Source organism: Streptomyces sp. NPDC052701 (assembly GCF_040678355.1).
GTDB lineage: Bacteria > Actinomycetota > Actinomycetes > Streptomycetales > Streptomycetaceae > Streptomyces.
The window spans coordinates 1-57,671 of the sequence record NZ_JBFATO010000018.1 but is presented as its reverse complement, the minus strand read 5'-3'; the positions used below and the strand labels follow the sequence as shown (position 1 = coordinate 57,671).

Below are 57,671 nucleotides of genomic sequence, written 5' to 3'. Positions count from 1 at the left end.
GTGCTGGAAGGCGTACACCGGCCGGTGCGGCCCCAGTCCGCGGGCGAGCTGCCGGTAGCCGAGGACTTCGCCGCCGCCCGGGTGGACCAGGACGAGCGGCGTCAGTTCGCCGTGCCGCTGGAGGCACAGCAGCCGGTCCGGGGCAGCACCGTCCGAGGTACGGCCGCGCAGCGCCCGCGCGAGACCGGCCACCGTGGCGGCCTCTGCCGCATCCTCGTCGAAGAGCGCCTGGAGGGGGACGGCCGTCCCGAAAACGTTCTCCATGGCCGCGACCAACTGGACCACGAGCAGGGAGTGGCCTCCGAGGTCGAAGAAGTCGTCGTGGACGCCGATGCCCGTCCGCTTGAGCAGCTCCTCGAAAATCGTGAGCAGGCGCAGTTCGATGTCGTCACGAGGCGGTGCCGGCGTGTCGCCACCGCCGTCCCTCTGCTCAATGGCGGTGTTGGCGCGCGTCAGCAGTGCGTCGGTGTCCGTTTTCCCGTTGGCGTTGAGGGGAAGTTCATCGAGTGCGTGGATCGCGGCCGGAATGAGATGCGCCGGCGCGTGCTGGGCCAGGAACTCCCGCAGCTGCGAGGGCGGGACGGCGGCACCGGAGACGGTGACGACGAACGCGATCAGCTCGCTGTCGCCCTCGTCCAGCCGCCGTGCGACCACGGCGGCGCCCTGCACGCCGGGGTGCCGCAGCAACTGGCTGCGCACCTCTTCCGGTTCGACCCGGATCCCCCGGACCTTGATCTGGGCGTCAGCGCGCCCCAGGTAGCGCAGTTCGCCGTCCGGGAGGTGGCAGGCGATGTCCTGGCTGCGGTAGAGGCGTCCGCCGGGCACGGGTGAGAAGGGGTCCGGCACGAACTGCTCGGCGGTGCGCGCGGGATCGTCGTAGTAGCCCTGGGCGACGCCCGCGCCCCCGATGTAGACCTCACCGGGCGTGCCGACGGGGACAGGGGACAGCGTGCCGTCGAGGACGTGCACCCGGGTACCGGCGATGGGCCGGCCGATGGGGACCGCCCCGATGCCGTGCCGTTCAGGGGACCACTGCGCCGCAGTGCATCCGACCACGGTCTCCGTGGGCCCGTACTCGTTGATGACCCGTGCGCCGTCCCAGGGCGCGAGGTCGTCCGCGGTGAGGGCCTCCCCGCCGATCACCAGGGTCACGGCGCGGTCCGCCATCCGCTCCCGGGTCGACTGCCCGTTCAGCAGCCGCAGATGGGACGGCGTCAGTTTGACGAAGTCGATGTCGTCGTGCTCGACGAGCGCGCGGGACAGCGCGAGGGGGTCACGGGGGGCGTCCGCCAGCAGGCGCACGGTACGCCCGGCCACCAGAGGTGTCAGCAGCGACGTGACCGTGAGGTCGAAGCCGATGGACGAGTGGACCACCGAGCTGCCCGACCCCTGATCCAGGTAGGCGTCGGCGCTCCAGGCCAGGTAGTTGGCGAGCGCGCTGTGGTGCACCATCACACCCTTGGGGCGGCCGGTGGAGCCCGAGGTGAACATGATGTACGCGAGATCGTCGGGGCCTGCGAGGGGGATGCCCGGTTCCGGATGTGCGGTCGCGGCCGACGTGGGGAGCGCGCCGTCCGCCCCGTTCCCCAGCACGATGTGCCCGCCCTGGAAGTCCGGCAGTTCGTTCCCGGCGCTGGTCACAAGCATGGTGCACCGGGCCTGGGTGAGCAGGTCCAGCGCCCGCTGGGCGGGGTGGGTGGGATCGATCGGTACGAAGGCCGCACCGGTTCTGAGCACGGCCAGGATCGCCGACGGCAGCTCCAGAGCGTGGCCGATGCGAATACCCACCCGGTCTCCCGGGCCGATGCCGAGTTGTCGGAGCCGGGTGGCGAGGCCGGTCGCCTCCCGCAGCAGACCGGCATAGCTCAGGGAACGCTGTCCTTCCACCACAGCGGTGTGGTCCGGTGTGCGGGCGGCCTGGGCTTCCACGAGGGAGTGCGCCAGGCCGACGGCTGCCGGGGCGGTGTCTCCCTGCAGGCCGAATAGCAGGTCGTGACGTTCCTGCCGACCCAGGCGCGGGAGGTCGCCGACGGGAGAGGGCGTCCCCTGCACGGCGGCGGTGAGGAGGGTGAGATGGCGGTCGGCCAGTCTGGGAACGTAGGCGTCGGAGAGCAGCCTCCGGTCGTGTGCCCACACGAACGTGAACTCCGGTCCGGTGGCGGTCTCGCGCCGCTCGACCACCAGCCGCAGACCACGGGGTTCGCTGTACGTGGTGGCCCACAGCACGGAGACGGACGCAGGGCCCGCCCGGAACGGTTCCGGTAGGTCGTGGTACTCGAAGGCGCACGGCGCCGAGCGGCCGCTCCCCTGCGGCGGCAGGGCGACGGAACCGTCGATCGCGCTCAGCTGCTCCTGCACGTGAACGGCCAACTCGGCAAGGGACTGGCCGCTATCGGTCTCGAAGGCCATCGCCGCGTGGAACGCGTAGGGGCCGATGGCGCCGTCGAGTTCCTCGTGCCCACGGCCACTCCTGTACACAGACAGCGGCGGCGCCGTGGAGGCGAACTGTCGGGCGAGTAGGACGTGATAGGCCGCGAGCAGCACTGCCTCGACCGTCACGTCGTGCCGGCGAGCGAACCCGCAGAGGTCGCGGGCCGCGTCGCCCGACAGACTGGTCCGGAACTCGCCCCGGCCGTCGGCGTTGCCGGCGACCGTGCCGGGCCAGACCTGGGGCGACTCCGTGCCGACGACCGCCTCGTCGGCACCGTCGAGGACCTCCTGCTGCCACTGGGAGAACTGGATGTACTGGAGGGATCCCTCATCGGGGGCGCCGTCGACGGCCAGCGCTCCGGCCAGCTCGGCCGCCAGGTCGACCAGACTCTCCCGGTCCGCCTGGAGCGGGTGCACGGTGAGCAGAACGGCATGGCGTCCGCCGCCCAACGCGAAGAGATCGACTCGGGGTGCGCGGAGCCCGTCCGGTTCGGGCAGGCCGGCCCGTGCGACCACGGCGGCCTGCGCCATCGCCCGCTCCTGCCGCGCCTCGTCGAGGCCGGCCAGGTCGCGTCGCTCACCGTCGGACGCGGCGGCGTCGTTCACGACCTGAATCGGATACCGTCGACCGCCGGACCGGACGAACCGGGTCCGCAGGATCGCATGGCGGGTGAGCACCTTCTCCCAGGCGGTGACGAGGTCACCCTCGGACACGGGTCCGTCGATGCGCAACAGGGCCTGCACAAGGTTCCTCTGTCCCGCCTGTCCGGCGAGCCATGTCTCCTTCTGCTGCCATGACGTCTCATAGCCACTGACACGGCTTGTCATGGCGTGCTGACCTTTCCCGCGGTGTAGTCGACCATTCCACCCATGGCCACCAGCAGCTTCCTCTCTCCTTGGAACGGATTACGCCCATGCGCCATGGCGATATTGTCGAGCATCATGACGTCACCCGTCTCCCAGGGCAGTGCCAGTTCCAGCTCCTGGTACACCGAGAGGATTTCCGCCACCACCTCGTCAGGGATACGGGTGCCGTCTCCGTAATAACAGTTGCGAGGCAGGTCCGGTTCGTCGAAAACGGACTCCAGAGCCGTCCGCGTCTTTTCACCGAGACATGAGACATGCCAGTGCTGAAGCTGGTTGAACCAGGACATCCGGCCGTCGTCCGCGCGAAGTGCGGCGGGACGCAACGCCCGGGTGCGCAGCCGGTCACCGATCCACTCGTAGGCCAGGTCGTCGGCCCGGCACCGCTCGCTCACGGCGTCCCGGTCCTCGGTACGGAAGACGTCTTTCCAGTGCAGCCCGAGACCGGTCCCATAATTACGCACATACATGACTCCCTTCTCGAGAAAGGGGTCACGGATGGTGGAGTCCAACCGATCGAAAACCGCTCGACTGTCGACTACTGGAGTCTCACCCCCAACTTCGGCGTTCTTGACACTGCAGAACCATATCCTGGTCGGACCGCTTCTGTTGAAGGAGTTCTCATTGTGCCACAGAAGTCGTTCCTCTGGAGGATAGAAAACCGGAGTGTAGACATTTCCCGTGACCGATGCCCGAGGGTGTTCGCCGTTCTCGTTGAACAGGTCGTCGACAAACACCGAGGCGAATTTCTCGAATTCCTCCGCAGTGGTCACTCCAAAACCGCGGAACATAATGCCGCCGGTCTGCCGCAGCGCGGCAACTAGTTCGGGGACGTGCGCCTTCGCCCAGTTGGCCACGTCGCTACGTGGGCCGTCCGGCTCGAAGAGCGTCAGCCGGGTGTCCCGGTCGCCGACGATGGACCGGTGTACCGGGTCCTCCGCCTCGACGGTGGTGGGTTGGGGGACGAGTGACCTGATGCGGCCAATACCGGAGAAGCCGTTCTCCTTCATGCAGCCGCCTCCTTCCGTTCCGCTTCCGAGGTCGCAGCCCTCAGCAAGGGCCAGCACAGAGCGGTCGCTGCCAGGAGGAGCGCACCGCTGACGACAAAGGGAGAACGCAGCCCAAGGTGGTCGGCCGCCAGCCCGCCCAGTGCGGCCCCGACCGGCATCGCCGCGAGGGCCACGGTCCGATAGCTGCTGGTGACCCGGCCCAGCATGGCTTCAGGGACCAGGCTCTGTCGCAAGGACACCGTCACGACGTTCCACACGCCACCCCCGGCACCAGCCAGAGCCAGGGCGATCACGACGACGGGTAGGTTCGCAAACAGTCCCGGCGCACCGAAGGCGACCGCCTGCATCAGCATCGAGCCGATGAGGACGGTCCCCGTGCTCAGCCGGCGCCGGGCGGCAGACGCGAGGGCCGAACCCGCTACGGCCCCGACAGCGAGGACGGCGAGCAGCGCGCTGTAACCGAAGTTGCCCACCCCCAAGACCTCGAGGGTGTACAGCACGAGGACCGCCTCGGCGGCGGCAAGCGCCCCATTGGTCAGACCGACCAGGACACACAGGGTGCGCAGCAACCGGTGCCGCAGCAGCCAGCGCAGCCCCTCGCCGATGTCCTGCCGCAGGCTGCTTCGAGCTGCCTGCACCCGCACCTTGTACGTCCCCTTCACGAGGAAGACGAGCAGTGCGGCCAGGACGAACGTCACGGCGTCGACGGCGATGGGGAGCGCGTGGGAGACCGCGAAGAGAGCTGCTCCCACGGGTGCCCCGACCAGTGTCGTCATCATCGTCTGCGACGAGAACAGCCAGGCGTTGGCCCGCTCGAGTGCGGCCTCCGGAACTAGCATCGGCACCATGGCGGACGCGGCGTTGTCGAACACCGTCTCCGCCACGCCGAGTGTGAAGGACACGAGCGCCAGGACCAGGACCGGAGACTCCTGTGCGCTCACCAGTACCGCGAACCCCCCGACCAAGATGCCCCGGGCCAGGTCGATGGTCCACATCAGCCGTCGCCGGTCCGCCCGGTCGACGATGGCGCCGCCGACCAGGCCGAACAGCGGCCACGGCAGATATCCCGCCACGAAGATGAGCGAGACCGCCTGCGGGTCCTTGGTCATGCCGGCCACCAGCAGGGGAAACGCCACCGTGCGGATGCCGTCCCCGAGAGTGGATAGCGTCGAGGCGGCCCACAGCATCCAGAAGGCCGTGCCGACGCCGACGCGCCGGCCGGCCGCTCCGCCCACGTCCCGGCTCCGCGGGACACCCGCGCCGGACGTCACAGGGTTCCTTCGGGCAGAGGCAGGTCCGCGATGGCTCCTGGCGCACGCTCGGCCAGGGCCCGGACCAGCGACAGAAACCAGTCGAGAAGTCGCTGCATGGTCTCGGCCTCGAAGATCTCGGCGTCGTACTCCCAGAAACCGGAGATGCCTCCCTCGGCGTCCTCCGACAGCTCGATGGCCACGTCCGAACGGGCCCCGCCATGGGACAGTTCCAGGGGCGTAAGTTTCAGTCCGCGCATGGTCACGTGGTCCTGCGGCGTGTTGTCGAGGGTGACCTTGACCTGGAAGAGCGGACTCCGGTTACGGCCTCGGCGGGGGTTCACCAGGCGCACCACCCGGTCGAAGGGCAGTTCCTGGTGGGCGTAGGCCTCCAGCGCCATGGCACGCACCCGGCGGAGGAGCTCCGGCCAGTCCGGGTTTCCGGACAGATCGGTGCGCAGTACCACCTGGTTGACGAAGAAGCCGATGAGCCGCTCCGCTTCCACGTCCGTGCGGCCTGCCACATCCGTGCCCACCACTATGTCCGTCGCCCCGGTGTACCGGTGGAGCACCGCGTATACGGCGGCCAGCAGCCCCATGAAGAGGGTGGTGTCCTCTTCCCGGCACCGGTCGCGCAGCCGCTCGGTCACCGGTGCGGGGATGCGGAAGCCGAGGCTCTGGCTGCGCTGGGCGGACCGCACCGGTCGCGCGCGGTCCAGGGGAATCCCCGGCAGGTCGGCGACCCCCCGCAGTCGCTCCTTCCAGTACTCGGCGAGCCGGTCGAAGTGGCCCTCGTCGGCCATTCGGCGTTCCCACACGGCGTAGTCGGCGTACTGGACCTTCAGCGGTGCGAGGGTGTCCGGCTGCCGGCCGTCGAGCGCCGCGGCGTACAGCTGCACCACTTCGGAGAGCAGCAGGCCGCCGGACCATCCGTCGAAGGCGATGTGGTGGGACATCAGCAACAGGACGTGATCGTCGTCGGCGATCCGCAGCAGCGTGGCCCGCAGGGCCGTGTCGCGTGCCAGGTCGAAGGGGCGGGTGTAGGCGTCGGCGGCGAGCCGGGTGACTTCCTCCCGCGCTGTTCCGGCCGGGAGACCCGTCAGGTCCAGCACCGGCATGGACAGCGGCTGGGGCGGCAGGATCTCCTGGTAGGGACGGCCGTCGCGGCTGACGAGGAGCGTCCGCAGTACTTCATGACGCTGCACCACGCCGTCCAGGGCCTTACGGAACGCGGTCACGACCAGCGGTCCGGTCATGCGGAAGAAGATCGGGACGTTGTACGAGTGGCTGTCGGGATCCAGTTGGTGGAGGAACCACAGCCTTTCCTGCGCCGATGACGTCGGCATCAGCGGCTGCCGGGTGGCGGCCACCAGCCGTGGCTGCCCACCGGCCCCGCCCTGCGCGCACAAGCCGTCGATGCGTTCGGCCATTCCCTCGAGATCGGGTGTCTCGAAGGGCAGCCCCGTGGGTACGTCAACGCCGAACTCCGCCCGTAGCCGCAGCACCAGCTGGAAGGTCAGCAGCGAGTGGCCGCCCAGGTTGAAGAAGTTGTCGTCTGCGGCGATGTCGTCCCAGGACAACAGCTCCCGCCACATGGTGGCGATCTTCTGCTCGGTCGGAGTCAGAGGCCGTGCGCCGGACCGGGCGCGGACCCCGCGCTCACCCTGCGGATGGATGAGGAACCGCAGGGCGGCGGTGTCGACCTTGCCGTTGGGGGTGAGCGGGATCTCGCGGACGAACACGAACCGCGACGGCACCATGTGCTCCGGCACCTGCCGGCGCAGATGGGCCTCGATCCCCGGCAGCGCGCTGGAACACGTCTCCCGCCACAGGGGGTCGTTGGCGTACTTGCCCCAGTCCGGGGTTGTGGCCGGTGGCGACGGCTGCGGCGCGGTGGCCGCCGTGGTGTCCGCTGTGACCGCGTCGCGGCGGCGTACGACGACGTCGAAGGCGCCGTCCGTCCCGCCGCCGGTCCAGCCGAGTTCCACCTCGTAGGTTCCCCGGTCCCCGAGTTGCGCGTAGTCCTCGGGATCATGACCGGGCGGCGCGGTGGCGGCGGCCCGGATCCGCACCTCACCGACGGGCAGGCCGGCGGGGGCGTCCTGCAGCAGCCGGTGCACGGCGAGGTCGTACTGGAGCCGCGCGTTGGGCAGCGACCGCAGGCCAACGCTGTCGGGCCGCTCACGTTCGAGAAGCTCTCCCAGCCGGTCCGGGTCGGTGTGGTCGGCGCTCAGCCACTGCGGCTCCCGCGCCGTCGGGCCGCCGACCGTGAGGACGACGTCGTACCGGTAGCAGTTCAGCTCGTTGCGGTAGCGGCCTCGTTTGGGCATGACGCGGACGTCGGTGATCCTGGGCCGGGCGCGCCGCAGTTCCCGGAAGAAGTCCGGCGACAGGCACAACTCCTCCTCACTCTCCAGTATGTGCCGGGCACGGGCACGCACTTCGCCGGCCCTGGTGCCGGCGGCAGCCTGGTGCGCCGCGACCGACGTGTGGAACAGTTCGAGCAGATCGAGGTTGCGCACATCGCCGAGGAAGACGTGGCCGCCGTCCGGCACCGCGGCCAGGGCGGCGTCGAGGACGCGCAGCAGATAGGCCACGGACGGGAAGTACTGCGCGACGGAGTTCAGGATCACCGTGTCGAAGACGTCACCGTCGCGCACGGCCCGGTGCGCGGGCGCTGCCACGAGTTCCACGGCCTCGCCCGCGTCGGCCACACTCTGGCGCAGGTGCTCGACGACCACCTCGGACAGGTCGGTGCCGCGGTAGTGCTCGCACCGGGGAGCGATCCGGTTGAGGATCATGCCGGTGCCGCAACCGATCTCCAGCGCCCGACGGGGACGCAGCGCCTCGATGCGCTCGACGGTGCCGTCCAGCCAGGCGCGCATCTCCTCCGGGTCGATGGCCCGGCCGGTGTAACTGCTGTTCCAGCCCTCCAGGGTCGCCGGGCCCTGGGCCGCGTCGTAGGTGCTGTCGTACAGCAGTCGCCACTGGCTCACCCGGTCGTCGTCCGCGTCGTGGCCGCGGTCCGCCGCCGTCTGGTCGCCCTCGGCCTCCAGGAACGCCACGAGCCGGTCGGCGTCGGCCATGACGAGGCTTCCTCGGACCTGGGGATGGGTGGCGAGGACCGCCTCGACCTCACCGGGTTCCACCCGGTGTCCGCGGATCTTGACCTGCTCATCGGCCCGGCCGAGATAGACCAGCGAGCCGTCCTGCCGCCGGAAGGCCAGGTCACCGGTGCGGTAGAGCCTGGCACCGGGGACCGGGGAGTACGGGTCGGGGACGAACCGCTCGGCGGTCTGCGCCGCCCGGCCGAGGTAGCCGTAGGAGACGCCGTGTCCGCCGATGAACACCTCCCCGGTGATGCCGGACGGTACGGGTCGCAGCGAGCGGTCCAGGACGTGGACGCTGACGTTGGCGATGGGCCGCCCGATGGGAACCGGGCCGTGCTGCCCGTTCTCGACGGCTTCGTGGTAGGTGCACGCCACAGCCGTCTCGGTGGGCCCGTACTCGTTGATCAACCGGGCTCCGGCACCTCGCCAGCGGTCCAGTTGCTCCTCGTACAGCGCCTCACCACCGATGACCAGGGCGTTCGCCCAGGTGCCGGGCCGCTGGTCGACCCCGTGGGCCTCGAGCAGACGCAGATGTGAGGGGGTGAGCTTGACGAAGCTCAGGGAGCCGTCGTGGTTGGCGTACGCCGGAACCTCGCCGTCCGCGCCGTCCTGGGCACCGTGGACCAGCAGCCGCTGTCCCACCAGCAGCGGGGCGAAGACGCTCGTCACGGTGAGGTCGAAACTGAGCGACGAGTGCACCGGGACTCCGTCGCCGTCGTGGGCCCGGTAGGTCTCTGCGGCCCACAGCAGATAGTTGGCCACATGACGGTGGGCCAGCATTGCCCCCTTGGGGCGGCCGGTCGACCCCGAGGTGTACATGAGGTACATCAGGTCGTCCTCGTGGGACGCGACGCCGGGCGGGCCTTCGACGGTCGCCGACCACGGCACCTCGTCGAGGAGGGAGGTCGCGCAACCGGCCGCGTCGACCCGGTCGATCGTCGAGGCTTCGGCCACCAACAGCTCCGCACCGCTGTCCGCGAGCATGTGCTGCAGTCGGGCCGTGGGGTAGGCCGGGTCGAGGGGAACGTAGGCGGCGCCAGCCTTGAGGACGCCGAGGAAGGCCGCGATCGCGTCCGGTGACCGGTCGAGCAGCAGGGCGACGACCGAACCGTGCCGCATTCCCAGGTCCCGGAGGTGATGGGCGAACACGTCGGCCCGGCGGTCGAGTTCCCTGTAGGTGAGGGTGTCGTGAGCGGCGGCACAGACCGCGGGGGCGTCCGGCGTCCGACGGACCTGATCCTCGAACAACCGGTGCACACAGAGCGATCCCTGTCGCTCCCGCCGGGGGCCGTGCCCGGCTTCGAGCGCCCGTTCCTCCTGCTCGGCCGTCATGATCGGCAGGTTCTCCAGCCGGGTGGCCGGATCGGCGAGCGCGGCGGTCAGCAGGGTCACGAACCCGTCGGCGATCCGCACGACCGTCGACTCGTCGAAGAGGTCCGCCGCGTAGATCAGCCGGCACTCGAGCCCGGCGTCTGACTCCTGTACCACCAGATCGAGGTCGAAGCGCGCACCCTCGTGGTCGAGGTCGAGCGGGACGAGCGAGATGCCCGCCACCGTGTCCTGCGGGGCCGGCGTGTTGTGGAAGGCCAGGTTGACCTGGTAGATCGGGTTCCGTCCGATCTCCCGGTCGGGGAACACACGCTGGGCGATGACGTCGAGGGGGATGTCCTGGTGCTCGTAGGCGTCCAGGCAGACGGTACGGACCTCCGCGAGGAAATCCTCGAACGTCAGCTCCCCGCGGGGCCGCGCGCGTAGGGCCACGGAGTTCACGAAGAAGCCCACGAGGTCGTGGAACTCCTTGTACCTGCGATTGGCGACCGGTGTTCCCACCACGATGTCGTCCTGGCCGCTCACCCTGGCCAGCACTGCCTGGAAGGCGGCCAACAGCACCATGAAGGGGGTGGAGCCCGTGCCGCCGGCCAGCGCGGCGATCGTCTCCCTCACCGCCGGCGGCAGGATGAACTGGTGCACCTCGCCGTGCCGCGTGCTGGTCGCCGTGCGCGGCCGGTCCATGGGCAGGGCCAGGCTCTCGGGGGCGCCCGCGAGCCGCGTCGTCCAGTAGTCGAGCTGGCGCTCCGCCTCCGCGCTCTCCAGCCAGTCCTGCTGCCAACGGGCGTAGTCCGCGTACTGGAGCCGCGGTGCGGGCAGCGGCGACGGGCGGCCGGCCAGTCGCGCGCCGTAGAAGGCGTCGAGCTCCCGCGAGATGACGGTGTACGACCAGCCGTCCACGACCGCGTGATGGAAGGTGAGCAGCAGCAGCGCGTCGTCATCGGCGAGACGAACCAGCCGGAATCGGACCAGCGGCCCCTTCGCGAGGTCGAAGGGCTCCGCCTGCTCGGCGCGTACCAGCCGGTCGCTCTCCCACTCCCGCTCGTGCTCGCTCAGCCCGGTCAGGTCGATGACCGGCAACCTGCGGTGTCGCGGCGGTGAGACCAGCTGCACCGGCTCGCCGTCCCGCACGGGGAGCCGGGTGCGCAGCGCGTCGTGCCGCTCCAGGATGTCGTTGAGCGCCGCCTCGATGGCCCCCAGGTCGATCCGACCGTGCAGCCGCAGCGGCGCCGGGCAGTTGTACGCGGGGCTCCGCGGGTCGAACTCGTGCAGGAACACCATGCGGCGCTGGGTGAACGAGGCGGGCGCGGGCGCCTCGTCCTCGCCCTGTCGCATGAGTGCCGACAGTGACACACCGCGCTCCCACAGCCGCTGCCACAACTGCGCCCGGCGAGGGGGCGGCAGCCGCTCGATCCGCCCCAGCAGTTCCGCCACACCGGAGGAAACGTTCTTACCAGGCATTCAGCCCGCCTTCCAGAAGCAGCCGCCTTGCCTCTCGGCGCTGCACCTTTCCGCTGGTGGTGCGCGGCAGTCCGCCCGGCTTCAGGAGCACGACCTCGGTGACGGGAACCTGATGTGTCTCGGAGACCGCGTTCCGCACCGCCCGCGTGATCTCCTCCCGGGACAGCTCACTCTGCCTGGGTGACGTCCCGGCTCCGTCCGTGATCCGGTATTGGCGGGCGATCTCGGCCACGACGCCGACCCGGGTCTCGCCGCCGTCCTGCCAGCCGAACACCGCCACACGGTTGCCGGCGACGGCCGCATGGCTGTCCTCGACGCTGACCTCGACGTCGTGCGGGTGAACGTTTCGGCCGTCGACGATGATCAGGTCGTCGGTCCGCCCCGTGACGAAGAGCTGGCCGTCCTTGAGGAAGCCGAGATCGTGGGTGCGCAGGTAGGGTCCTTCGCCGGAGTCCGCGAGCCGTCCGCCGAAGGTCCCAGCGGTCGCCTCCGGTTTGCCCCAGTAGCCCTGGGCGACGTTCGCGCCCGCCAGCCAGATCTCACCGACGCTCCCCTCGGGGCACGGCAGCCGAGTCTCTGGGTCGACGATCCGTGCGTGGAGATTGGCGGGCAGCCTGCCGAGGCCCACCAGGGCACGGCTTGGTTCGTCCGCGGTGGCGGGAAGAACGATTCCCTGGTTCTCGAGGGCGTCCGTCCGGGCCCGGATCACTCTGCTGTCACCTGGTCTCCGGCCTCCGCTCACGTAGACGTTGGCCTCAGCCAGCCCGTAACTGGGCAGGAAGGCCGACGTCCGGAATCCGCAGCCGGTGAACGCGGCCGCGAAACGACTCAGCGTGGCTGCCCTGACGGGCTCGGCACCGCTCAGCGCGAACTTCCACCGGCTCAGGTCGAGCAGCTGACGTTGCTCCGGTGTGATCCGCTCGACACAGAGGTCGTAGGCGAAGTTCGGGGCAGGCGACAGCCGGGCCTGATAGCGGTCGATGGACTTCAGCCAGAGGAGCGGGTTCATGAGGAAGGTCATCGGGGACATGACGACGGAGCGACCGCCGAGGTAGCAGGGCAGCAGCAGTGCGGCCAGGCCCATGTCGTGGAAGGGCGGGAGCCATGTGACGCAGGTGAAATCCGCACTCCCGCCGGCGTCCTCCCCGAGGCCGCCCGCGATCGCCGCGAGGTTCTCGGTCACGTTGCGCTGCGTGAGGACGACTCCCTTGGGCGCACTGGTGGACCCGGAGGTGTACTGCAGGAGGGCCACGGTGTCGCCGTCACTCCCGGAGTCGCGCCAGCCCCAGGCCATTTCCGGGTCCACGTCCTGGACCACGAGCCGTGGAACGTCACCGGCCACGGCAGCCCCGTCCCGGCCGTCCGCGGCGAGCTCGCGGGTGGTCAGCACGACGCTCGGTGCGCAGTCGTCGACGATGCCCCCGAGCCGGTCCCTGAGCCGCTGCACGCCGAAGGGGCCGTCGGGGCTCGGCACGGGGACGGCGATCACTCCGGCGTAGGAGCAGGCGAAGAATGCCGTGAGGAAGTCCAGTCCCGGCGGCAGGAGCAACAGGGCGCGTGCGCCGGGGCCGGCCGCGCCGCGCAGCGCCGCAGCCACGGCCCGGGCCCTCAGGTCGAGCTCGGCGAAAGTGACACTGTCCTTCTCTCCGCCGTCCGAGCCCAGAGTGAGGCAGACGGTCCGGTCCGCATAGTGCGTGGCGCCCCAGCGCAGCACCTCAGTGAGGGTGGAGCCGCCTGGGTGCCGGTGCACCGGTGAGACGTCGTCCTGCCGTTCCTGCGACATGAGGAGATCCGACACCGAAGTCATCCGGCCGCCTCCATCGGTGCCGAAGGCGCTGACTCGGCCCGCACGGTGAACCCGAGCACTGTCTCGCAGAACTCCCGCCATGACTGGGTGACCTCGCCGACCAGCAGGCCCTCGTCCCGCAGGACGGGCGTCCGCACCACGGTGAGGTCGTTCCACAGGTAGACGACCGCGCCGTCCGCCATGCCGGCCTCGGTACCACGGCAGAGCTGATCCCACTCGCGGAAGGTACGCAACTCGCCCAGCCGGTAGCCCTTGCAGTACGTCTTCACGCGCGCTCTCCGCTCACGTCGGCTTGGTCCTCCATCCGCCGGCGGAGGCTCAGCGGACGCATGTCCGTCCACACCTGCTCGATGTGCGCCAGGCACTCCGTCTTGCTTCCGGCCGTGCCCTCCCGGCGCCATCCGTCGGGGACATCCATGCTCTCCGGCCAGATCGAGTACTGCTCCTCGTGGTTGACCACGACGGTGTAGGTACGTGCGTCGTCCGGTTCATCAGTGAACATGCGTCGTAATACCTCTCGTTGACTCACGGGTTGTGCGGTGCGAAGGGCAGGCCGTCACCGGTCTTCGGACTGGGGCAGTTCCGCAAGGCGCGCCACCTCGTCGGCAAGGGCGTCCAGATCGTCGAAGTCTTCGGCTGCGTCCGCGCCGGTGGGCGCGGTACGGGCATCGATCTCGGCGGCCACCGCGGCGGCCGTGGGATTCTCGAACATCAGCCGCAGCGGCAGGTCCACTTTGAAGGCCTCGCGTATCTCGGCGATGAGGGTGGTGGCCAGCAGGGAGTGTCCGCCCAGCAGGAAGAAGTCATCGTGGACACCGACTTCCTCCCGGCCCAGGACCTCCGCCCACACCGCGGCCAGCCGCGCCTCGGTCTCCGTGCGGGGCGCCACGAACTCGACGCCGGTGTGGTGTTCGGGTTCGGGCAGGGCTCGGGTGTCGAGTTTGCCGTTGGGGGTCATGGGCAGCGTGTCGATCACCGTGTAGGACGACGGGATCATGAAGTCGGGCAGGCTGCCGGTGAGGTGGTGGCGGAGCTGGCCGGTGTCGATGGTGGTGTCGGGTTCCGGGACCAGGTAGGCGGCGAGGGTCTTGCCGACCGGGCCGGTGTGCGGGGCGACCGCGGCCTGGGAGACGTGGTGGTGCTGCTGAAGGGCGGCCTCGATCTCGCCGGGTTCGATGCGGAAGCCGCGGATCTTGACCTGGCGGTCGGCGCGGCCGGCGAAGAGGAGTTCGCCTGTGGCTGTCCAGCGTGCCAGGTCACCGGTGCGGTACATGCGCCCGCCGCCGGGGGTGAAGGGGTCGGGTACGAATCGCTCGGCCGTCAGAGCCGGTCGTTCGTGGTAGCCCCGGGCCACACCGGTGCCCGCGAGATACAGCTCACCGATCACCCCTGCCGGCACCGGACGCAACTCACCATCCAGCACGTACACCCGGGCGTTCGCGATCGGTACGCCGATCGGCGCCACCACCGGCCAGGACTCCGCGGCCCCGGCGAGCACGGTGCCGGTGACGACGTGAGTCTCCGCCGGGCCGTAATTGTTGTGCAGGCGTCGTCCGGGGACGGCAGCGCAGAACTCGCGCAGCCGCTCGCTGACGATGAGCGCCTCACCGGCCTGGAAGATGTCGGTGAGTGAGGTGAGTGCGCTGCCCCTGGCTTCGGCCGCTTCCAGAAGCGACTCGATGACCAGGGTCGGGGCGAAAATCTCATTGACCCCGTGACGGTCGATCCAGGGCACGAGCTGGTTCAGATCACGCCGGACCTCCGCCGCCGGCACCACGAGCGCACCACCTGTCAGCAGGGGAGTGAGCGTCTCCTGCAGCGAGACATCGAAGCCGATGGCGGTGAGTTGGCCGGTGCGTCGGGGGGGTGTGGCGGGGAAGGTGCTTGTGTGCCAGGTGAGGAGGTTGGTCAGGCCCCGGTGGGGCATGACGACTGCCTTGGGGCGTCCCGTGGAGCCCGACGTGTAGACGACGTAAGCCGGATGTTCCGGAGCCGGGGAGCCGAGACGGTCACCGTCACCGAGGTCCTCACCCGAGTGGTCCGCCGGGGAATCCTCGTCGACGAGGAGCAGTCCGTGGTCCAGGGAGTACTCGTCGGCGGTGGCGGTGTCGGTGACGATCAGCAGCGGCCGAGCATCGTCGAGCATCAGCCGGAGCCGATCGGAGGGGTACTCCAGATCCAGGGGCAGGTAGGCCGCACCCGACTTCAACACCCCCAGCAGCACGCCCACCATCCGTGCCGAGCGGGGCAATGCCATCGCGATGACACTTTCCGGTCCGGCGCCCCTGGCGACCAGGGCTCGGGCGAGACGATTGGCCCACGCGTTCAGCCGGGCATACGACCACACCTCGTCTTCGAACACGACCGCGTCGGCATCGGGCGTGCGGCGGACCTGGGCTTCGAACAACTCGGCCGCGTGCATCTGCGGAACCGCGCTGTGGGTGTCGTTCCACTCCTCCAGCAGCCGGCGTCGTTCACTGTCACCGAGCAGTTCCACCTCCCCGACCGCCCGGGACGGCTGCTCGGACACGGCCGTCAGCAGGCGGACAAAGCGTTCGGCGAACGTCCCGGCGGTCTCCCGGTCGAACAGGTCGGTGCTGTATTCCAGGACACCGGCGATCTCGCCGGTGGGCTGTTCCTCCAGGTTGAAGAACAGATCGAACTTCGACGTCACCGAATGGTAGGACTCTTCGACCAACCGCAGTTCACCCAGCTCCAGGTTGACTTCGGGGGTGTTCTGCAGCGCCAGCATCGTCTGGAACAGCGGATGACGGCCCATCGACCGAGCGGGATTGAGTTCCTCCACCAACCGCTCGAAGGGAACATCCTGATGAGCGTAGGCAGCCAGACTCGTCTCACGCACCCGGGCCACCAACTCCAGGAAGTCCGGGTTGCCGGAGGTGTCCGTCCGCAGCACCAGCGTGTTGACGAAGAAACCGACCAGGTCGTCCAGCTTCTCGTCCAGCCGGCCCGCGATCGGAGTACCGATCGGAATGTCCGTCCCCGCGCCCAGCCGGGTCAGCAACACAGCCAGACCTGCCTGCAGCACCATGAACAAACTCGCCCGCGACTCCTGAGCGAGCACACGCAACCGCTCGGTCAACATCGCATCCAGTACGAAGCCGACGCTGGAACCGCGTCCACTGCTCACCGCCGGCCGGGAACGGTCCACCGGCAGCTCAAGCTCCTCCGGCAGACCCGCCAGGGCCTCCCGCCAATACCCCAGCTGCCTCGAAATGATGCTGTCCGGGTCATCCGCGTCACCCAGGAAGTCACGCTGCCACAAGGCGTAGTCCGCATACTGCACCGGCAGCGGCTCCCAACCGGGAACCTCCCCCGCCAGCCGCGCTTCATAGGCCACCGCGACATCCCGCGCGAGCGGCGCCAACGACGAGCCGTCACCGGCGATGTGGTGCAGCACCAGCAGCAGCACATGCTCCCGCGCGCCCACCGAGAACAACCACACCCGCAGCGGAAGATCAACCGCCACATCAAACGGCTCCGCAGATGCGGACGCCACCAGCGTGTCCACCTCCGAGGACTTCACGGAGCGGACCACCAAAGGCGGCGCGGCCTCCACCGCAGGCACCACCTGCTGCACCACCATGCCGCCGACCTCCGCATACCGCGTGCGCAGCACCTCATGACGGTCCACCACATCGGCCAGCGCCGCCCTCAACGCCTCAACATCCACCTCCCCGAACAACCGAAGGGCCATCGGAATGTTGTAAGCAGCCCGGCCCTCACCATCGAACCGGTTCAAGAACCACAACCGCGTCTGCGCAAACGACAACGGCAGCAACTCCGGCCGCTCGACCGGAACCAACGCCGCACGCACAGAACCGCTACCCGCACCGGCCAGCCGCTCCGCGAGCCCGGCGACCGTAGGCACCTCGAACAGCCACCGGATCGGAACCTCCGCACCGAACACATCCCGAACCCGACTCACCACCCGAGTCGCCAGCAGGGAGTGTCCGCCCAGCAGGAAGAAGTCATCGTGGACACCGACTTCCTCCCGGCCCAGGACCTCCGCCCACACCGCGGCCAGCCGCGCCTCGGTCTCCGTGCGGGGCGCCACGAACTCGACGCCGGTGCCGGCTTCGACGCCCTCCATCGCCGCGAGCGCCGCTCGGTCGAGCTTGCCGTTGGGAGTCAGAGGCAGGGTGTCCAGCACCACGTATGAGGTGGGGACCATGTAGTCGGGCAGCAGATCGCGCAGCGCGGCGTGGAAAAGTACCGTGTCTGGATCCGTGTCGCGGAGCCCGGCGGTCTCCACGTAGGCGACGAGTCGCCTGTCGCCGTCCCGGTCCTGGGGCAGGACCGCCACGGCGCTCGAGCCGGTGACCTTCTGGACGGCGGCCTCCACCTCGCCCAGTTCCACCCGGTAGCCACGGATCTTGAGCTGGGTGTCCTTGCGGCCCAGATACTCGATGACCAGGCCGTTGCCGGTGTCCCGGTAACGCGCCAGGTCACCGGTCACATAGAGCCGTTCGCCCGGCTCGGTAGCCCAGGGGTTGGGAACGAAACGCTCGGCAGTCAGCCCTGGGCGGCCCAGATAACCGCGGGCCAGTCCGATACCGGCGGTGCACAGCATGCCGGGAACGCCGATCGGTACGGGGTTGAAGGCCTCGTCCAGGATGTACACCCGTGAACCCGGGAACGGCAGTCCGATGGGCGACTGGTGACCGGCCGATGTCTCCTTGTCACGATGGACGTGGTACGTGGTGTCCACAGTGTCCTCGGCAAGCCCGTACGAGTTCACCACCATCGTGCCCGGACCTGCGGCCTCCAGGGCTCTGCTGAGATCAGTGCCGTAGACCATGTCCGATCCGACGATCAGCACCCGCATGAAGTCGAGCGTCTCGCCGGACGCCCGGACGTGGTGCACCAGCCCGTTGAGGACCAGGGGTACGAACTCGGCGCAGTCCACCCGCTCACGCCGCATCAGTGCGAGGAGGCTGGCGGGCTGGAGCAGCACGTCCCGAGGGCAGAGGACCAGCTTCGCCCCGGAGCAGAGGGCACGGACCACGTCACCGACGAAGACGTCGAAGCCGAAGGTGGCCATCTGGAGAACCGAGGAGACTCGCTCCCGGAGTCGGTATGCCTCCTCCCAGCCGAGGTAGCGGTCGCGCAGGGAGCCGTGGCAGACCATGACGCCCTTGGGTCGGCCCGTGGACCCGGAGGTGTGGACGAGATACGCGAGGCCGGCGTCGAGGAGGGGAAGAGCGAGGTTGTCGGCGGGCAGCCGGTCGACGGCCTCCCGTTCGGCGTCCAGGAACACGGTGGTGTGCTGCCCTTCGGGGACCCGGTCCCGGAAGCGTTCCAGGGTCAGGATCACCGACACGCCGGCGTCCGCCGCGACCCCGGCGCGCCGCTGTGGCGGGCCGTCCGGGTCGAGCGCCACGTGTGCCCCACCGGCCTTCCACACCGCGAGCACCGCAACGATCAGGTCGGTGTCGCGTGCCATGAGCAGGCCGACCCGGGCCTCCGGGCCGATGCCTTCCACTCGGAGCCTGCGGGCAAGCCGGTTGGCGCGTTCGTTCAGTTCCCGGTAGCTGATCCGGTCGCCGTCGCAGGCCACCGCATCGCTGTCGGGCGCCGCCGCGGCGCGGGCCTCGAAGAGCTCCACGACACTGCCGGCGGAAGCGGTGGATGGCATCGGCGGCGGCCTATGACCGGCGCGCAACAGGATGAGCTGCTCGCCCTCGTCAACCAGCGGGACATGCCGGATGTCCTGCTCTTGAGACGACAAGAAGGCGCGCAGCAGAATCCGGTAGAGACCAGCGAAGCGGCGGACGGTCCGCTCGTCGAAGAGGTCGGTGTTGTACTTGAAGTCGAGCGTCGATCCCTGGCTGAGCGTACGGACGTCGACCTCGAACTCGGTGGGGGTCCAGCGGCGTGCCGGAGTGATTACATCGGTGCTCAGGCCGGAGAAGCGGGGAGGCTCTGTCTCCTGGTCGAGGTTGAAGAGTGTGGGGAACATCTGCGCGCGGGCGGCGTCGGTGCTGACCGGGATCCTGCCGCGCAGCGCGGAGATCGGGTAACCGGAGTGGGCGTAGGCCCCCACCAGCGTCTGCTGGAGCTCGGCGAGGAACGCGGCGACGGACGTCCCCGGGCGGAAGGTGATCCGAATCGGGACCAGGTTGCTGCAGTTGCCGACCATGCGCTCCTCGCCCTCGGCCCCGCGCTGGGCGACGGGCACACCGATCACCAGATCGTCCTGGCCCGTGACGCGGTGCAGGAGAATCGCGTAGACGCCCAGCAGAACGGTGAAGGGGGTGCTGCCCAGCCGACGGGCGGTGACGGCGACGCGCTCCGCCATACCGGGGTCGAGCGGCATGGTCACGGTGCCACCGCGGTACGTCACGTGCGCGGGTCTCGGCCGGTCGGTGGGCAACTGCAGCCCCGGCATGCCGTCGGCGAACCGGGCGAGCCAGTACTCCTCGTCGGCCTGCCAGGACTCGGTGCCCACACAGGCGAGTTGCCGCTCCACGTAGGTTCGGTACTGGGGTGCGGGCGGCAGCTGGCTCTGGGTGCCCTCCCGGTGAGCGCTGTACCGATCGCTGATCTCCGTCAGCAGCACCCCGAAGGACCAGCCGTCGATGACGGTGTGGTGGGCCGCCAGGTAGAGCTGGTGATGGTCCTCGTCCAGGCGCAGCACGGCGGTGCGGAGCAGGGGGCCGGCGGCCAGGTCGTACGGGGTGTTCTCCTGCTCGTCAAGCCACCGGGTCATCAGCCGGTCGCGGGTGGTCCGGTCCGCAGCCGTGGAGAGGTCGACCAGCGGCAAGTCTTCGGCGACGGCTGCTGCGGTGTGCTGCTCGGTGCCGTCCGCCGCGAAGACCGTACGCAGCACCTCGTGCCGGGCGACCACCTCGCGCACGGCAGTCCGCAGCGCGGACAGATCCAGTGCCCCGCGGAGGTCCAGCAGAAGGCTTTCGTTGTACGCGCGTGACGGGTCCTCGCCCATCTGGTCGAGGACCCAGAGCTCCTGCTGCACCACGCTGAGCGGATAGCCGCTGCCGTCGTCACCGGCCTGGACCGCGTGGCCCGGCCCGGCCGAGAGCCTGGGCGAGCCGGGGAAGAAGCCGGCCTCGCGCAGGTCGGTGCCGACCCGCAGGATGGCTGCGATCACCGTTTCGACGTCGTCGTCGGTGTGGGCCGTGGACAGGAAGCAGTTCCGGCCTTCCCAGACGTAGAGTCCCTGGTCCAGCAGGGCCGTGTGGAAGAGCTCGGAGATGTCCGGCTGGTGTGAGGAGGTCGCCGGGAAGTCGAAACGGAAGAGTGAGCCGAAGTGGACGACGCGGACGGGGACGCCGGACTCCGCGAACGCCTCGTTGACCCGGTCGGCGAGCCTGCTCACCTTCCGGCTGACGGCCTCCTGCAGCTCGGGGCCGCGGCGCTTCAGCTCCAGCAGCACGGCCCGGCTGGCGGCGAGCGCGAGTGGGTGCTTGCAGAAGGTGCCGGTGAAGAAGGTCTGTACGACGCCGGGCCGCGGGCCGTCACCGAAGGCATGGACGCCGCCGTCAATGGCATCGAGGTAATGGGCGCTTCCGGCGACCACTCCGATGGGCAAGCCTCCGCCGATCACCTTCCCGTACGTGGTGATGTCGGCCTCCACACCGAAGATCTCCCGCACGCCCCGGGGGTGCATCCGAAAGCCGGTGATGACCTCGTCGAACACCAGTGCCACCCCGGCCTGGTGGGTGATGTGCCGCAGTTCCTGGAGGAACGCTCGGGGCTGGAGATCGGGGCGGCGGCTCTGCACCGGCTCGACGACGACGGCGGCCAGCTCGTCGGCGCGTTCGCGGATGGCGGCGAGGGACTCGTCCTCGCCGTAGGGCAGGACGAGGACGTCCCGGCTCACCCCATCGGTGATACCCGGCGCCATGGGCAGTGACTCGCCGAGGTCACTGGTCAGGTCACGCTGGGCGAGGACCAGGTCGGACGAACCGTGGTACGACCCCGCGAAGAGCACGATCTTGCTGCGTCCCGAGACCGCGCGGGCCAGCCGGACCGCCGTCATGACCGCCTCCGAGCCGGTGTTGCAGAAGGCGATGCGCTCGTTGCCGGTCATCTCGTGGAGGAGCCGGGCAACCTCGGCGGCCAGCTCCGGCTGCGGGCCGAGTTGCATGCCCCGCTCCAATTGCCGGGTGATCGCCTCGTTGATGAAGGGCTCGTTGTGACCGAAGAGGTTGACTCCGAACCCCATGGCCACGTCGACGTATTCGTTGCCGTCGAGGTCCCACACGCGGGAGCCCGAGGAACGTGTGACGGTGATGGGGTAGTGAGCCTCGCGCAGGAGTGTGTCCGTCCGGGGCGCATGGCGGATGTCGGCGTTGTGCAGACGGTCCTGCAGGTTGTGTTCCTTGGACTTCCGGGTGTACTCGCAGTGGCGGCGGCTCAGCGCGTCCACGTAGCGCTGCTGGGACTCGGTCAGCATCCCGGAGGTTCCTGCCGCCTCGGGGCGGGTCGGCCGGAACGGCACATAAGTGCGTGGGGAGATGGCCGGGGCACCACTGGCCCGACCTGCCGTCGGGGCCGGGGCCGGGTCCGGATCCGTGGGCCCGGTCTGCCGGGCGGCAGGGCCGGAACCCGCTGGGACGGGGGCAGCTGCCGCGACTGTGGCCCCGCTGCGGAGAAGTTCGTAGGCCTGACCCATGACCTGGGCGTGGACGTCAAGGAACTTGCCCATGGCCCCGTCGCCCGGGCCCGTCGGCGTAGGGGACTCCGGCTGCGGTGCCGGTGCTTGCGGTGGTCCGGAGATCACCTGGTGCCCGGCCGCGCGATCCGGCGCCGCGGACGGCGTGATCGCGGGGGCGGCAGACGCCTCGAACTCCGCCATCAGCCGTGGCTCGGCGTTGGCCCGTATGTACTCGGCCAGTCGCGCCAGTGTGTTGACCTCCTCAAAGAGGAGGTTCGTGGGCGGAGCCACCCCGAAGGTCCGCCGGATGTACTGCAGAAGCTGCAGCAGCATCATGGAGTCGGCGCCGAGTTGCAGGAAGGGCGTGTCCGGGTCGACCGGCGCATCCGTCGCGAGCAGCTTGGTAACGGTCTCCCTGAGAGAGGACACGACGGGATCGTGGTACGCGGCTCCGGTGTACTGCCTGGGTGCCACTGTCTCCGGCCTTTCGCTCGGTGAGGTGTCCTGTGGTGCGGCCGACGCGGGCGACGCGTCCGCGGGGAGCCAGATGTGCTTGCGCTGGAAGGGGTAGGTCGGCACTGGCGTCCGACGTCGCGCGTAGCCGCTGTCGAAGGCCTTCCAGTCGATCGGGTGACCTGCCGTGTAGAGCTGGGCGACGCTCTTTGCCAGGACGGACCAGTCGTCGTGCCCGCGCCGCAGGGACGGAAGTCGGCGAGACTCGGACACGTCGCGCCGGACGGCGCCGATGAGCACCGGGTGCGGACCGGTTTCCAGGTAGGTGGTGCAGCCGCTCTCGGCCAACCGGCGGATGCCGTCGCCGAATCTGACCGTCTGCGTCAGATGCCGCTCCCAGTAGGAAGCGTCCGGGGAGTGGTTCCGGTCGAAGGGCTGGCCGTCGAGGTCACTGATGAGCGGTATCCGGGGAGCCTGGAACTCGATCCGTGACAGAACGCGGGCGAAGGCGGCACGGGCGGGCTCCATCATCGCGGAGTGGAAGGCGTGTTTGCTGGACAGCGGGTGGGTCACCACGTGCCGGTCCGTCATGAGCCGCTGGAAGGTCTCGATGGCCTCGGCGGTGCCCGAGACGACGGTGTTGTCGCTTCCGTTCACCGCGGCGACAGCCAGGGTGTGCGGGGACGCGAGCCGGGCCGCGGCCTCCCTGACGGTGGCTTCGTCCGCGACCGCCAGAAGCATGGCGCCTGCCTCGGTCAATTCCTGGATCAGGCGTCCGCGCTCGGCCGCGAGCCGCAGGCCGTCGTTCCGGCTGAAAACGCCCGCGACGCTCGCCGCCGCGAGCTGACCGACACTGTGGCCGAGGAGATAGTCCGGCTCAACGCCCCAGGAGCGCCACAACTGCGCCATCGTGTACTCGAGAGCGAAAAGGGCGGGCTGAGTATTGCGAGTATCGTCGAGCAGACCCTCTGCTTCCTCGTCGTGAAAGAGGATTTCGCTCAGCGGACGTTCCAGATATTCGGCGAGAACCTCACCGCACTCGATGATCTCTCGCCGGAACGATGGGTGGGTATCAAATAGCTGTCGCGCCATTCCCAGATACTGGGAGCCCTGGCCTGTGAAGAGGAAGGCGATCTTACCGGGTTCGGCTGCGCCCCGCCCCGTGGTCAGTCCCGGATGGGTTCCGCCTTGGGCGAGCTGTTGCAGAGCTTCCTTCGCTTCTGCCGCGGATGCGGCGGCGACCACCGCCCGATGCGAGAAATGAGAGCGGCCGGTATTCGCCGAATGGGAGATGTCGGCGATGTCGGAGTCGCTCCGGTCAGCCAGATGGGCCGTGTAACGCCGCGCGAGGGCGGCCAGCGCCGGCTCGGTGACTGCGCTCAGGGCCAGCAGGTGCAGCGGCCGGGAAAGGATGCGGGGTTCGGCGGGCGAGGTGGGGGCTGGGGCTTCCTGGACGATCAGGTGAGCGTTGGTGCCGCCGAAACCGAAGGCGCTTATCCCGGCCGTCCGCGGTCCTGTCCGTGTGTCCCAGTCGGAGAGCCGCGTCGGGACCGTGATCCCGGCGTCCCCACCGATGGCGGGGTTGAGGCGTTTGAAATGCAGATGGGGAGGGATCTGCCGGTGTTTCAGCATCAGCAGCACTTTGATCAGGCCCGCGATTCCGGCCGCAGCCTCGGTGTGCCCAATGTTGGTCTTCACGGAGCCGATCACCACCGGCCGCTCGGGCCGTTGGTGCGCCGAGAGAGCGGTGGATAGAGACCGGACCTCCACCGGGTCGCCCAGCGGCGTACCGGTGCCGTGGGCTTCGACGTAGTCGATCTGGTCGGCGGTGATCTGAGCATCACGCAGAGCGTCCCGTATGACCTGCTGCTGCGCCGGCCCGTTGGGCGCCGTGAGCCCGTTGCTCCGTCCGTCCTGGTTGACGGCGGATCCCCGGATCACCGCGAGGACCGGGTCGCCGTCGCGGCGCGCTGCCGCGAGGGTCTTCAGCACCACCACCCCACAGCCCTCGGAACGCCCGTATCCGTCAGCCGAGGCGTCGAAGGTCTTGCAGCGCCCGTCGGCCGCCATCATGCCCGCCTGCGTGAAGATCTCCGTGGCGTGCGGTCACAGCAGTAGGTTCACCCCGCCCGCCAGGGCCACCGTGCTCTCACCGGACCGGAGGCTGCGGCATGCCTGGTGCACGGCGACCAGCGAGGACGAACAGGCGGTGTCCACCGCCAGGCTGGGTCCTCGGAGGTCCAGGAAGTACGACAGACGGTTCGCCGCGACGCTCAGGGCCTCTCCGGTGCCACTGTGCATACTCGGCGAGTCCTGCATGCGGCCGTAGTCACTGTGGCTGATGCCGATGAAGACACCGGTGCGGCTGCCGGCGAGCTCAGAAGGCGCGATACCGGCCGCCTCGATAGCTTCCCAGGCCGTCTCCAGCAGCAGGCGCTGCTGAGGATCGACGTAGGACGCCTCCCGCCGGGAGAGAGAGAGAAGAATTCGGCGTCGAAGCCCGCCACGTCCCGCAACAGCCCGTGTGGCAGGTGATCGCCCAGCAGTTCGCGACGCTCGGCACTGCTCCCGACTGCGTCACAGCCCTCCCGCAGGAGTTCCCAGAACGCGTCGCCACTCTCCGCGCCGGGGAAGCGGCAGCTCAGGCCGATGACGGCGATCGGCTCTCCGCCACTCTGCTCCTCGGACGAGAGGACGGCCTGCGGGGCCTGGCCGACAGCGTCCGGCGAGCCGACGAGATGGCGGGCGAGTGCGCGGGGCGTCGGATACTCCCATAAAACCGCAGGCGAAAGGTCTCTGCCGAGCCATTCCCGGAGCTCCCCGACGAGTACAACGGCATCCTTTGAGGAAAGTCCTAGATCAGCTAAGGGCTGCCGGGCGTCGAGACGCTTCGGTCGCACACCGACTCGGCGAGCCACGTGTTCCAGGATCCATTCCTCTATACGTGCTGCCCCAGCACGGATCTCCTCGGGCGTACCTGCCTCCGGGGAACTGGGCAACGATCGTTGTACGGGTCCTGAGATCTCGCTGTGCTCGGGCAACCGTCGTCTCCAAGTGGGTGCAGTCGCCTGACAACCAAGCACTTTCGGTCCATGTGCCGGATACTCTCTGGGCGATGTCAGGCGTGACCGGTTCTGTCGCGGTAAGTCGTTTTAGAACGGCAAATCGATTCGCTAGAACGCTAGAAAGCGATACCTCATCCAAGTAGGAACTTCGATGACACCCGATTGGGTACCTACTCTGCCCCTCTCATCGGCATTGCATTGCTTTCCTCCGAGTTCCTCATCGCCGGATGATCACGACATGGACCGTATCCGACCGTTCACCATCAACACCTCTAATTTCTTGATGAGTGGCCAAAATTCGTCGCTGGGATGCTGCATCATCGAAGGTCAGCACATAGTCAAGGCGGCGCGCCGGTGATCAATCTGACTGAGATCGCACCTCGGAATCACAGATTCAGCAGGGATCAAGCGGAAGCCGCGAAGTCCACGCCCTATGCCGCACGCGCTGAGCCTCTTCCAGCGTGACCGCTGATCGGATGAGTGCGGTCCTGCCCGAAACGCATGAGGGCTCCCGAGCCGTTGAGGGCAGTGCGCTCGGTGTCTCAACTCATCCGTTGCGCTCGTCCGTCACTCCAGTGAGACCACCCCGTCGGGTAGCCAGCCCTCCCAGTAGCCATCGATGAGAAGAGGCAGCGTTTCGGGTTCCACGGCCGCGCCGCCGTTCTGGAGTTCAGCCGTGCTCCACCAGCGGGCACCAGGTCCCATCAAGGCTCTTACATCCTGCGGCCAGCCTTCAGCTGCGGGTGCTGCCAAGACGATGTACTCCGCGCTCACGCGAGAGGCGCTGGCCGGAAGGTGTCCGATCTGGTGCACCCGTCAGGAGATCCGCGAGATCTCCGACGAAGCCCAGAAGATCTACGACGACATCCGCCACGGCCGCCTCATCATCCACGCCCACGCCGACGACGACGGGACCACCGTCGCCGTCGGCTCCTACCGCGACGGCAGCAGCATCCATCTCCACGGCGAGAACCACCTGCGCACGATCACACAGACCTTCGACTCGCCCGCCGAGGCTCTCGCCGCCTTCGAACGCCTCCACCGCGACACAATGCGCCCCGGACCCGCGCCCATGACCGCCCCCGAGCGCCAGGCCGCCGACGCCCGCAGCACCCTGCACTCACCCGGCCTCGTAGAACCCGAGCCGACCGTCCAGCGGACAGAAACGGTGCCCGCCTACGCCGCCGACCCCGCAGACCACGCCGCCGCCCTCGACGAGTTCGTCGCCGAACACGACGACTGGGAGAAGTGGCGCACCTGGTCGGACGACACCACCCACCTCATCCACGAGTCACAGACCCTGCGGGCCGAACTCGTCCACGAAGCCGATTCCGCGCCACCACCTGGACCTTCGCCGCCTACGAGACCCCCGTCTCCGACCGCATGTGGCACCTGACCCTGACCGGCGCCACACCCGCCCCCCCTCCTACAGACCCTCCTGGCCAGGCTCGCGGAAGGAGACGCCTGGCAGACCGCCCTCGGCAGCCCCGTCACCGAAAAGACCGTCGCCGAAGTCACCCGCCCCCTCACCGACGCCGGCTGGAAGCACACAGTCAGGGAACGATGGATCCGCTGGCAAACCGCCCAAGGCGACGCCGGCGTCCAGTTCGACACCTTCGCCGCTCAAAACCCCAGCACCCTTCCCACCTGGACCTTTTGGGCCGGCCCCGACATCGACCGCCCTACCTGGACCATCCACGCCTCCCCCTCCACCCCCGCCCCGCTCCTGGCCCACCTCACCGAAAATCTCGCCCACGGCACCGGCACCCGCCAGACCGACGGCCGCAAGGCGACAGGGATCAAGCAGACCGCCACCACGCACCGACCCCGGCCACTCCATAAGCTGCCCACAGCGCCCCGGCGCTGATCCGAGCAGGAGATCGCAGGACCCGCGCGCAGGCGCAAGCCCCGCTGTCCGGTCCTCGTGAACGTGGCGAGCGTCCCACTGATCATGGGGAATCGGTTGGGGGCGGCGACGTTACGGCTAGCCGTGCTGGTAGTTGGAGCCGCTGACCAGATCTGACGCTCGGCTGGCCCGTCGCCGACGGTACGCCTTCTGAGGGCACCCTGCATCGCAATACGCAGAATCCGCACGCCCAGCCGTAACGATCTCGCCGCAGGCGCCGCAGGGGCGGACTGACCCCTGCCCCCCTCCAAGCTTGATCCGCCCCGTGAGATCCACGGCGTGCACACCGTTGCGCATGGAGGACACCCGAATGCGTCGCCCCTACTTAGCCCTCGCAGGTGCCGTTGCGTCACTGCCCATCGCCCTGATCCCCGCCGTGTCCGCTGCGGCAGCACCTGGGGACAAGCCGCAGGTACTCAGCTCCTGGACTCAGACAAGTGCTTCCAGCTACAACTCCTGGGCCGCTGCCCGACAGAACCAGAGCGCATGGACCTCCTACGGCTTCGACTGGTCGACGGACTACTGCACCTCGTCGCCCGACAACCCCTTCGGCTTCCCCTTCCAGAACGCCTGCGCCCGCCACGACTTCGGCTACCGCAACTACAAGGCGGCCGGCGCCTTCTCCGCCAACAAGGACCGCCTCGACTCAGCGTTCTACGAGGACCTCAAGCGCGTCTGCACCACCTACTCCGGCGCCACCCGGACCGCCTGCAACAGCACGGCATGGACGTACTACCAAGCGGTCAGAGTCCTCGGCATGCCACCGGCCGACCGAGGAGCCGGCAAGGGGCTGCCTGAGGGACAGCTCGCCAGAGCCTGAACGGTGACGCTCCAAGACCGAGGCGGCACCGCGTCCTGGCTCGTGCCCGACTGGACCACGCGGCATCTGCGCGGTTCTGCAGGCACGGGAAGAGCACCGAGCTGACGAAAGCCTGTGCTGGCGCCCAACTCGATCAGCCGCCGCGTTGACCGCGGACTTCCAGGAGCGGATGCTGCCGCCCCGCAGTGTGTATGTGCCCACGCCTGCAGCAGCCGCTGGCCGCTGCAGGCCACACTGCCGATGACCACAAGCAATACCCCCGTTGCGGGATGCCCTCATGGCCGCGTCGGCTCCGCACGAGCGGCTCCTTCATCTGCCCAGCATGTATCTCAGCTCGGCCGCAACCGCCTCGCCCAGCGCATGCGGTGCGGTGGGGTGGCGTGCTTAGCCACCGTTGCAGCCGGCGCGCTCCTGCACGGTTATTCCTTCGTGGGCAAGGCCCATCTGCACCAGGCGCCGGACGGCCCCGGCCCGCGAGTAGCCATTCTCATCTGCCCACTCGTCGACGAGGGGAAGCAACTCGCCGAGGCGTACCTGCACTGGTTGGCCGATCTCAGGGCGCCCCGGCCCCCTCTCTTGAGAAGCCTCGCGGAAGAAACGGTCGATGTGCTGCTGCTGGCCGTGAGTCGAGAGCCAGGCGATGGCCTCCTCGTCAGTCAGATAGCGGTAGCGGCGTGGCGGACCGAGTTGGGGGCTGGCGTCGTTCTCGTCGTCCACCCACTTGCCGTCCGGCCCGATGTGAGCGGTCTCCTTATGCACCCATCGACCACTGTGTGTTCGGTAGAGCGCCTCCCGTACAAAACGGGCCGACTGCCCCCGCTTCCTCAGTCGGTCGAAACGGGCGCCAGTCATTGGATCGGCTTCCTCGACGACCTCCGCCCGCTCGGTGTCGAACCAGCCAACGGCTTCAACCTGATTGCCGTCCGCGTCGTAACGGTGGACCGTGATGCGCGGCATCTCATCTCCCCAATTTACGATGTCGTTAATTATGATGGTGTGTCCAGCAGGCCGTTAAGTCAAGAGCCGTGGCCACCTTGCTGCGCGAGGGATGTCTGAGCTGCCCTCGGTTCCGTGGAGCCCTTGAAGCCAGGTCTATGATCTTGGCGTGAGGAGATCCACGATCAGTGCCAGCACCACGTAAATACCCCGACGAGCTGCGGGAGCGCGCGGTCCGCGAGGTCCGCTCCACCGGCCGTCCCGTCGCGCACGTCGCACGCGACTTGGGCATCCACAAGGAGGCCCTGCGGAACTGGGTCCGCCAGGCCGAGGCGGACGCCGGTGAACGCGACGACCGCCTGACCAGCTCCGAGCAGGAGGAGCTGAAACAACTCCGCAGGGAGAATGCGGAGTTGAGGCGGGCGAATGAGATCCTCAAGGCCGCAAGCGCGTTTTTTGCGGCCGAACTCGACCGTCCCCGGACGAGGCCGACCAGGTGATCGAGCACCTCAAGGGCATGGGCCTCGGGGTCGGGTTCATCTGCCGGGTGCTGGAGCTGTCCGAGTCCGCCTACTATGCGCGCAGGAAGCGACCGAAGTTGGCCCGCCGGCTGCGCGACGAGCAGTTGGTCCCTCTGATCGTGCAGGTTCACGACGAGTCCGGGGCCACCTACGGGGCCCGGCGGATCACCCGCGCTCTCAGGCGCAAGGGCGTCGAGGTCGCACGGTGCACGGTGGAGCGGCTGATGGCCGAGCTCGGGCAGTTTGGCGCCGGCGGCTGAGCCCTGTACGAGCCGCGCCCCGGCGACCCGGCCCGCTCGCCTGGAGCGGCGACATCCCATGACGGCTGTCGGCCATTGCCACTCAGCCGGGCCAGCACTCACCGGTGTGCACGGCGTCGACGTTCGTGCGGTTGAGCCCGTGCTGGAGCAGCCACTCAGGAGGAGGCGGCCGCATCTCCTTGCCCCGGCGCCGTTCTGCCTCGCGTCGCTCCTCCAACGCGATCCAGCCGTCGATCTGGGCGAGGGCCGCCGTCGCCTGCTGAACCACCACGCGTCGGGCGAAGCGGAGCAGTTGAAGCCGCGACGGTTTATCGTTCATGTGTTCGATTGCAGGGAGGTGTATCACTGATCAGCTCGTCACCGTGCGGCTTGCCGCGTGAACTCCGACAACCCGCTCTTGGGGTGCATGTATACGTAACGCTCGGCCGCGTGGACCTGCACGGTGTTGAGACGGTCGACGACAACTTGAGGGATGGTGCCCATGAGGTTCTCTGGGCCGAGAGCCAGCAGGTGCTTGGGGCCGATAGGGAGGATGAGAGTGTGCGCGTCCCCGAAGGCCATGCCGTACGTCGTGGTGCCTCCTTCCGTGCGTATGGTCACCGCAGGGTTGTCGCCGATCAGGAACTGGCCCCTTTCGGGCGTGAGCACTTCCACCCCCCCCACGTCGACGCCATGGCCCGCACCTTGTAGAAAGTGTCCTCGATGCTCGCGCGAAACAGCTTGCCGCTCTCGTGGTCACGGGCGACCGAGGACCGTTCGATAAGACGCTCAGCGAACGCACCCAAGGAAGTCGGCCCGGACAGATGCAAACCCGTCTCCCGCAGTGCCTCGCGGCGCAGCTGCTCCGGGAACTTGCTGATCAACTTGCCGACAAGTCCCGCGCGGCTCCGCTCGAACGCGCCAGCGTGCACATCCCGGTAGTGGTGGGACCGGACGAAGTGAAGCACGACCAGGTCGCGCAGCGCCGCCACGTGAAGCGGGTCAGCGAACGGAGTGCCGGCATGCACGGCGGCCAGCGCGGCAGGAGCGCGTCTCTCCACACCGCACCAGAGTTCCTCAGCGGATGCGGAGTCGAATGCCACGAAGTTCTCGGCCCAGCCGCGCGCTCGGGTGCTCTTCAGCTTGTGCAGGCGTCCGGGGTGATGCAGGTCGAACGGGAGGAGCTGCCTGCCGCTGCCCCTCGGCCCGGGCACCGTGAACTGCTTGAGCAGGACCTGCGAGATGAGATGCTGCCGCGATATGTGCTGTGCCGTTGCCACACGCCGAAGTGTGCCAAGCGCCGCTCTGTAGTCGCTAAGGGTTTCCGCATCGCAGCCTGACGACGCCACCGGCCCGGCACGGCCTCACTTCTGACCGTGCCGAGCCGACTCGCCCACCAGCCCGGCCCGGGGCACGCTGGGAGGCGTGTCCAGCGCGCCGATTGTCGTGCACCGGCCCTCCAGCTTGGGCGGCCGAAGGGCCACCGTGCACAGTCACGGCCAAAACGAAATACTCGGCACTGGCTACGTAGGTCAGAACGAAGAGCACTTGTCGGTGGGAGCTGGGAACAGATGGCTGCTGCTGGGCCGTCGAATGTTGATGAGAATCAGCAACGGTCCTGAGCCACGGAATCGTGATGTCGTCAACGTGTCGACGTCCGTATCCTTCGGCGGGTGAGTCTGATCGAGGTGGGGCCAGGGCAAGCTGAGCTCGTCGTGCGGGGGCCGGGGGCGCTGGCGACCTCTGTCCGGTTGTTCGACTGGTTGCGTGCGGATGAGTACGAGTCCGTCTTCGCGGTGGAAGCCGTTGCTGATGGTGTGCGTGCACGGCTCGAGAATGTGACCGTCACCGTCTGGGATGACATGAGCGAGTTCTTCGACGGCCTCGCGCGCGACTTTCGTGGCTGGGAGGGGGAGCGGGTTTGGATCAACAACCATCTGGTCGTGACGGCGACCTTCGGCTCGGGTGGTCATGTGTATCTGGACTGGACGCTTCGGTCCGGCTTCTTTCCCGGTGACTGGAAGTGCACGGTGACGACCGTGATCGAAGCCGGTGAAGGGATGACGGCTGTAGCTGCGGACCTGCGGGAATTTCTGCGCCAGGGGTAGCTCGCCCACGTGCTCTCCGCGCGAGCGGAGGTGATCCGGTCTCAGCCTTGGCGGCCGTCACCAGGGCCGGGTGCTCTCCGCGCGAGCGGAGGTGATCCGCTGTCAGTCACCCGTTCCGCGCCAAGCTGGACGTGCTCTCCGCGCGAGCGGAGGTGATCCGGTGCGCATCGGGTCTTCGTCGTCGTCGGGGAGGTGCTCTCCGCGCGAGCGGAGGTGATCCGTGCCCGCGCCGCGACCCACACTTTTAGAACGCGTGCTCTCCGCGCGAGCGGAGGTGATCCGGAGAGGCTGAGCATGTCGGCCGGGCCGGCGGCGTGCTCTCCGCGCGAGCGGAGGTGATCCACGTTCGCCAGCGAGTTCCAGTGGGACATCGTCGTGCTCTCCGCGCGAGCGGAGGTGATCCGTAGTGGGCCGGTCGCTACTCTCGTACGAGAGTGTGCTCTCCGCGCGAGCGGAGGTGATCCGGTGGAGATCCCGGCCTCCGCAGCGGTGGTCTTGTGCTCTCCGCGCGAGCGGAGGTGATCCGCCGGTCAGGATTCCCATCGCCGTCTCGATGCCGTGCTCTCCGCGCGAGCGGAGGTGATCCGGACCCGCTGCCGATCCGGCCGCCGCGCCCCCAGTGCTCTCCGCGCGAGCGGAGGTGATCCGTGCCGCCGCGAGCCGGTCCAGCGCGGTCGTCCGTGCTCTCCGCGCGAGCGGAGGTGATCCGTTCGGCCAGAATCTGGCGATCGCGATGCCGCTGTGCTCTCCGCGCGAGCGGAGGTGATCCGGTCATCTCCAACCTCGCCGTCTCCATCGCCAAGTTCTCTCCGCGCGAGCGGAGGTGATCCGCGGGGCACGGCGCGGCCGGTGTGCCGGTCGAGGTGCTCTCCGCGCGAGCGGAGGTGATCCGCACGAGCCGACACAGGAGGCCGCATGGCCGGAGTGCTCTCCGCGCGAGCGGAGGTGCAGGCGGGCCAGGCCGAATCGGGTCAGCACCCGGTGCACGGTGGAGGGCACCAGTCGCAGCAGGCCCGCGATCCGGGCTGGTCCCCAGCGGCGCAGCACGCGGACTTTGATGATCCGGCGCTCGGTGCGGGTCGGGGTGCGGCGCGGGCTCGTGCGTGGGCGGGAGGAGCGGTCGGCCATGCCCGCCTCGCCGAGCCTGCGGTAACGGTCGGCCCACCGTTGAGCGGTGTTGAGGGAGACCTGGAAGCGTTCTGCGGCCCGTCGCAGTGGCCAGCCGTCCTCGACCACGCAGCGGGCCAGACGCAGGCGTCCGGTCTCGGTCAGCGGTGCGTTACGGTGCGGCATGAGGGCCTTTCTGGTCGCCGGTGCAGATGTGGCAATCCACACCGAGCCAGAAGGCCCTCACCCATTTCAAGATCGGTCAGCCGTGAGCCCTGTCACCGTCCACAACCTCCCGGGACAGAACACCTAGTGCTCTCCGCGCGAGCGGAGGTGATCCGCCCTGGACCAGGCCATCGTCCGAGATGGCGCCGTGCTTTCCGCGCGAGCGGACTGCTGAGCCCAAATGAGATGACCTCTTAGGCGTCCAGGGCCCGGTCGACGTCGGCGACCCGGCGGGCCCGCAGCAGCGGCAGGGCGCCCAAGCCGAGGTCGCCGGTGACGCGGGGCGGGTAGCGCAGGCCCAGGGCGAGGGAGGTGCCGTCGTCGAGGCCCTCGGAGCCGCCGGTGACGACCGGTCCGCGTTCGGTCTCGATGCCCTCGACCTCGTGGGTCTCCTCCCCCGCGACCCGGATCAGCTCGGTGTGCCGGGAGGCGCGCCGCCACCCCCCACCCGGGCCGAGCGCCTCGACGCCGGCACCCCGCGCGATGGCTCACGAGGGCAGGTCGACTCCGTAGAGGGTGCGCCCGCCAGCCAGCTCCCGGCCGGTGACCAGTTCCGGCTCGATGCGCACGAAGACCTCCTCGGGCCAGGGCACCCAGGACCGGGGCCCGGTGCGCACCAAGTGCGCGTGCTCGTCGGGGTCGGTGACCACCGAGGCGGGGCCGGTGACGACGACGCTCCATCCGGAATGCGCCACGACGTCGACCTCGTCGGCCTCGAAGGCGACCACGGCGCCGTCGATGGCACAGACCAGCTCCGAGGAGGCCGACGTGCGCACCAGCACGGCACCGCTTTCTTCCAGGAGGAAGTTGACCGGCAAGACGGCGGGCAGGGCTTCGCGTGTGTGCACGATGCGGCCCACGACCGCCTTGGCCAGCCGACGCAGGCTCTCCTGCCGATTCAGTTCCCAGAATCCGTCGTTGCGGTACATCAGCCCATCGTCTTTCCGTGTGTCGTCCGGTGCGGCGTTTCATCCTCCGTGCGGGTGCCAGCCGACGGCGAGGGCCGTCAGTCCCCGATCCGTCGCGGAACGGCCCTCACGCCGGTGGACCTTTGTGCGTCGCCTGCCGGCCGGGCCGCGCTCAGGCAGCGCCGGCCTCGACGACGTCGCGTCGCGGTCCGCCCAGCACGACCTTCAGCGCGCCGGTGTCGGCGGCGCGGGCGAAGACGTCGTACGCCTCCTCCATGCGGGCGAGCGGGAAGGTGTGCGTGACCAGTTGAGCCGTAGGCAGCCGGCCGGCGGCAGCCATCCGAAGGAGGGTGGGAGTGGAGTTGTGTCCACCAAGCCCGTGGTGATGGTGACGTTCTTGATCCAGAGATCTTCGAGGTGCAGCGTCGCGGGCCGGCCGTGGACACCGACGCCTGCGACGTGTCCTCCGGGGCGCACCATATGGGTGCACAGCTTGAAGGTCTCCGGCACACCCACGGCCTCGATGACGACGTCCACGCCGAGCCCTGCGGTGAGGGCGGTGACCCGTTACTCAGGGTCCTCCCGGGCGTGGGCCACGGCGTCGGCTCCGGCCTTCCGGGCGGCTTCCAACCGGGTGGCGGCCAGGTCCACGGCGACGATCCGATCGGGCGTGAGAAGCGGAGCGGTGGCGATGGCGGCCAGCCCGACCGGGCCCGCCCTGACGACCACAACGGTGTCTCCGGGCCGGATCCGGCCGTTGAGCTCGCCCGCGGGCAGGGGATGCACGGGGAAGTCCGCGGAAGGCACGCGCACGTACTCGGCCTGGGTGCCGTCGATGAGGTGGCCGAGGACCCAGCCACTGCCGCCCCGGCACTGCCCGTACATGGCCTCCCGACAGTAGCGGCACCGGCCGCAGGCGCTGATGCAGGAGTTCAGTACCCGGTCCCCGGGCCGCACCGGCCGTACGTCGCGGCCCGTCTCGACGCTCTCTCCGACCGCCTCGTGACCGAGGACCGTCCCCGGCCTGACCTCGGGCACATCACCTTTCAGGATGTGCAGGTCCGTCCCACAGACGGTGACGGCGTCGACCCGCACGACCGCGTCCATGGGCTCGCTCAGGACCGGATCGGCGGTCTCTTCCCAGGCGGACTGCCCGGGTCCGTGGAAGACATATGCCTTCATGCGTCCTCACCCTCTCGCAGTCCGCGACGGGAGCCGAAAGACCCGCGGACGGCTGCCCGCAGGGACGAGCCGGGTTCCCGTCGCCGCACGTGATCGACTCACACGTCCACTCTGACCCGCTCCCCCTCGTCATGGCTTGGGCCGGACGGCCCCATCGCTTTGCCGACCGGTCCCCCACCGCTCACCTGGCCGATCCGGTTCGCGTGCCCGGGCCCGCACTTCCCGAAGATCGCCGCGTCAGGGGGACGACAGGTCTGCTCAGTCTCGGGAAGGGCCCGGTCGGCCCAGGACGCCGGCACGGACCACCTGCCAGGTTCGAGGAAACGGCGGGTAAGGAAGCGGGGCTGAGGTGCGGTGATAGGGCTCGGCGCAAGCGGCTGTGGCGCTGGCGCAGCAGTCCCCTGCTACGGCACGACGACATCGTCGAAGCGTGGGTGGTGCTAGTGATGCGGTCGGTCATCGTGATCGGGGGCACCCTAGCCGGGCGTGACGGCTCAGGCGGCTCAGGACGCCTTCCCCCCGGGGGCGCGCCGCGCTCAGTTCCCTCGCCACGCCCGCCGCCCACTTCTCGATCGCGGCGAAGTCGCGGAAGTCACCGCCCTTGCCGTTGCGGATGATCACGCGGGCGATCCGTCCCTCGGCACCTTCGGTGAGGCATCCGCCGAAAGTGACGTGCTCGCACACGTCCAGCCTGATCATGGCCCGCTTGACACCCGGCACGGGCGGGATGTCCCGCTCCGAGGCCGTCGCGTCGAGCGGTCCGGAGCTGAACAACCACACCGACCGTTTGGTCAGTGCTCCGCGGTGCCGTCGTACGAAGTGCCGGGCGTCCTTGTGCCAGCGCCCGGCGTAGAGGGCGCTGCCGACCACCACGGCCCGGTAGGGGGCCAGGTCCGTCACGGACCGGGCCGGCAGCACCTCGGCCGAGAGCCCCGATGTGCGAAGCACACCGGCCACGATCTCGGCGATCCTTTCCGTCGATCCGTTGGTCGACCCGTAGGCGACCAGCACCTTCTCCTCCATGGTGGCCCGCCTCCCTTCACAGTCGTCGCAGCCAGTCGTCCGCGACACCGCTCGGCACTCGCGTGTCGTCCTGGAGTTCGGAGTCGTCGAAGCGGTGGGTAAGCCTGTTCACGACGTCGACGACACCGTCGGTCCTGCGGGTCATGGCCACGGCGATCCCGGTCTCGCTCTTGCGTTCCATCTGGCCCCGCAGTGTGACGACACCTTTGGTCACGGTGACGTCGATGCCGCCGCTGACCAGCCACAGTCCGCGCTCCAGCACCTCGTGGATCACTTCCTCGCGGATCTCCGCGTCCGGGCGCAGGAAGGTCTGCAGCAGATCGTGCCGGGTGACGATGCCGACCAGACGGTCCTCCTCGTCGAGCACCGGGAGCCGGTTCACGCGGTGCTCGACCATGGTGCGGGCCGCCTCGACGACAGTGTCCTCGGCGTGCACGCCGACGGCGGGGGCGGTCATCAGGCCGCCGGCCGTCCGAGCCCGTTCCTTAGCCGTCCGGCGGCGGGCACGGGGCGTCAGCCGCGCGAGACGGAACCGCGGGGACGGCTCGTACGCGAGTGGCGTGGCGGCCTGGTGGAGCATCAGGTCCGTCTCGGAGACGACGCCAATGACGTGCTCGCCCTCGTCCACCACGGGCAGTCCGCTGACGCGGTGTTCCGCCAGCAGCCTGGCGACCGTCTTGAAGGGGGTGCCGTACTCGGCGCGGACCACCTCGGTGGTCATCACGGAGCCGACCTTCTGGTTCCTCATGTCTGTTCCTTCTTCCTCAGCGCAGTCGGCGCAGGTAGGGGTCCTGCGGCCGGCGGGGCAGCAGACGTATCCGCGCGTCGAGAACGGTGGCCCCGCCGGGTGTGGCGAGGACCGGGTTGAAGTCGGCCTCGGCGAGCTGCGGCAGGTCCATGGCCATCCGGGACAGCCGGTGGAGTACCTGCTCCAGTTCTTCGAGGTCGACGGGGCCGCCGCCCTGTGTCCCCAAGAGCAGGGGTGCGCAGCGCGGGGCGGTGATGAGGTCGTGCACGTCGCGGCCGGTGAGGGGGGCGAGGCGGGCGGCGTGGTCGGCGAGTACTTCCGTCGCCGTGCCGCCCAGTCCGAACGCTGTGAGGGGACCGAAGACGCCGTCCTGGAGGACGCCGGCGAACAACTCGGTGCCGCGGGGTGCGAGCGGCTGGACGACGGCTCCGGTCATGAGTCCTTCGAAGCGGGTCCGCAGGTCCTGGAAGGCGGCGCGTACCTAAGCCTCGTCGCTCAGGTCCAGGTGGACGGCGTGCTGGAGGCTCTTGTGTACGAGCCCGGGCCAGTGTGTCTTGAGGACCACTGGGCCGTCGGTGCCGCGCAGCCGCTCGGCGGCGCGTACGGCCTCGTCCTCGGTCTCGGCCCAGGCCCACGGCTATTGGGGAATGCCGTAGCAGGACAGGAGTTCGGCACAGGTGCGCGGGTCCAGCCACCCTCCGTCCGGCCGGGTGGCGAGGAAGTCGTCCACCACGGCGTGCGCACGAGAGGTGTCGATGCCGTCAAGGTCCGGCACGGTACCGACGAGTCGGGCGAGCCAGGCCGCCCGGCGAGCAGCGTGGGCCAGCGCCCGTGCCGCGGCCTGGGGTTCGGCGTACGAGGGGATCGCCTCGCCGTCGGTCACAGGCAGGAGGGTGACCGGCAGGTCCTGTTCCAGGCGTACGACGATGACGGATTTGACCCGGCGGCCGGGCCCCCGGGTGACGGCCCGGGTCAGGTCGTCGCCGGTCGCGGCGGCGACCGCGGTGGGGACGAGGGTCACCAGGACGGCGTCGACGGCCGGGTGGGTCACGAGCCGCTCCACGCAGGCACTCAGCGCCTCCTCGGTCACGGCGGCGGTAGCGTCCACAGGGTTGCCGGCGCTCGCTCCGGCGGGCAGTGCGGCGAGCAGGTCGTCGGCCAGTTCGGGGGCGGGCGGGTTGAGGGGCAGGCCGGCCTCGGCACAGGCGTCGGCGGCGAGGACTCCCGCGCCGCCGGCGTTGGTGATCACGGCGACACAGCTGCCCGTCGGCAGCGGCTGGGCGTGCAGCAGGGCCGCGGTTTCCAGGAGTTCGCCGACGGAGCGGGTCGCGGTGATGCTGGCCTGGGTGAACAGGGCCTGGCGGGTCATCGTGCCGGTGGCCGCGGCGGCGGTGTGCGAGGCGGCGGCACGGCGGCCGGCGTCGGTGCGGCCGACGTCGACGGTCAGCACCGGCATCCGGCGGGTGACGCGCCGGGCGGTGCGGGAGAAGGCCCGCGGGTTGCCGAAGGACTCCAGGTGCAGCAGGGCGAGGTCGGTGCGGTCGTCGCTCTCCCACCACTGGAGCATGTCGTTGCCGCTGACGTCGTGCTTGTCGCCGAGCGAGACGAACGTGGAGACGCCGATGCCCAGCCGGGACAGCCCCTCCAGCAGGGCGATGCCGACACCGCCGGACTGCACGGCGACTCCGGCGGTCCCGGCGCGCGGATGTGCGGCGGCGAAGGTGGCGTCGAACCGGTACCCGGGCTGGGTGTTGGCGACGCCCAGACAGTTGGGGCCGACCAGACGCATGCCGTGGGTGCGGCATGCGGTGAGCAGGGCCTTGGACTGCTCGGTGCGAGTCCGGCGGAGACCACGACCAGGGCGCGTACGCCCGCCTTGCCGCACTCCTCGGCGACTGCGGGCACGGACTCGGCCGGGCTTGCCACGACCACGAGGTCGGGAGCCACGGGAAGGGCGCTGACGGAGGGATAGGACGGTACGCCGAGGATGGCCGTGGTGGCCGGGTTCACCGCGAACAGGCGGCCGGTGAAACCGTCCTCGTGGAGGTGGTGCAGCAGGGCGCGTCCCACCGAGCCGGGTCGGCGACCGGCCCCGACGACGGCGATTGACCGCGGCTTCAGCAGCGGTTCCAGGCTCGCCACGTCGGCGGTCCGTCCCCGGGCTTCCGTCGCCGTGCGGTAGGTCTCGTCCTCGTGCAGGTCGATGACGCAGTGGACTTCGGGGCCGTCGAACCGCCGGGTGGCGGTGAGGCCGAGGTCGGCGAAGAGCCGCAGCACCTCGTGGTTCTCGCTGAGGGCGTCGGCGGTGAAGGCGGTGATGCCGTCGGCCCGGGCGGCCGAGACGAGGTGCTCGACGAGCAGGGTTCCGACGACTCGGTGGTGCAGGCCCTCGGCGACCACGACGGCGAGTTCGGCGGCGTGCGGCGCGTCATCGTCGGCGTGGTACTCGACCAGGCCGACGACCTGTCCCGCGCGTTCGGCGAGCAGCGCCCGCCTGCCCCCGCCGGGCCGGTGCGCACACGCTGTCCGCGGCCAGGCCGCCGAGCGGGGGCAGGCGGAGAAGAGGAGAAGAACCGCAGGCGGAGGTTGTCCGGAGACATCTCCGCGTAAAGCCCTTCGAGTTGGTCGTGATCCCCGGGCTCGACGGCGCGGATGCGGACGGTGGTGCCGTCCGTGAGCAGCGCGTGGGCTGCGGGACGGTGCGGCGTGTCGTCCTTCATGGCGGTTCTCCTTCAAGCCGCTCGGGCCTTTGACGTGTCGAGCATCTGTCGCGGTGCCGATCGCGCCCAGGGACCGACCGGGGGTGCCTGGAGGGCGATCGGCTCCCGTCCCGCGCCGATCGTCCCGAACGGCGGCTGCGGACCATCACGCCGTGTCGGGTACGACCGCGACCGGGCAGGCGGCGTGGTGCAGGACCGTGTGGGCGACCCGCCCGAGGCGGTGTCCGAACTGGCCGGGACGGCGGCGGCCGACGACCAGCAGGTCCGCCTCGCTCGAAGCGGTGAGCAGCACCCGGCGGGCGGGCCCCTCGACCGTGTGCCGGCGCAGTGTCACGTCTGCCGGGGCGTCGGCGAGCGCGGCCTCCAACTCCTTGGCCGCCCGTTCCTCGTGCAGTCGCTCGGCCGACCCCGCGAGCAGCGGGTGGTCGGCGGTGTCGTGGGTGGGGCATCGCCACGCCCGTAGCGCGCCCAGGGCGGCCCCGCGCCGCCGGGCCTCCTCGCATGCGAAGCGCACCGCCGCCGTAGGCGCGTCGGCCACGCCGACGACGATGCGGCCGTGCCGGCCGTCGGCGGCCCGGTTGTCGTGGTTGCCGCGGATCACGATGACCGGGCAGTCCGCCGCCGTGGCCACGGTCAGGCTGACGGAGCCGAGCAGCAGGTCGGCGAGTTCGCCGCGCCCGCGGGTGCCCACGATCACGGCCGAGGCGTTGCGGGCCTCGCGCAGGAGGACGTACTCCGGTTCCTCGGCCACCGCTTCGGTGGTGACGGCCAGGTCCGGGTGGTGACGACAGGCGCGGCGGGTGGCGACGATGAGGATGTCGTCGGAGGTCACGCGCGCCAACGGCTTGCCGAGTTCTCGGGCAAGCCCGGCGCCCTCGTAGCGGTCCCAGCGGTAGGCGTGGACGATCCGCAGGGGAACTCCGTGCAGGGCGGCCTCGTCGGCCGCCCAGTCGACGGCCTTCAGGCTCGCCTCGGAGCCGTCCACGCCGACGACCATGGGCAGGTACATCGTTCTCAGCCTCCCGAGTTGAGATCGAACACGATCCGGGCCTTGACGTGACCGCCCAGGACCTCGTCGATGCAGTCGTTGACGGCGGCGAGCGGGCGGGTCTCCCGGATGACCTTCGTGCGGCCCTCGGCGTGGAGCTGGAAGACCTCAGCGAGGTCCTGCCGGGTGCCGACGATGGAACCGATCACCGAGGTGCCGTTGAGGACGGTGTCGAAGATCGGGACCTGGAGGGTGCCGTGGGCGGGCAGGGCCACCATGACGAGCTTCCCGCCGCGCCGCAGACCGGAGTTGACGGCTTGGAAAGCGGCCGGGTTCACCGCGAGGGCGAGGGCAGCGTGGGCGCCGCCGTGACGCTTCAGTTCGGCGGCGACGTCCTGGGTGCGGGCGTCGATGACGATGTCGGCGCCGAGTTCCCGGGCGAGTTGCAGCTTGTCGTCGGTGACGTCGATCGCGGCGACCCGCGCCCCGGCGATCTTCGCGTACTGCACCGCGAGGTGGCCCAGGCCGCCCACGCCCGAGATCGCGACGAGCTGGGCGGGCCGGACGTCGGCGACCTTGAGCGCCTTGTAGGTGGTGACGCCCGCGCAGGTCAGCGGGGCGGCGTCGAGGGCGCTGACGCCCTCGGGCACCGGCTGGGCGAAATCGGCCCAGGCCAGCATTTTCTCGGCGTACCCGCCGTCGCAGCCGTAGCCGGTGTTGACCTGACTCTCGCAGAGGGTCTCCCAGCCGGACCGGCAGTGCTCGCACCGCCCGCACGTCCTGCCGAGCCAGGGCACGGCGACGCGTTGTCCGACGGCGAGGTGGGTCACGCCGTCGCCGAGCTTCTCGACGATGCCGACGCCCTCGTGGCCGGGCACGAACGGCGGTGCGGGCTTGACCGGCCAGTCGCCGTGCGCCGCGTGGATGTCGGTGTGGCACAGGCCGGACGCCTCGACGCGTACACGGACCTGGCCCGGACCGGGCTCGGGATCGGGCCGGTCCTCGATGACCAGGGGTTCTCCGAACTCCCGGACGACGGCTGCCTTCATGGTGCTGCTCCTTCTGCGTTGCTTCGGCCGGCTGCGTCAGTCGTGCGCGACGACGGCGACGGGGGTGGTGGCGTGGTGCATGACCGCGTGGGCGACGGCACCGATGTGCACGCCGAACGGGCTGCGGCGGATGCGGCGGCCGACGACCACGAGAGAAGCGTCGCGGGCCGCGTCGATGAGGTGCTCGGCGGGACTGCCGAGCCGGGACGCCTCGGTCACCTCGACGTCCGGATACTTCTCCCGCCACGGCAGCAGCGCCTCAGTGAGCGCTTCGGCCTGGGCTTGCGCCAGTGCCTCGCGCGGGTCGTAACCGGCGGCCATGCTGTAGGCGTAGGAGGACGGCAGGTTCCAGACCCGCAGGGCGGTCAGCGGCGCCCCACGGCGCAGCGCCTCCTCGAAGGCGAAGGCAAGGACCGTCTCGTCGGGGCTGCCGGTGTCCAGCCCCACGACCACGGGCCGGAAGGCGGTGGCGGCGGACGGGATGCCGGCGGGGTCCTTGACGTGTTCGTCGGCGGCCTGTTCGCCCGCTCGAACGAGGATGACGGGCGCCTCGGCGCGGGCGATCACCGACTGGCCGACGGACCCGATGAGGAAGCCTGTGAGTCCGCTCAGGGCGCGGGAGCCCAGTACCAGCAGTTCCGCGTCACGGGAGGCGTCGAGCAGGACCTCCGCCGGAGCTCCGGCCCGCTGCTCGGTGGTCACCTCGACGCCGGGGTGCCGCACCCTCAGGCCCTCGGCGGCTTCCCGGGGGATGCGCTCGGTCCAGTGCTGGTGCGTCTCGGCACCGAAGAGCGGAGCCTGGGCCATGGGCTCCGGAACCGGCTGCCACACGTGCAGCAGCCGTACCGGCACCTGGCGCAGCGCCGCTTCGCGGGCCGCCCACTCGGCGACTGCCCGGCTCTCGGCCGAGCCGTCGAGTCCAACGGTGATCGTGCGGGCCATGCTGCCCACCTCCTGTGTCGTTCGGTCTGTTCTCAGCGTCTCTTGCGGCGCTCCCGCGGGGCAGGGGCCGCTGGTCCCGGAACGGGGCCGACGGTCCCTGCGGGCGGGCTGGTGGGGCGGGTCCTTGGGTGGCCCGCCAACCAGCCGGGTTCAGCGCAGCCACGCGTGGTCGCGGACGAGCGGGAGCCGCGCCCACAGCCGGCCCAGACCCAGCGCGTCACCGGCCGACACCACGGCCAGCGCGATCAGCACCACCGCGTAGACGAGGTGGTAGTCGACGAACGGGTTCGTCGACATGCTCGCCGACCCGTCGGAGAGGTGCTTGGCCGGCGGCCACTCCGCCACCCACATGAACGCCATCATCACCGTCCCCGCCAGCGCCGCCAGACGCAGCGCCACCCCCGCCGTCAGCGCCAGCCCGATCCCCAGCAGACCCAGCATGAACAGCCAGTCCGCCCACACCGCCCCCGCCCACGAATGGAACGTCGACTCCATCGGGCCGACCGCCACATGCCCCAGGAAACCCTCGGTCGGCGAACCCCCGTCGATCCAGCCCCTCCCGGACGCGGTCGCATAACCGAACCCGAACGTCTTGTCCAGGAACGCCCACAGGAACACGAACCCCATCAGCACACGCGCCGAAGCGAACACGTAAGCCCGTGCGGTGAGCGTGCCGGCCCCCGCCGCCCCCGGCACGACAGCAACCCGGCCGCCGCGGAACGAGGGCAGGTGGAAACCCGAACTACGGTGCGCTGACTGGTGCACGGCCATGACGATGATCCCCTCAGAGAAGGCCCGGACGGTTCCGGACACCACCCACTCTCCCGGCTTCCACCACCCCGCACCCGACGCCGAAGGTCCACACCCCCGGGACTCAACAGCCCCCATCCACAGGGACCTTCGGCCACCACCGAACGAACAGCCCACCTGTACGCGGCGGTGTCTCACCAACCGCGTACAGGTGGGCTGAGGATCGGACAGGGGGGAAGCCCTCCTGGGGAATTCGCCGCTGTCCTGGGCAGTCCCTTCTCGGTCAATCGTGCGAGATCACCGCCACAGGAGCGACGGCATGATGCAGCAGCGCCTGGGTCACCGAACCGATATGAGCGCCGGCCGCCGCCCGACGGTTCTGCCTGCCCACCACCACGAGAGCGGCGTCATAGGAGGCGTCGACCAGGTGGCGACCCGCATTACCGACCGTGGCCTGTGCGTGGACCTCCACGGCAGGGTACCTGTCCTGCCACGGTCGCAGGACGTCGGACAGTTCGCTCCGTACCTGCTTGATCATGCCGTCGTTCAGGTCGGGCATGAGCGCGCCGCTGTAGTAGTAGGGCGGCAGCGTCCAGCCGTGGATGATCCGTAGGCGTGCGGCGCGCCGTGAAGTCGCGTCGAACGCGAAGTCGATCACCGCGTCGTTGGGCTTGTGCAGGTCCAGGCCCAGGATGACGTCACGGTGGCAGGTGACGGCGGAAGCTCCGCGTGCCGAGGTCTCTGGCGGCGCCTCCTCGCCGTGCTCGGCAGCACGGACGAGGACGACGGGCCGCTCGCACGAGGCCAGGACGGCATGGGAGACGGAGCCGAGTAGGTATCCCGCCGCCTTGCTCAGTCCGCGAGAGCCCAGTACCAGCAGCTCGGCGCCCTCGGCGGCCTTCAACAGAGCCGGGACGGGCAGGCCGGGGATCTCGTCCGTGTCGATCCGCAGCCCCGGGCGGGCTTCGCCGACGCGGGACCGCGCCTGGGCCAGCAGGTGCTGTGCCGATGCCCGCTGGAGGTCACTCGGCGGCACCGGCACACCGAGTCCGGTCGCCGGTGCGAAGGCGGGGGCTTGCCACTCCCACGCGGACACGAGCCTCAGAGGCAGCTCCCTGAGCTGTGCCTCGCGCGCGGCCCAGTCTGCGGCAGCCAGGCTCGCCGGCGAACCGTCCAGTCCGACGGTGATGGTGCGGGTCATGGAAAACCTCCTTCAGGCTGCTTCAAGTCTTGCTCCCGCCAGGCGGTGACAGCAGGGGCCACTGGTCCTCGGTCGGAAGCCGACCGTACCGGCACTCGGCTCTCCGGTTCGCCGTCTGCTGCTGGTCATCCGAGAGCGAGTTCGGGCCGTACGAGTGTCCCCGACGTTCCGTGGGCGATGGCGTACGCGGCATCGAGGGCTCCGATGGCGGCAAGGCCACCGGTTCGTTCCACGAACCGGGCAGCGGCCTCGGTCTTGGGCTTCATCGAGCCCTCTGGGAAGGCCCTGTCCCGAAGCTGCGCGGGGGTCACGTCGAGCACGGGCTGCTGGCGAGGCGTGCCGAAGTCGACGTACACGTTCGGGACGTCGGTGAGGATGAGCAGGAGATCCGCCTTGAGTTCCTCGGCCAGGAGAGCGGCGGTGAGGTCCTTGTCGATGACGGCTTCGACCCCGGTCAGCTTCCCGGTGTCGCGATCGGCCGTGACGGGGACGCCTCCGCCGCCGACACAGACGACCAGCGTGCCGCTGCTCAGCAGTGCGTGGACGGTGTCCGTCTCCACGATGGCCTCGGGCGCCGGGGACGGGACGACGCGGCGCCATCCCGTGTTGTCCTTGGCGATGTGCCAGCTGCGCTTGCGGGCGAGGGTGTGCGCCACCTCTCGTGAGTAGACCTGGCCGACGAACTTGGTGGGCCGCTCGAAGGCCGGGTCGTCCGCCCGGACCACGGTGTGGGTGACGAGGGCGGCGACCTGCCGTCCGGGGAGGGCACCGCGCAGTGCCCGGGCGAGCAGGGATCCGATCATGCCTTGTGTCTGGGCGCCGAGGACGTCCAGCGGGTAGGGAGTGGTCAGGACAGGATCGGCGGCGCTTTCGACGGCGAGCAGACCGATCTGGGGGCCGTTGCCGTGGGTGATGACGAGCTCGTTGTCGCTGGCGAGTGCGGCGAGGGCGGTGACGGCCCGGTCGATGTTGGCCTGTTGCACCGCGGCGTCGGGGCGTTCGCCCCGGTGCAGTAGGGCGTTGCCGCCAAGGGCGACGACAATGCGCATCGTTCAGTCCTCCAGGGTGGTGACGAGTACGGCCTTGATGGTGTGCAGCCGGTTCTCGGCCTGGTCGAAGACGAGGGAGGCGGGCGAGGAGAAGACGTCGTCGGTGACTTCGAGTCCGTCCAGCCCGTAGGTGTCGAACAGTTGCCTGCCCAGTCGGGTACTGCGGTCGTGTAGGGACGGCAGGCAGTGCATGAACTTGGTGTCCGGGTTGCCGGTCGCCTCCATCGTCTTGTCGTCAACGCGGTAGGGCAGCAGCAGTTCGACGCGCTCCCGCCAGGTTTCTGCTGGTTCGCCCATGGACACCCACACGTCGGTGTGCAGGAAGTCGGCGCGGTAGACGGCTTCCTCCACGTTCTCGGTCAGGGTGATGCGGGCTCCGCTGACGGCGGCGAGGGAGCGGCACGCGGTGACGAGACCGGATTCGGGCCACAGCGCTCTGGGCGCGGCAATCCTCACGTCCATACCGAGCAGGGCGCCCATGGACAGCAGGGAGTTGCCTATGTTGTTGCGGGCGTCACCGAGGTAGCAGTAACTGATCTCCGCCAAGGGCTTCGCACTCTGTTCGCGCATCGTGAAGACGTCGCAGAGGCTTTGTGGTCCACCGCCATTCCCAAACCGCTCACGTCGAAAGGCAGCACCCCGCCGACAACCACACCCGGTGCCCACGCCCCGCCCGGCCGGCCGGCCCCGGCCTACGCCGCGGCGTAACTGAGACGGAACAGGTCCTGGGCCCGCTCCAGGTCCCGCTCGGTCCGAAGCTGCACCTCCAGATCACCCGTGCCGTGGTGCCCGAGCCCCCTCACGTCCCGGGTGAAGCCGGGAAGAAGGTCAACGTCCCTCGGGTCCGCCTTGAGGTAGACGAGGAGCTTGGTCTTCTGCGGCGGGCAGACGCAGGCGAAGTTCCGCAGACGCTGATAGGCCACGTACGTCTTGCGCTGGACGCGGTTCACGCCGCCCCCGAGACCGAGCAGAGCCTCATCCACCGCCTGCGCCAGCTCTACCAGCGCCGCGCTCTGGCTCCCGCCGACTCCCTGCCGGCGAACCCGCCGGGCGGCCGATGCCCGGCCACTGACGGAGGCCACGGTCTCAAGGCCGAGCAGGTCCCTGCCGAAGAGCCGGTAGCGGACCAGGTCGATGCTGCGCCGGTGCTCGCGCACGGCGTGCACGTCGTAGCGGGTGAAGTCGCCGGCAATGCAGATCAGCCTCGGACTGCTCCACAGCACCTGGGCCGCGGCCGCGCCCCCGAACCGGTCGCGGACCAGGTGCTCGAACTCCGCCCGATGGTCCAACAGCCAGCTCAGGTAGAACAGCCCCTGGTTGATGACACCTGCGTCGATCCCGCGCTTGTACTCCACGATGACCGGCGATCCGTTCTCGTCCAGACCGAGCGAGTCGATCCGGCCGCCGTGGACCGGTCCCGTACTGTACTCACTCGCCAGGAACCGGACACCGAGGAGCGTCTCCATGTGCGCCTCGACGAGGTCCTGCACATCCGACTCGGCCCCAGCAAGACGCGGCGCGATCTCGGTCACGCCGCTCGTCGTCGTGTGGAACAGCTTCAGGCCCGACACCTTCCCCTCCTCGGCTCGAAGACCGCCAACGCCGAGCGGGTGCGGAATTGTTTCCGCGAAGAGCCCTGAAGCCGTGAAGATGAGGTGAGACCCTGCGCGTACAGCCGAGTCGCGGAAACCCGCGTCCCCCATCCCCCGGAACTCTATGGTTCCCCATACGTCCCCCACGCCCCGGGGGACAGCAGGCGGAAGGCATCTTTGAGCAGGTCAGGCTCCCTGTCCCAGGGGACGGAGCAGGCGCCTTCTAAGCGCCCGCTCTATCCGCGGGCTGCTAGGCCCACTTCCTCGACCGGTCCTGCACCGCGGCGGCCTCCGCCGCACCAGGCGTCGGCGTCTCATCGTCGGCATTCTCCGCGCCCTCGACCACGACCTTCTACTCCGAGCCGAGGAGGTAACCGAGCGCGGTGTCCACGAGGTTCGCCGCGTCGCCCAGCTCACGCCGCTCCAGCGCGCTCTCGTCGCCGCCAGTCGCCGCGAGCTGCCCGGCCCGGCTGACCGGCACGGACGGGTCCAGCCTCGGCTACGGCAGGAGCATGCCCTGCGGCGGTTACGGCAACAGCACCGGTCGCGAGCCGCCACCCCCGGACGCAGCGGTCGGCGGGGGCGTGCAGGGGCACCGAGTGCGCCCGCCCCAGACGTACGGCACCGTACTCGGCGCACGGGCCCGCCATCGGGGCACCGCCGTGATCCTCGCGTTGACGCCGAGGAACCTGGACGCTTAACATCCAGGTATGCGGATGAGTCAGGGTGTCGAGTGGGCGGTGCACACGCTGCTGGCCCTCTCATGCCTCGAGGACGACCAGCCGGTCCCGACAGCCACGCTGGCCGCGGGGCATGATCTGCCCCGCTCCTACCTCAACAAGCAACTCCAGCGGTTGGTCAAGGCGGGACTGCTGACGTCCGAGCCCGGGGCGCAGGGCGGGTTCCGTCTGGCTCGTCCCCCCGCGTCGATCACCATGCTGGACGTCGTGGAAGCCATCGAGGGCGACGCACGGCTCTTTCGCTGTACGGAGATCCGCCAGTGCGGCACCATCGGCCGACACGGCGGCGGAGACTTTTCCGTGCCCTGCGCCGTGACCAACTCCATGCGAAAGGCGGAGGAGGCCTGGCGCGAGGCGCTGGCCGGACAGACGCTTGCCGCTGTACTGGCGGAGGCGAACGAGCACGCTCCGGCCATGGCCCGAGCGATTCGCCAGGTGTTCGGGCGCGAGTGACCACAGCATGATCCGGGCGGCTTCGCCGCCCCTTTTTCGGAGGGTGAATCTGGATGAAAAATATCCTGGTTGTCGGCGGTGGGTTCGCCGGCGTCTGGAGCGCTGTCGGAGCCGTGCGAGCAGCTCGCGGGGTACCCGGGTCCGACCTTCAGGTGACTCTGGTCAGCAGCGGCGACGACCTGGTGATCAGGCCCAGGCTCTACGAGTCCGCCCCGGAGAGCTTGCGCGTCGCGCTGGACCGCGTGCTGGGTCCGGTCGGCGTCCGGCGGGTCGCGGCGACTGTGACCGGCATCGACACCAGGGCTCGGACAGTGGCTGCCATCGGGCGTGACGCCCAGCCGTTGATGCTGGAATACGACCGGCTGGTCCTGGCCACCGGTAGCCGGGTGGTGCGCCCGAATCTGCCTGGTGCGGACCGGTTGTTCGACATCGACACCATGACGGCAGCCGCGGAGCTAGACCACCATCTGCGGCGGCTTCCCGAACGGCAGCCGCAGGAAGGCCAGTTCACCGCAGTGGTCATCGGCGCGGGCTTCACTGGTTTGGAGATCGCCACCGAACTGACCGAGCGTCTGCGCGAGTCGGCCCCCGCAGGCCGTGCCGGCGAAGTCCGCGTCGTCCTGGTGGAGAGGGCCGATGCGCTCGGTCCGGAACTCGGCGAAGGCCCGCGGCCGTACATTGCCGAGGCCGTCGGCCGACTTGGCGTCGAGACCCGCCTGTCCACCACCGTCGAGCGGATCACCGAGAGCACGGTCGTCCTCTCGAACGGGGAGGTGATACCGGCCGCCACCGTGATCTGGACCGCCGGAATGTCCGCCAGCGGTCTCACCGGCAGCATCCCCGGCGAGCGGGACCGCATGGGCCGCCTCGAGGTGGACGAGTACCTGCGAGTCGTGGGGTGCCCCGAGGTCTATGCGGCCGGCGACACCGCCGCCGCTCAGGCCGAGCCCGGTCACACGGTCATGCAGAGCTGTCAGCACGCTGTCCCCCTCGGCAAGTTCGCCGGACACAACGTGGCCGCGGATCTGCTGGGCCTGGACCAAGTGCCGTTCGCCCCCACCCCCTACGTGACCTGCCTCGACCTCGGCCCCGCCGGCGCCGTCTTCACCACCGGCTGGGACCGGGCGGTACAGATGACGGGCCAGGACGCCAAGAAGCTGAAGCGACAGATCAACGAACAATGGATCTATCCGCCCGTGGACGACGCCTCGACCATCCTCGCGCAAGCCGACTACCGCACGATCTGGCCCACTTCCGACATCAGCGCCTGACCTCCGCCGGGACCGCCGCACGTACGGCGGCCCCGGCCCAGCCGGTCGCCAGGCACTCGGGCCGGCCCCTCTGCCGGCCCGTCCGACCGAGTCGCCCGTCCCGCACACGCGGCCATCCAACAACACATGCAGTAATCGAAACGTGTGGAGTGAAGCATCATGCCTGACCAAGAAGTGACACAAAGCAGCGGTGAACAGCCGCGAACCGAAGCCTCAGCGGTCACCGTGCTGCAGCAAGCCACGCCTCCATACATTCCGGAGGGCGGCGTGGTGGTGACGGCCGTGATCGAATGGCCGCCCGGCGATCCGGGCACTCCCCCGCACCGCCATACAGGACCCGCGTTCGGTTATGTACTGGAAGGTGCGATCCGCTTCGAGGTGGAAGGGCAACCGGAGCGCATAATCGAGGCCGGCGAAACCTTCTGGGAGCCCGGCGGTGACGTGATCCATTACCAGGACGGGAACGCCCGCACAGACTGCCGGAGCTGTTTCCTCGTCACCTTGGTCTGCGAGCCCGGCAAGCCCCTGCTCACTCCGGTCGACGCCGAGGAACTCGCCCGGAGGGCGCATCTCCGGGCACCGCGCTCCTCCTGAGCCAGTCCGGGTTCGACACGGCCCGGCCCTCTCCATGAACGACCGACGTCGATGTCGCCGCGTCACTGTCATCCGGTCACGAATGACTGGAGGTGAGCGGCGGCCTCGGCCGGATCCAGGAGCCGAGACACCGACGACGCAGAAGGACAGCCGAGGGTCGGCGCAGCGCACACGGTCGGACGGGTGAAATGATGGAGCTACGACACATCCGGTACTTCGTCGTAGTGGCGGAAGAATGCCACTTCGGACGTGCGGCCGAGCGTCTGCACATCGCGCAACCGCCGCTGTCTCAGCAGATCAAGCAGCTGGAGACGGAACTCGGTGTCGTGCTGCTGCACCGCACCACACGCAAGGTGGAGTTGACGACGGCGGGCGCCCGGTTCCTGCTGCGGGCCCGCAGCATCCTGGCGGCGATCGACGCGGCCGGGGAGGAGGCCGGACGGATCGCGGAGGGACTCGTCGGCCAGGTGGCCATCGGCTTCACGGGGTCGGCGACGTACGAGTTGCTGCCCATGCTGACACGCACACTGCGCCAGGAACTCCCCGGGGTCGAGCTCGACCTCAAAGGCGAGATGCTCACCCCGAGCCAGGTGGTGGCTCTCCACGACCGGACCCTGGACATCGGTTTTCTGCGTCCCCCGGTCCGTGACCCGGCCCTGGAGGTGGTCGTCTTCCGCCGCGAGCCGTTGATCGTCGCCCTTCCCGAGGAACATCGGCTGGCTTGCAACGACAGTGTGCGGCTGGCCGAGCTGCGGGACGAGCCGTTCATCTCCTACCCGTCCTACCACCGCTCGGTGCTCCACGACGCCGTGTACGACGCCTGCCAGCGAGCCGGCTTCCGGCCTGCTTCCCGGCATGAGGTGGCGGAGACATCGACCTTGATCACCTTCGTCGCGGCCGGTCTCGGCGTCGCGCTGGTGCCCGCCTCGGTACGGCACCTGGCGGTCACGGGAACCGCGTACCGGCCCCTAGTAGTGCTTCGTTAGGTTCCGGCCTGTCTGTGACGTCCTCGTCGGGTGGGTAGCGGTCGTCGGCAGGTGGTGCAGGTACCGGCCCAGCACCGCAGCAGGTCCTGGAGGAGATCGAGGACCTGGTAGAGGGTCAGGCCGGTGTGCGGACTTTTGGGTCGGGCCGCCTGAGGGTGAGGAACGCCTGGGCGGCGGTGACGAGGGTGACGTGGTGGTGCCAGCCGCGCCAGGTGCGGCCCTCGAAGTGGTCCAGGCCCAGGCCGTGCTTGAGCTCGCGGTAGTCGTGCTCGATCCGCCAGCGCATCTTCGCCCACCGCACCAGGTCGGCGACCGGTGTGGTGGCGGGCAGGTTCGATATCCAGTAGCCGGTCGGAGCGTCCTGGCGGTCCGGCCATTCGAGCAGCAGCGTCTGGGTGGGCAAGACTCCGTCCCGCCGGTTGCGGCCGCCGCCCGCCTGCTGGGCCGCGGCCACAGGCTGCTTGCCCGCCGACCGGACCGTCAGCACCGCGAACCGTGAGGTCATCGCGCCCTTGCTGCCGCGGCGCCAGGTCACCTCGGTGAACCGGCCGGCGCCGGCCTGGACGGCGAGGACCGAGATGGCTCGCGGCGGGGTGCGGTAGCGGGGCAGCGTGGGCGGACCGAGCCCGCCATAAGGGGGCCGGTGCGGCCGGGCATTCTCCGGATGGACGACCTCCTTCCCGGTCAACGCCAGGACATAGGCCAGCCCTCGCTCCTCAAGACCGAGCCGAAAGGGCGTGCTGACGCCGTAGCCGGCATCGGCGACCACGACCGGCGCCTTCAGCCGCCACTCGCAGAGCGTGTCGAGCAGGCCGAGCGCCAGACGCCACTTCTCCTGGTGGGCGACGTCGTCGGGGACTCCTGCCCTGCGGCAGCGGTCCGGTGCGTCCGTCCACTCGCGCGGCAGATACAACTGCCAGTTCAGCGGGCAGGACGCGGTGTCGGTGGCCGCGTGCACGCTGACCGCGACCTGGCAGTTCGCCCGTTTGCCGGCCGCTGCGCAGTACTGGCGGGCCACCCCGACCGACGCGGTGCCGCACTTGGGAAACGACACGTCGTCGATCACCCACACCTCAGGCGTGATCACCCCGGCCAGCCGCTCGGCGATCCGCCGCCTCACCGGCAGCGGGTCCCACGGCGACTGGTTCACGAACTGCTGCAGGGCCTGCATGTTCCCGTCCGGCAGCCGCTCGGCCATCGGCTGGATCGACTTGCGCCGGCCGTCCAGCATCAGACCCCGCAGATAACACTCACCCCACCGCCGCTGATCCCGCCGCGGCACCGAGGCGAACACATCGGCAACGAACTCCGCTAACTCACCCCGGAGCCGTTCCACCTCCCCAACCTCATACCGGAGAAGATGCCCACCACCAGGCAAGATCACCCGAAGTAACGAAGCACTACTAGGTGTTGCGGGACATGACGTTGGTGACACAGGCCGATGTCAGGAAACCAAGATGCTTCGACGGGCATCGGTCGGGTAGCGTGCGGGCCATGTCGAGTCCTGAGTCAGACAGGGTGGGGGCTTTCGGTCACGCCGTCAGCCCCCTGAATCACTGAGCTCGTAGCCCTGTCGGCGCGCCGCTTTCTGCGGTGGGCCGAGTGTGCTCTTGGGGCTGGCCGCGGTGACGAGATGACCTTCTCGTGCCTCTCCTCACCTCGGAGCCACTCGATGCCTCTGCCGCTGTACCTGCTTGCCATGGCGGTTTTCGCCATGGGTACCTCGGAGTTCATGCTCGCCGGCCTCTTGCCGGACATCGCCTCAGATCTTGACGTCACAGTCGGGACAGCCGGCACGCTCACGTCGGCCTTCGCAGTCGGCATGATCGTCGGCGCCCCCCTTGTGGCCGCGCTTGCCCGTAACTGGCCCAGGCGCTCCAGCCTTCTCGGGTTTGTCCTCGTTTTCGCGGCAGCTCATGCCGTGGGCGCCATCACCACGAGCTTCGCCATCCTGTTCGCTACCCGGGTCGTCGCCGCGCTCGCGAACGCAGGGTTCCTTACCGTCGCTCTGACGGCTGCGGCCACGCTGGTCTCATCCGACAGGAAGGGACGGGCGCTGGCCGTGCTGCTGTCAGGCACGACGGTGGCCACGATCGCCGGTGTCCCTGCTGGGTCGGTGCTTGGCGCGGTGCTCGGCTGGCGGGCTACATTTTGGGCTGTCGCCGCTCTCTGCCTGCCTGCAGCTCTCGGCATCCTGAAGGGAATCCCCGCAGGGCGTGATGAGGATGAGGCGACTGGCAGGCCGGCGTTGCGAGCGGAGCTCGGCCAGCTCACACGGCCGCGGTTGAATCTGGTGATGCTGCTCGGCGCGCTGGTGAACTCGGCAACCTTCGGAAGCCTCACCTTCCTGGCCCCCGTGGTGACCGACAGCGCCGGGCTGGGCGAGTTGTGGATCTCTGTCGCTCTGGTGCTCTTCGGTGCCGGTTCCTTCGTGGGCGTCACCGTCGCCGGCCGGCTGTCCGACCGGCGTCCCGGTCCGGTCATCGCAGTCGGCGGTCCGTTGCTGCTCATCGGCTGGCCGGTCCTGGCGATGCTGGCCAACGAGCCGGTGGCCCTGTTCATCCTCGTCTTCGTGCAGGGCGCACTGTCGTTCGCGTTGGGCAGTACGCTGATTACGCGGGTCCTCTACGAGGCCGCGGGAGCCCCCACTATGGCCGGCTCGTATGCGACGGCGGCGCTCAACGTGGGCGCCGCCGCCGGTCCCGTCATTGCTGCGGCCACCCTCAGCACGGAAGCCGGGGTGCTCGGGCCGCTCTGGGTGAGTGGACTCCTCGTCGCGGTCGCGCTGCTCATCGCGTTCCCCCTCCTCACCGTCATCACGGCCGGCCGGAGCACCGAGGTGTTCCGGTGACACATGCGAACGCCCCCTTGAACATCGAGGGACGCCGAAGGCTCGTGGAGCGCTGCCGCACCCGTCCGATCGCGCACGTCGCAGCCGAGGCGGGTGTCTCCCGCGCCTGCCTGTCCAAGTGGAAGAACCGGTACGACACGCATGGCGAACTCGGGCTGCAGGACCGTCCAAGCGTCCCGCGATCCTCACCGACCCAGACCCCACCCGATGTCGTCGAACGGATCGAGCAGTTGCGGCGGGACAACAAGTGGTCCGCCCGCCGGATCACCCTCGAACTCGCGAACCAAGGCGTGCGGATCAGCGAGCGCACCGTAGGCCGGTGGCTGGCACGCCTGGGCATCAATCACCGCCGGTTCCTCGATCCCGACGGCTCGGCCAATAGGCGCCCGTCGAAACGGATCGTGGCCCGCTACCCGGGCCACATGGTCCACCTGGACGTCAAGAAGGTCGGACGGATCCCTCACGGCGGCGGGTGGCGGGCCCACGGACGCGGCTCCGAACAGGCCAGGGCCGCGCAGCGCGCAAAGACCGGTGGGGCCAAGGGCGGGTACATCTACCTGCACTCTGCCGTCGACGGATTCTCCCGCTTGGCCTACACCGAGCCCCTGCCCGATGAGAAGGCCACCACCACCGTGGGGTTCCTCAGCCGCGCCCGCGCGTTCTTCGCCGCCCACGGCATTCCCCGGATCGTGCGCGTGGTCACCGACAACGGCGCCAACTACCGCGCCGCGGTCTTCGTACGCTCCCTGGTCTCGTGGGCCTCCCGCCACCAGCGGATCAAGCCCTACACGCCCCGGCACAACGGCAAGGTCGAGCGCTACCAGCGCATCCTCGCTGAAGAGCTCCTCTACGCCAGGCAGTGGACCTCTGAAGCAGAACGAGCGAGGGCGATCACGGTCTGGAACATCCACTACAACTACCACCGGCCTCACACCGCCGCCGGAAACGGTCCTCCAGCCTCACGCCTCCACGCGAGCGTCACCAACGTCATGGCCAGCAACAACTAGGCGACATCACATCCCGGGGAAGAGGCCGCTCTCACCGCTGAGCAACAGGCGCTCTCGTAACTCGCAAACAAAGCCAATACCGGCGTGGAAAGCTGGGACCTTGCGCCATGGTGCGCGGTCAACGGCTACATCCGTCGGCGCCACCGCCACATCGCGTGGCCCGGGGCCGCGAGCCTTGAGGACGGCGCTGCTCGGTCCGGTATGCCCGGCGGCGCAGTATTACGCGCAATCGGTGCCGCAATCGCAACCGGTGCCGGTTCATGAGTGAATAGGAGGTCCGTGAACGCTTTTCATCCTGTGGTTCGCGAGTGATGGCGGCTGGTGGTCGGGGTGCGTGACGCGGCAGGGTTCCTGCTCGTTGCGCTGGTGATCTCACTCGCCAACGTCTCGACACAGGGGCCCTGTTGGTCCCGTATCGAGCCATGCTCGACGTCCCGCACGAGGTCGCGGAGCACGTTTCCTGGCTGATCTACGCCCGAAGGTGTGAGCTGGGCTCCCGCTGGCGCAGGCTGGGCTGCTTCCGGCAGGCTCTGCTGGTCCTGGTCCACCTGCGCAAGAACGAGACCCTGGCCCGGGTCACCGCGGGGTTCGGCGTCTCCACCGCGACCGCCGGCCGGTATGTGACCGAGACGGTCGACATCCTCGCCGAGCGCGCTCCGAGCTTGCACGAGGCTCTGCGCGAGCTGCTGCCGGAGGGATTCGTCATCCTCGACGGCACCCCGATCGCCTCCGACCGCATCGCGGCAGATGAACCGTACTACTCGATGAAACACCGCCGTCACGGGATGAACGTGCAGGTCGTGGCCGCCCCGGACGGAACACCCCTGTGGTTCTCACGGGCACTGCCCGGCCGCACGCACGACCTGACCGCGGCCCGCGCACACGGGGTGATCCACGCCTGCCTGTCCCGTCAGCTCCTCGTCCTGGCCGACCGGGCCTACCGCGGAGCCGGAGCCACCGTCCGCACCCCCTACTACAGCCGCGACCTTCCGGAGAAGTACGCCGAATTCAACCGCGACCATGCCCGACTGCGGGCGCCGGGGGAACGTGCCTTCGCCCGCCTCAAACAGTGGCGGATCCTCCGCAAAGCCCGCTGCAGCACCAACCGGATCGGCCGCACCGCCGCCGCCGTTCACGCCATCGAGGTCACCTGGCGCTCGGGATGAGAAGCGTTCAGTGAGCTTCTTTCATCCTGCCTCTGAAGGGCTACAGAGTCTGGCCAGTTGGGGTGGTGACGTGGCAGAGCCCTCGGTCGTTGGCGGTGTTGATTCCACTCGACATTGCCGACAGCCCGGGGGCTCTGTTGGTTCCGTATCCTTCCATGCTCGGCGTCTCGCATGAGTTGGTTGAGCATGTCTCCTGACTGATCTACGCCCGAAGGCGTGAACTGAACTTGCCGTGGAGACGGCTCGGCTGCTTCAAACAGGCCCTCCCCGCGCTGGCCCATCTTCGGAAGAACGAGACGTTTGCCCAGCTCGCGGCCGGGTTCGGCGTCTCGACCGCGACGGCCTGGCGGTACGTCGACGAGACCCTGGACGTTCTCGCGGCCTGGGCGCCGGGCCTGCATGAGGCCCTGACCGGGCTGAGCGAGGGCGACCACGTGATCGTGGACGGCACCCTGATCGCCACCGACCGCATCGCCGCGGACGAGCCGTACTACTCGCAGAAGCACAAGCAACATGGAATGAACGTGCAGGTCATCGCCCGGCCGGACGACACACCGCTGTGGTTCTCCCGAGCGGCACCGGGCCGGACCCACGACCTGACCGCAGCTCGCGCCCACGGCATCATCCAGGCCTGCCTGACCCGACAGATCCTCATCCTCGCGGACCGCGCCTACCAGGGCGCCGGCGCCACCGTCCGCACCCCGTACAAGAACCACCGCGAACAGCCCGAGCATTACCAGCAGTTCAATCGGGACCACGCCCGGCTGAGGGCTCCGGGTGAACGCGCCTTCGCACAGCTGAAGTCCTGGAGAATCCTTCGGCGATCCAGATGCTCCACCCGCCGCATCGGCACCATCATCCAGGCCGTCTACACCCTACTGACCTGCGGCTATTCAGAATGAAAGAAGCTCAGTGTTCCGGTGCGTCTCGTAGGGAATAAGGAGGATGAACTCGCGTGCATTCGCCGTCCGCTCTTACTCGGAGATGGGTGAAGGGTCGGCCATCTCCTGCATATTGCAGCGCGAGATGTTCGATTTGCAGGAGTTGAGGCGCTGCCTGTAATGCCTGGGCGAGAGAGCCTGTGCGGCACGGGGTCAGGCCGTGCCGCACAGGGGGTCAGGAGGTCAGCTCGATCGTGCGTGGCCGGTCTGAGGGGGTGTGCAGGATTC

The 57,671-nt window shown here is 69.3% G+C and carries 37 protein-coding genes, 8 pseudogenes and 1 CRISPR repeat array (1 of these 46 running past the window's edge); of the genes and pseudogenes, 14 read left to right on the top strand and 31 right to left on the bottom strand.

Annotation, left to right across the window (positions count from 1 at the left end):
• From AB0L29_RS21240 to AB0L29_RS21195, 10 genes and pseudogenes are all read right to left on the bottom strand, one after another.
• A protein-coding gene (locus AB0L29_RS21240; RefSeq protein WP_365829257.1) for an amino acid adenylation domain-containing protein crosses the window boundary here: on the bottom strand, positions 1–3,258 show its 5' portion. Its footprint begins 657 nt before the window's first position; only the first 3,258 of its 3,915 coding nucleotides appear in the window; it begins with the start codon at positions 3,256–3,258; its stop codon lies off the left edge, out of view.
• Positions 3,255–4,304 (bottom strand): TauD/TfdA family dioxygenase, encoded by a 1,050-nt coding sequence (locus AB0L29_RS21235; protein WP_365829256.1) that lies wholly within the window; start codon positions 4,302–4,304, stop codon positions 3,255–3,257. Before AB0L29_RS21235 ends, AB0L29_RS21240 begins: the two co-directional genes overlap by 4 nt.
• Positions 4,301–5,539 (bottom strand): MFS transporter, encoded by a 1,239-nt coding sequence (locus tag AB0L29_RS21230; protein ID WP_365829254.1) that lies wholly within the window; start codon positions 5,537–5,539, stop codon positions 4,301–4,303. The genes AB0L29_RS21235 and AB0L29_RS21230 overlap by 4 nt, the downstream gene beginning before the upstream one ends.
• A gap of 32 nt (positions 5,540–5,571) precedes the next feature.
• Positions 5,572–11,454, bottom strand: a complete 5,883-nt coding sequence (locus AB0L29_RS21225) for an amino acid adenylation domain-containing protein (protein WP_365829253.1) — start codon at positions 11,452–11,454, stop codon at positions 5,572–5,574.
• Positions 11,444–13,261: a fatty acyl-AMP ligase gene (locus tag AB0L29_RS21220; RefSeq protein ID WP_365829252.1), complete on the bottom strand. Its 1,818-nt coding sequence runs from the start codon at positions 13,259–13,261 to the stop codon at positions 11,444–11,446. Before AB0L29_RS21220 ends, AB0L29_RS21225 begins: the two co-directional genes overlap by 11 nt.
• Positions 13,258–13,530 carry a hypothetical protein gene (locus AB0L29_RS21215; RefSeq protein WP_365829251.1) on the bottom strand — a complete coding sequence of 91 codons (273 nt, stop codon included), beginning with the start codon at positions 13,528–13,530 and terminating at the stop codon, positions 13,258–13,260. The genes AB0L29_RS21220 and AB0L29_RS21215 overlap by 4 nt, the downstream gene beginning before the upstream one ends.
• The gene (locus tag AB0L29_RS21210; RefSeq protein WP_365829250.1) at positions 13,527–13,763 is read right to left on the bottom strand and encodes an MbtH family NRPS accessory protein; all 237 of its coding nucleotides are present in this window, start codon (positions 13,761–13,763) and stop codon (positions 13,527–13,529) included. The genes AB0L29_RS21215 and AB0L29_RS21210 overlap by 4 nt, the downstream gene beginning before the upstream one ends.
• 54 nt (positions 13,764–13,817) lie before the next feature.
• Complete coding sequence (locus AB0L29_RS21205) at positions 13,818–14,219, bottom strand: phosphopantetheine-binding protein (protein ID WP_365829335.1); 402 nt, start codon at positions 14,217–14,219, stop codon at positions 13,818–13,820.
• Positions 14,214–24,842, bottom strand: a pseudogene (locus AB0L29_RS21200) (amino acid adenylation domain-containing protein); the annotation flags it as partial. The pseudogene AB0L29_RS21200 and the gene AB0L29_RS21205, both read right to left, overlap by 6 nt.
• A 5-nt stretch (positions 24,843–24,847) precedes the next feature.
• Positions 24,848–25,438, bottom strand: a pseudogene (locus tag AB0L29_RS21195) (phosphopantetheine-binding protein); the annotation flags it as partial.
• Positions 25,439–26,177: 739 nt separating this feature from the next.
• On the opposite strand from AB0L29_RS21195, the gene AB0L29_RS21190 reads away from it, so the two are divergent.
• The 3 genes from AB0L29_RS21190 (at position 26,178) to AB0L29_RS21180 (ending at position 28,146) form a co-directional block, all read left to right on the top strand.
• Positions 26,178–26,816, top strand: coding sequence for a hypothetical protein (locus AB0L29_RS21190; RefSeq protein WP_365829249.1), 639 nt, complete (start codon positions 26,178–26,180; stop codon positions 26,814–26,816).
• A 42-nt stretch (positions 26,817–26,858) separates the two neighbouring features.
• On the top strand, positions 26,859–27,287 hold the full coding sequence (locus tag AB0L29_RS21185; RefSeq protein WP_365829334.1) for a DUF317 domain-containing protein: 429 nt from the start codon (positions 26,859–26,861) through the stop codon (positions 27,285–27,287).
• A 349-nt stretch (positions 27,288–27,636) separates the two neighbouring features.
• The gene (locus AB0L29_RS21180) at positions 27,637–28,146 is read left to right on the top strand and encodes a phospholipase (RefSeq protein ID WP_365829333.1); all 510 of its coding nucleotides are present in this window, start codon (positions 27,637–27,639) and stop codon (positions 28,144–28,146) included.
• Between the two features lie 384 nt (positions 28,147–28,530).
• Here the strand turns inward: AB0L29_RS21180 and AB0L29_RS21175 are convergent, their stop codons facing one another.
• Entirely contained in the window at positions 28,531–29,103 is a 573-nt protein-coding gene (locus tag AB0L29_RS21175) for a hypothetical protein (protein ID WP_365829248.1), read from the bottom strand.
• A gap of 167 nt (positions 29,104–29,270) precedes the next feature.
• Between AB0L29_RS21175 and AB0L29_RS21170 the strand changes: the two genes are divergently transcribed.
• Together AB0L29_RS21170 and AB0L29_RS21165 are read left to right on the top strand one after the other, a co-directional pair.
• Positions 29,271–29,582 carry a transposase gene (locus tag AB0L29_RS21170; protein ID WP_365829247.1) on the top strand — a complete coding sequence of 104 codons (312 nt, stop codon included), beginning with the start codon at positions 29,271–29,273 and terminating at the stop codon, positions 29,580–29,582.
• Positions 29,579–29,863, top strand: coding sequence for an IS3 family transposase (locus AB0L29_RS21165; RefSeq protein WP_365829246.1), 285 nt, complete (start codon positions 29,579–29,581; stop codon positions 29,861–29,863). Before AB0L29_RS21170 ends, AB0L29_RS21165 begins: the two co-directional genes overlap by 4 nt.
• 91 nt (positions 29,864–29,954) lie before the next feature.
• Here the strand turns inward: AB0L29_RS21165 and AB0L29_RS21160 are convergent.
• The 3 genes and pseudogenes from AB0L29_RS21160 to AB0L29_RS21150 all read right to left on the bottom strand — a co-directional run.
• Positions 29,955–30,182: pseudogene (locus tag AB0L29_RS21160) on the bottom strand (hypothetical protein); the annotation flags it as partial.
• A gap of 38 nt (positions 30,183–30,220) precedes the next feature.
• Positions 30,221–30,463, bottom strand: a complete 243-nt coding sequence (locus tag AB0L29_RS21155; RefSeq protein WP_365829245.1) for a hypothetical protein — start codon at positions 30,461–30,463, stop codon at positions 30,221–30,223.
• A gap of 17 nt (positions 30,464–30,480) precedes the next feature.
• The gene (locus AB0L29_RS21150) at positions 30,481–31,122 is read right to left on the bottom strand and encodes a DUF4238 domain-containing protein (protein ID WP_365829244.1); all 642 of its coding nucleotides are present in this window, start codon (positions 31,120–31,122) and stop codon (positions 30,481–30,483) included.
• Positions 31,123–31,515: 393 nt separating this feature from the next.
• On the opposite strand from AB0L29_RS21150, the gene AB0L29_RS21145 reads away from it, so the two are divergent.
• Positions 31,516–31,950 (top strand): DUF6228 family protein, encoded by a 435-nt coding sequence (locus AB0L29_RS21145; RefSeq protein WP_365829243.1) that lies wholly within the window; start codon positions 31,516–31,518, stop codon positions 31,948–31,950.
• A 9-nt stretch (positions 31,951–31,959) separates the two neighbouring features.
• A CRISPR array of direct repeats spans positions 31,960–32,903; the repeat unit is 29 nt; unit sequence GTGCTCTCCGCGCGAGCGGAGGTGATCCG.
• 4 nt (positions 32,904–32,907) lie between these two features.
• Here AB0L29_RS21145 and AB0L29_RS21140 read toward each other — a convergent pair.
• The 16 genes and pseudogenes from AB0L29_RS21140 to AB0L29_RS21065 all read right to left on the bottom strand — a co-directional run.
• Positions 32,908–33,243, bottom strand: a pseudogene (locus tag AB0L29_RS21140) (leucine zipper domain-containing protein); the annotation flags it as partial.
• A 239-nt stretch (positions 33,244–33,482) separates the two neighbouring features.
• Positions 33,483–33,758: pseudogene (locus tag AB0L29_RS21135) on the bottom strand (penicillin acylase family protein); the annotation flags it as partial.
• A 12-nt stretch (positions 33,759–33,770) separates the two neighbouring features.
• Positions 33,771–34,211 (bottom strand): pyridoxamine 5'-phosphate oxidase family protein, encoded by a 441-nt coding sequence (locus AB0L29_RS21130; protein WP_365829242.1) that lies wholly within the window; start codon positions 34,209–34,211, stop codon positions 33,771–33,773.
• Between the two features lie 151 nt (positions 34,212–34,362).
• Positions 34,363–35,372: pseudogene (locus AB0L29_RS21125) on the bottom strand (alcohol dehydrogenase catalytic domain-containing protein).
• Between the two features lie 456 nt (positions 35,373–35,828).
• Complete coding sequence (locus AB0L29_RS21120) at positions 35,829–36,395, bottom strand: flavodoxin domain-containing protein (protein ID WP_365829241.1); 567 nt, start codon at positions 36,393–36,395, stop codon at positions 35,829–35,831.
• 16 nt (positions 36,396–36,411) lie between these two features.
• A complete protein-coding gene (locus tag AB0L29_RS21115) occupies positions 36,412–37,143 on the bottom strand; it encodes a CBS domain-containing protein (protein WP_365829240.1) in 732 nt (243 codons plus the stop codon).
• 16 nt (positions 37,144–37,159) lie between these two features.
• Positions 37,160–39,863, bottom strand: a pseudogene (locus tag AB0L29_RS21110) (GNAT family N-acetyltransferase).
• Between the two features lie 145 nt (positions 39,864–40,008).
• A complete protein-coding gene (locus tag AB0L29_RS21105; protein ID WP_365829239.1) occupies positions 40,009–40,872 on the bottom strand; it encodes a universal stress protein in 864 nt (287 codons plus the stop codon).
• Positions 40,873–40,877: 5 nt separating this feature from the next.
• Entirely contained in the window at positions 40,878–41,900 is a 1,023-nt protein-coding gene (adhP, locus tag AB0L29_RS21100; protein WP_365829238.1) for an alcohol dehydrogenase AdhP, read from the bottom strand.
• Between the two features lie 36 nt (positions 41,901–41,936).
• A complete protein-coding gene (locus tag AB0L29_RS21095; protein WP_365829237.1) occupies positions 41,937–42,842 on the bottom strand; it encodes a universal stress protein in 906 nt (301 codons plus the stop codon).
• Positions 42,843–42,992: 150 nt separating this feature from the next.
• The gene (locus AB0L29_RS21090) at positions 42,993–43,613 is read right to left on the bottom strand and encodes a hypothetical protein (RefSeq protein ID WP_365829332.1); all 621 of its coding nucleotides are present in this window, start codon (positions 43,611–43,613) and stop codon (positions 42,993–42,995) included.
• 262 nt (positions 43,614–43,875) lie between these two features.
• Positions 43,876–44,793, bottom strand: a complete 918-nt coding sequence (locus AB0L29_RS21085; RefSeq protein ID WP_365829236.1) for a universal stress protein — start codon at positions 44,791–44,793, stop codon at positions 43,876–43,878.
• A gap of 125 nt (positions 44,794–44,918) precedes the next feature.
• On the bottom strand, positions 44,919–45,842 hold the full coding sequence (locus tag AB0L29_RS21080) for a carbamate kinase (protein WP_365829235.1): 924 nt from the start codon (positions 45,840–45,842) through the stop codon (positions 44,919–44,921).
• 3 nt (positions 45,843–45,845) lie between these two features.
• Positions 45,846–46,436: pseudogene (locus AB0L29_RS21075) on the bottom strand (ornithine carbamoyltransferase subunit F); the annotation flags it as partial.
• A 98-nt stretch (positions 46,437–46,534) separates the two neighbouring features.
• Entirely contained in the window at positions 46,535–47,413 is an 879-nt protein-coding gene (locus tag AB0L29_RS21070; RefSeq protein ID WP_365829234.1) for a DUF5655 domain-containing protein, read from the bottom strand.
• A 373-nt stretch (positions 47,414–47,786) separates the two neighbouring features.
• The gene (locus AB0L29_RS21065; RefSeq protein WP_365829233.1) at positions 47,787–47,915 is read right to left on the bottom strand and encodes a hypothetical protein; all 129 of its coding nucleotides are present in this window, start codon (positions 47,913–47,915) and stop codon (positions 47,787–47,789) included.
• A 229-nt stretch (positions 47,916–48,144) separates the two neighbouring features.
• Here AB0L29_RS21065 and AB0L29_RS21060 point away from each other — a divergent pair, with 229 nt between their 5' ends.
• The 4 genes from AB0L29_RS21060 to AB0L29_RS21045 all read left to right on the top strand — a co-directional run bounded on the left by AB0L29_RS21060 (position 48,145) and on the right by AB0L29_RS21045 (position 51,478).
• Positions 48,145–48,627: an Rrf2 family transcriptional regulator gene (locus AB0L29_RS21060; protein WP_365829232.1), complete on the top strand. Its 483-nt coding sequence runs from the start codon at positions 48,145–48,147 to the stop codon at positions 48,625–48,627.
• A 53-nt stretch (positions 48,628–48,680) separates the two neighbouring features.
• Positions 48,681–49,898, top strand: a complete 1,218-nt coding sequence (locus AB0L29_RS21055; RefSeq protein ID WP_365829231.1) for an FAD-dependent oxidoreductase — start codon at positions 48,681–48,683, stop codon at positions 49,896–49,898.
• 159 nt (positions 49,899–50,057) lie between these two features.
• Positions 50,058–50,492: a cupin domain-containing protein gene (locus AB0L29_RS21050; RefSeq protein WP_365829230.1), complete on the top strand. Its 435-nt coding sequence runs from the start codon at positions 50,058–50,060 to the stop codon at positions 50,490–50,492.
• Positions 50,493–50,680: 188 nt separating this feature from the next.
• Entirely contained in the window at positions 50,681–51,478 is a 798-nt protein-coding gene (locus AB0L29_RS21045; protein WP_365829229.1) for a LysR substrate-binding domain-containing protein, read from the top strand.
• Positions 51,479–51,593: 115 nt separating this feature from the next.
• On the opposite strand, the gene AB0L29_RS21040 is transcribed toward AB0L29_RS21045, so the two are convergent.
• On the bottom strand, positions 51,594–52,814 hold the full coding sequence (locus tag AB0L29_RS21040; RefSeq protein ID WP_365829228.1) for an IS701 family transposase: 1,221 nt from the start codon (positions 52,812–52,814) through the stop codon (positions 51,594–51,596).
• A gap of 336 nt (positions 52,815–53,150) precedes the next feature.
• On the opposite strand from AB0L29_RS21040, the gene AB0L29_RS21035 reads away from it, so the two are divergent.
• From AB0L29_RS21035 to AB0L29_RS21020, 4 genes are all read left to right on the top strand, one after another.
• The gene (locus tag AB0L29_RS21035; protein WP_365829227.1) at positions 53,151–54,329 is read left to right on the top strand and encodes a Cmx/CmrA family chloramphenicol efflux MFS transporter; all 1,179 of its coding nucleotides are present in this window, start codon (positions 53,151–53,153) and stop codon (positions 54,327–54,329) included.
• The gene (locus AB0L29_RS21030; protein ID WP_365829226.1) at positions 54,326–55,336 is read left to right on the top strand and encodes an IS481 family transposase; all 1,011 of its coding nucleotides are present in this window, start codon (positions 54,326–54,328) and stop codon (positions 55,334–55,336) included. The genes AB0L29_RS21035 and AB0L29_RS21030 overlap by 4 nt, the downstream gene beginning before the upstream one ends.
• A 404-nt stretch (positions 55,337–55,740) precedes the next feature.
• A complete protein-coding gene (locus tag AB0L29_RS21025; protein WP_365829225.1) occupies positions 55,741–56,502 on the top strand; it encodes a transposase family protein in 762 nt (253 codons plus the stop codon).
• A gap of 197 nt (positions 56,503–56,699) precedes the next feature.
• Positions 56,700–57,404 (top strand): transposase family protein, encoded by a 705-nt coding sequence (locus AB0L29_RS21020; protein WP_365829331.1) that lies wholly within the window; start codon positions 56,700–56,702, stop codon positions 57,402–57,404.
• Positions 57,405–57,671 lie beyond the last annotated feature (267 nt).

Bases quoted from the DNA above. Each gene is read 5' to 3' on its own strand.
- AB0L29_RS21050 (WP_365829230.1), top strand. From the start codon at position 50,058: ATGCCTGACCAAGAAGTGACACAAAGCAGCGGTGAACAGCCGCGAACC.
- AB0L29_RS21120 (WP_365829241.1), bottom strand. From the start codon at position 36,395: ATGGAGGAGAAGGTGCTGGTCGCCTACGGGTCGACCAACGGATCGACG.
- AB0L29_RS21095 (WP_365829237.1), bottom strand. From the start codon at position 42,842: ATGGCCCGCACGATCACCGTTGGACTCGACGGCTCGGCCGAGAGCCGG.
- adhP (WP_365829238.1), bottom strand. From the start codon at position 41,900: ATGAAGGCAGCCGTCGTCCGGGAGTTCGGAGAACCCCTGGTCATCGAG.
- AB0L29_RS21115 (WP_365829240.1), bottom strand. From the start codon at position 37,143: ATGAGGAACCAGAAGGTCGGCTCCGTGATGACCACCGAGGTGGTCCGC.
- AB0L29_RS21205 (WP_365829335.1), bottom strand. From the start codon at position 14,219: ATGACCCCCAACGGCAAACTCGACACCCGAGCCCTGCCCGAACCCGAA.
- AB0L29_RS21105 (WP_365829239.1), bottom strand. From the start codon at position 40,872: ATGTACCTGCCCATGGTCGTCGGCGTGGACGGCTCCGAGGCGAGCCTG.
- AB0L29_RS21130 (WP_365829242.1), bottom strand. From the start codon at position 34,211: ATGTACCGCAACGACGGATTCTGGGAACTGAATCGGCAGGAGAGCCTG.
- AB0L29_RS21045 (WP_365829229.1), top strand. From the start codon at position 50,681: ATGATGGAGCTACGACACATCCGGTACTTCGTCGTAGTGGCGGAAGAA.
- AB0L29_RS21180 (WP_365829333.1), top strand. From the start codon at position 27,637: ATGCGTCGCCCCTACTTAGCCCTCGCAGGTGCCGTTGCGTCACTGCCC.
- AB0L29_RS21035 (WP_365829227.1), top strand. From the start codon at position 53,151: ATGCCTCTGCCGCTGTACCTGCTTGCCATGGCGGTTTTCGCCATGGGT.
- AB0L29_RS21190 (WP_365829249.1), top strand. From the start codon at position 26,178: ATGTACTCCGCGCTCACGCGAGAGGCGCTGGCCGGAAGGTGTCCGATC.
- AB0L29_RS21060 (WP_365829232.1), top strand. From the start codon at position 48,145: ATGCGGATGAGTCAGGGTGTCGAGTGGGCGGTGCACACGCTGCTGGCC.
- AB0L29_RS21085 (WP_365829236.1), bottom strand. From the start codon at position 44,793: ATGACCCGCACCATCACCGTCGGACTGGACGGTTCGCCGGCGAGCCTG.
- AB0L29_RS21235 (WP_365829256.1), bottom strand. From the start codon at position 4,304: ATGAAGGAGAACGGCTTCTCCGGTATTGGCCGCATCAGGTCACTCGTC.
- AB0L29_RS21055 (WP_365829231.1), top strand. From the start codon at position 48,681: ATGAAAAATATCCTGGTTGTCGGCGGTGGGTTCGCCGGCGTCTGGAGC.
- AB0L29_RS21225 (WP_365829253.1), bottom strand. From the start codon at position 11,454: ATGCCTGGTAAGAACGTTTCCTCCGGTGTGGCGGAACTGCTGGGGCGG.
- AB0L29_RS21210 (WP_365829250.1), bottom strand. From the start codon at position 13,763: ATGTTCACTGATGAACCGGACGACGCACGTACCTACACCGTCGTGGTC.
- AB0L29_RS21220 (WP_365829252.1), bottom strand. From the start codon at position 13,261: ATGACTTCGGTGTCGGATCTCCTCATGTCGCAGGAACGGCAGGACGAC.
- AB0L29_RS21080 (WP_365829235.1), bottom strand. From the start codon at position 45,842: ATGCGCATTGTCGTCGCCCTTGGCGGCAACGCCCTACTGCACCGGGGC.
- AB0L29_RS21175 (WP_365829248.1), bottom strand. From the start codon at position 29,103: ATGCCGCGCATCACGGTCCACCGTTACGACGCGGACGGCAATCAGGTT.
- AB0L29_RS21090 (WP_365829332.1), bottom strand. From the start codon at position 43,613: ATGGCCGTGCACCAGTCAGCGCACCGTAGTTCGGGTTTCCACCTGCCC.